The sequence below is a fragment of the Evansella tamaricis genome (assembly GCF_019042215.1).
Classification (GTDB): domain Bacteria; phylum Bacillota; class Bacilli; order Bacillales; family Salisediminibacteriaceae; genus Evansella; species Evansella tamaricis.
In genome coordinates, this window is record NZ_JAHQCS010000169.1 from 1 (window position 1) to 57,671 (window position 57,671).

Sequence of the window (57,671 nt, forward strand, 5' to 3'; positions counted from 1 at the left end):
CAGTCCCTAAGCAATGAGCGTAGCCGTCGCAATCTTTAAAAAGCTTGATAGGAGTGGTTTTCTCCTATCAGGCGAGCGACGAGCGCAGCCATTGCCATACAAATAAAAGGAACTGAAAAAGTGGTTTAAAACTTTTTCAGTTTCTTCATATTCACTACGGGGCACTTCGGAAATGACAACCGAAGTCAAAGATCGGACTTCTGTTGTCATTCCTCCACTGCCCTACGCTCGTGACCAAGGCGCTTGCGCTTTTCTTATAAGATGTCAATATTTTATAAAAAATAGTGTTTTTTTTAAAAGACATAAAAGCGCTTACATTCTATGATGAATATAGATTTAAAAATTAACAAAAATTTAAGGGGGATAAAAAAATGTTTAAAAAAGGTTTATTAGTATTACTAGCTTTAGCATTAGCGTTTGCTCTCACAGCTTGTGGCGGTGACGATTCTGCATCAGGTTCTGGTGAAGGTACAATCGGTATTTCCATGCCAACCCAATCGTCTGAAAGATGGATAGCAGATGGAGACAATATGGTTGAACAATTTGAAGAATTAGGATATGAGACTAACTTACAATATGCTGAAGATGTCATTGAGAACCAAATAGATCAGATTGAAAACATGATTACAAGAGGTGTTGATGCACTTGTTATCGCTTCCATTGACGGAGAAGCTTTAACAGAAGTACTTGATCTGGCAGCATCTATGGATATTCCAGTTATTGCATATGACCGATTAATCCGTGGTTCTGAGCATGTTAGTTACTATGCTACATTTGATAATTTCCAAGTTGGGGTACTAAAAGGGAAGTACATTGAAGAATATTTAGGGCTAGAAGATGGTGAAGGTCCATTTAACATTGAATTATTTGCAGGATCTCCAGATGACAACAATGCATACTTCTTCTTTGATGGTGCAATGTCAGTCCTTCAACAGTACATTGATAGTGGGCAATTAGTAGTTCAAAGTGGTCAAACGGACTTCCAACAAGTAGCTACACTAAGATGGGACGGTTCAGCTGCTCAAGAGAGAATGGATAACCTATTAAGCGGGTTCTACACAGACCAAACTTTAGACGCTGTATTATCCCCATATGATGGTATCAGTATTGGAATCATCTCATCATTAAAAGGGGTAGGATATGGTTCAGATGATCTGCCAATGCCGGTTGTAACGGGTCAAGATGCAGAAAGACCATCTATCGTTTCTATCATTGCAGGTGAACAAACGCAAACAATCTTTAAAGATACAAGGGAATTAGCGTCCAAAGCAGTTCAAATGGTAGACTCCCTCCTAAAAGGGGAAGAAGCGGAAGTAAACGATACGACAACTTATGATAACGGTGTAAAAGTTGTTCCTTCTTACTTACTAGAGCCACATTCCGTAGATATTAACAACTACAAAGAAGTTTTAGTCAATAGTGGATACTATGATGAAAGTGATTTTGAAGAGGAATAACACTAACTAAAGCACGGATGCGATTTAGTGATAGTTTTCAAACTATCACTAAATCGTTATTTCAATATAATAAGTAAAACGTTTGTATTGGAACTAAATGGGTAAACCATATAAGTTAACATCCTAGGAAGTGGGTGATCGAATGTCTGACATAATTCTAGAAATGCGAAATATAACTAAAACTTTCCCTGGTGTGAAAGCCTTAGATAACGTAAATTTTCAAGTGGAACAGGGAGAAATCCATGCCCTTGTGGGTGAAAATGGTGCGGGGAAATCCACCTTAATGAAAGTGTTAAGTGGTGTTTACCCCTTTGGAACCTATGAAGGGGATATCTTGTTTGAAGGGGACGTTTGTCATTTTAAAGATATCAATGAAAGTGAAGAAAAAGGAATTGTTATTATTCACCAGGAGTTAGCATTAATTCCTGAGTTATCCATTGCTGAAAATATTTTTTTAGGTAATGAACAATCGCAAAAAGGAATTATAAACTGGAATTCTACCATTATAGAGGCTACAAAACTTCTAAAAAAAGTTGGATTAGCAGATTCTCCCCGTACATTAGCAATGGACATTGGAGTGGGGAAACAACAATTAGTAGAAATTGCAAAGGCTCTGTCTAAGAAAGTGAAATTATTAATACTTGACGAACCTACTGCCGCACTAAATGAAGAAGATAGCCAGAACTTATTAAATTTATTACTGGAATTTAAAAAACAAGGAATGACATCTATTATTATTTCACATAAACTCAATGAGGTTTCTTATGTGGCTGATAATTTAACGATACTAAGGGATGGAAAATCCATCGAAACACTTTCATTAAAGAAAGATAACGTATCAGAGGATCGAATCATTAAAGGAATGGTAGGCCGGGATCTTGAAAACCGTTTTCCACCTAGAGAACCAGATATTGGTGAGGTAGCCTTTGAAATTAAAAATTGGAATGTGGATGATCCCCTTCATGCAGGACGCAAGCTTATATCAAATGTGAATTTTGAACTGAGAAAAGGAGAAATTGTTGGTATTGCCGGGCTTATGGGAGCAGGAAGAACGGAATTGGCAATGAGTATTTTTGGAAAATCCTATGGTAAGAACATTTCGGGACAAATTATCAAAGACGGTAAAGAGATACAGATAAATAATATTAAAGATGCCATTGACAAGGGACTAGCTTATGTAACTGAGGATCGGAAAACATATGGGTTAATACTCATTGATGATATTAAACGAAATATTTCTTTAACCAGTTTAGAAAAAATTTCGAAACGGAGTATTATTGATAAGCACAGAGAAGTGAAGGAAGCAGAAGACTTCCGGAAGAAGATGAATATTCGAACTCCTAGTTTAACTCAAAAAACCGGGAATTTAAGCGGTGGGAATCAGCAAAAAGTAGTATTGAGTAAATGGATGTTATCCGAACCGGATATTTTAATTCTTGATGAACCTACACGTGGTATCGATGTGGGGGCAAAATATGAGATTTATAATGTTATCAATCAAATGGCTGCGGAAGGGAAAGCAGTTCTCGTGATCTCCTCTGAACTACCAGAATTACTTGGACTTTGTGATCGGATCTATGCCCTCAGTGAAGGGCAAATCACTGGAGAGGTAGCAAGGGAAGAGGCGAATCAAGAAACGCTAATGAAGTATATGACGAGAACAGGGGGAAACGGACATGAAACTAGCTGATTTACTTAAAAATAATATGCGACAATATGGAATGATTGTTGCGTTAATGTTCATTGTACTTTTATTCAGTATTTTATCTGATGGAATATTATTAAGACCATTAAATGTTACTAACCTAATTTTACAAAATAGTTACATCCTTGTTTTAGCTATCGGGATGGTCATGGTAATTATCGCTGGACATATTGACTTATCGGTTGGGTCTGTTTGTGCATTTGTAGGAGCAATTGCAGCTATTCTAATGATAGATTTGCAGATTCCTACAGGGGTAGCAATCGTTTTATGTTTAGTTTTAGGAGCTATCATTGGTGCATGGCACGGTTTCTTTATTGCATATATGAAAATGCCATCATTTATCGTAACACTCGCAGGAATGCTTTTATTCAGAGGATTAACAATGGTCGTTTTAGGTGGTCAGTCAAAATCACCATATCCTGATGAATTCCGTTTAATCAGTTCCGGATTCTTGCCAGACATTCCGTTTTTCGGGTTCACATCATATCATGTTTTAACATTACTCGTGGGAGTAATATTATCTCTTTTAGTAATATTTAGTGAACTGAAGAGTCGACGTGCGGAATTAAAGCATGACTTTACCGTTCTACCTAAAGGATACTTTATTGCAAAACTGGTCACGATGGTTGCTGTTATTAATGTGTTTACTTTTGTGTTAGCCTCATACCGCGGTATTCCGAATATTCTTGTCATCCTATTTGTACTTATTGTATTATTCACATTCATCATGAATAAAACTGTAATAGGACGACATATTTACGCAACTGGAGGAAATCAAAAGGCGGCTGAATTATCCGGAGTTAAAACGAAACGCGTAACATTCATGGTATTTGTAAATATGGGTGTTCTCTCTGCATTAGCTGGTTTAATTTATGCAGCACGTCTAAACGCAGCAACACCTCGGGCGGGTACCATGTTTGAATTAGATGCGATCGCAGCTGCTTTCATTGGTGGAGCATCAATGGCCGGTGGTGTTGGTACTATTATTGGAGCTGTAGTCGGTGGACTTGTAATGGGGGTTATGAACAACGGTATGTCCCTCATTGGTGTAACTATTGACTGGCAACAAGCTATTAAAGGTTTAGTGCTACTGGCAGCGGTTGGATTTGATATATACAACCGTAATAAATCTAAATAATTTCTGAAGAACCACCATCCATCTTATTGGGTGGTGGTTTTTAAAAAAGTTAAGAATTTATTAGTTTGTGCACATTCGGGCAAGTTATCTAGCTCCAGCGCCTAGTCGCTGCGGGGGGCTTTTCTTTCAGCAACGGGCATATACTTCGATCCCAAATTCCTTCACATGGATCAGGAAAAAATGATTATCCTATATAAATAGGATACGAATAGCCGGGAATAGGGTGATGTAAATGCCGGAACTGCCAGAAATGGAAAACTACAAAAAATTACTGTCAAATAGAATAGTGGGAAAAACCATTGATTTTGTTGAGGTTACGAGGGAAAAAACAGTTAATTTACCACTGTCTCAATTTACCTCAGAAGTGGTAAATTGCCGAATTGTTGGAATAGAGCGAAGAGCGAAATATCTTATATTTCAGTTGAATTCAGGGAAAAACCTTGTGGTTCACCTTATGTTAGGTGGACTAATCTATCTAGGAACGGATCAAGATGCTCCAGATAGAACAAAACAAGTTACTCTATCCATTGGCTCCATGAAACTCTATTTTATAGGACTACGACTCGGTTTTTTACACCTGCTATCGCGTCAGGAACTGATTAGTCTGGTTCAGGATCTTGGGCCAGAACCTCTTGACGCCTCTTTTACATTGCCTGTTTATCAGGATGTCGTGAAAAAGAAGCGTGGAATATTAAAAACGACATTATTGAATCAGAAGGTATTATCCGGAATTGGAAATTTATATTCCGATGAGATATGTTATCACGCCATGGTATTGCCGGGAAGAAAAATCAGTGATTTAAATGAACAGGAGAAAATCACAGTATATCATAGTATGAAAACAGTTTTACAACGGGGAATCCAACTAGGCGGCTACATGGATACACCTGTGTTTAAGGGGGATACGTTGACTGGGCAGTATAACGATCATTGCTACGTGTATGATCGGGAAGGGGAATCATGTCAACGTTGTCACGGTACTATCGTTAAAGTTGAGATCTCCTCCAGAAAATCCTTTTATTGTCCCCAATGTCAAAAGTGATGATAAATAGTAGTTTTGTCACCTGTTTAAATAATGCAGGTGGCTTTTTTATTGTATGGATTGCAGATAAGATCGTCCAGTACTGTTGGTATATGTAAATTTTTTTTTTAGTCAGATAATTTAATGTATTATTTTTCACAATGTGGAGAATATAAAAATAATTTCAAGGAAGGAGTGATAATTTTGGAAGTAGATATGACTGTAGATGAAGTGTTGGATCAATTGCAACAATTAAAAGAAGAATTGGGGGTGCTAAATAAAAAGAAACTGAAGAAATCCCATCCAAGATTAATGAAGAATGCTCTTTATCATTTTCCTAACTGGCAATCTGCTGTAGATGATATTTCATAAGAAGGAACTTAGGACAACATAGGTCTTTCGTTAGTGGGTACTAAAAAGAGCCATCACGGTTGGAGGCTCTTTTTAGTATGTTCGTATTCCATTAATTAGAATGATTTAATACTTTATCATAATAATTATTATCCAGTATTTGAGAAGAGTAATAGAACTTGCTGTCTACAACAGATGAAATCCAATCCACATAATCATTTTCAATGTCAGTACCTTCTATTGGTATAAATTCTCCTGTCCTTGCATTATACCGTCCATAGTCCGTAATGAAACTTCGATCCTGAAAGATAACAAGTGGATCACTTTCAGAAAAAATATCTGTTCCCATCATTAATCTAGAATCATACTCTAGTCCAAGTAGGTTGGAAAGGGTGGGTAAGATATCTAAACTTGAGCTTGGTTTATCAATCGTCTGAGGTTCCATTCCTTCTGTGTATAGAATAAATGGAGCCTGGTGAAGTTCAAACGTTTCATCTACCGGGTTGCCGGCAAGTTCTTCAATTTCTTCATGTTCGAGACCATAAGGATAGTGATCGGTGCTGAGTGCGATTAGTGTCCGGTCCGCAATCCCTTTCTCATGAAGCTTGCTCAAGAGATATTCTAAAGCACGATCCAACTCAATTTGAGTTGCAATGTATGCTCTGGCTGCTGAAGACAATGGAAGATCATCCACGTAATGACGGTTTTTATGCGCCATATTATTCCCACTGAAATTATACTGTAAATGTCCACTCACAGTCATGTAATAAGCGAGAAAGGGTTCTTCATTTATATATTCAGGGATAGTGATTTCCATCATTTCAAGGTCTGATCTAGGCCACGCCTCTTCCATAATGAGACCGTTTCCAATTCCTTTGTAATCATATCCCATATTTGGGTGGGAGAGATTCCTATGGTAGTAGGAGTAAGAGTGATTGTGATATGCGACAGTTTTATAGTTAAGAGTATTCAATTGGTTCCCCAACACAAAAGGTTGTGCAATTTCCGAAGACTGGTGAAAACTCCATACCCCGCTTTTTGGAATTAACCCTGTCAAAGCCACATATTCCCCATCAGAGGTGCTAACTTCCCATAAGGGGGTATAGAAGTTGGTAAAATGATAGCCTTCATGAACTAATTTAAACAGAGTTGGTGTAAGCTCTTCATGGACCGCATAGGGGGAGAAAGCCTCTGCTGTGAGTAGGACGAGATTATATCCCTCATATTTACCGGTAAAGTCATTTTTTTCTGTCGGTGGAACACTTTGAAAATATTCATGCATCTTTTTGAGAGTATCATTATCTTCTGTGGATATTAGTGAATCAAAATCAATATCTAAAACATTGTATTCCACTTCATCTTCGTATATTTCATCGGAGATTTTCGTGTTTTCAAGACCCTTTTCCTCAGTTGTATAATCATGGTCTGGTTCTGAAATGATTGCGATAGGTTCAATGAATGGTGAAGACACCTCAATGGTAGGTGACCAGCCAGTTAAATGCCTTTGGAAATCAATACGCATAGTCGTTATCAGACCTAATCGTTCCACGGAAAGGAATGAATTATTTGTCTTGAAGTAGAGGTCATGAGCGGAATGTTGTTCTTTTCCCCCGCCAAAAACTGCCGCAACTCCGATAACATGAAATACGATAACCATTAAAATAAAAATGGTTCGGTACTGCCATTTCATGCGTTCAAAGGTAAAGATTTTTTTTCTCAAAATAATCAGCAAAACGGCCGGGAAGAACAGTGTAAGGATCCAAATAGTATTTTCTGAGAGGAGTGCAAGAATATCCCGCCAAAATCCCATGAGTTGTGAGGCATTACTTGCAGAATACATGCTATAGAAGGTGCGAAAAGTGTTGTGATAAAGAAGTTGGGAAGAAAAAATAATTGCTGTGAAGACCAGGAGTGAAGTTGCAATGATATAGTTAGCTGTTTTTTTATAAAATGTCGAAAGTAAGAATAGTATTATCGCAAAAGAAAAAGAAAAAAAGATAGATAGCAGAAACCCAAAGGAAAATAGACGTCCTGTGGTGGCAATCCTTAATAAACTTTCCATATAGAGAATGGATAAAAAGAAGTAAAACAATAAATAGTTTACCTTTACAATATTTAACATATTTAAACCCCTTTACATATTCTAATCTATTTTGACAATATTTTCGATAGAATTATGACCGCTAACATAAAAAAATAGATTAACGATTGATTTATCTCTTAGTCGGTAACGACTTAAAAAAGTTTTCATTAATTGTGAAATTATATTGTTCACGAAATTGTGCGGGACCAGGTCCCGCACAAATGTTGCTAGAAAGAATAAGACGACGGGAATTCGGAAAGGGTGGGTAATAGATTGCTATTAGTAATCATTAACACTAATCCATTGACTTTATAGTAAGCTCACCTTAATATAGTTATACGGGTAGGGGTATACTAAATCTACGTTCATAGTTGAAAAGGAGGATTCTCATTGTTTAAAAAACATATACCGGCAATGGAATGGTTGCCAAACTATAATAAATCAAACTTAAGGGGAGACGTTTCTGCTGGGTTAATTGTAGCTATCATGCTGATCCCACAAGGAATGGCGTATGCCATGTTAGCCGGTATACCGCCGGTGATCGGACTATATGCATCAACAGTTCCCCTGATGATTTATTCACTGTTTGGAACTTCCCGGCAATTAGCGGTAGGACCTGTTGCAATGGTCTCCCTACTCGTTTTGTCAGGGGTATCGGGCCTTGCTGAACCAGGTTCCAGTGAATATTTATCCCTTGTCCTTCTGTTAATGCTTATGGTAGGACTTATCCAACTGCTGATGGGAATCCTTAAGTTGGGGTTTTTAGTGAATTTCCTATCCCATGCGGTGATAAGTGCATTTACTTCCGCAGCAGCAATCATCATCGGTATGAGCCAATTGAAACATTTATTAGGAATAAACTTGACCTCAGGGGAAAACATTTTTTTTATCCTTTCTGAATCCATTAAAAGAATTTCTGATACAAATCTGATTACTTTAAGCTTAGGCGTAACTGGAATTATCCTGTTAGTTCTGATGAAAAGATTAGTTCCGAAAATTCCAGGACCCCTTGTCATTGTCGTAGTTTCCATATTGGTGGTAAGTTCGTTTCAACTGGATCATCAAGGAGTGAAAATAGTAGGGAATGTGCCACAAGGGTTCCCGTCACTCTCATTTCCTTCTATTACTTTTGGAAGTGTAGTATCATTACTTCCCATTGCATTAACCATCTCTTTTATCGGATTCATGGAATCCATCGCCATGGGAAAAGCGATAGCAGCAAAAGAAAAATATAAAGTGATACCAAATAAAGAATTAATAGGACTTGGGTTGGCCAATATAGGGGGCTCCTTTTTTTCAGGTTATCCTGTCACTGGTGGCTTCTCCAGGTCAGCCGTCAACTATCAGGCAGGAGCAAAAACACCATTAGCCACAATGATTACTGCATTAATTATCAGTTTGACACTGCTGTTTTTTACTGGCGTTTTTTACTTTCTTCCAAATGCCATTTTAGCAGCAATTATCATGGTCGCAGTTTATAGTTTAATTGATTTAAAAGAAGCCAGATACTTGTTTCAAATACGTGCTTTGGATGGATGGACATGGGTGATAACCTTTCTTTCCACCATAACGTTAGGGATTGAGCAAGGTATCTTTATTGGTGTCTTATTTTCTCTCCTTATCTATGTTTACAAAAGCGCTTATCCCCATATGGCAGAATTGGGATATTTGCCTGAAGAAAAAGTATATCGAAATATTAAACGATATCCCGAGGCGAAAGTGGATCGAGAAGTGATGATTTTTCGAATAGACTCCGCACTGTTTTTTGCAAACATGACATTTATGGAAGAAAAACTATGTGAACGCATTTTGGAGAGACCGGAAACTAATTGGATAATATTAGACTTTTCAGGTGTTAATTCCATCGATGCAGTGGCTATTCATTCACTGGAGGAAATGATGGAGACGTGCGGAAGAGGAGAAATAGACTTTCATTTTTCAGGTATAAAAGGACCTGTAAGAGATTTACTCCGAAAAGCGAAGTGGGAAGAAAAATACGGTGACCGTATGAGCCATTTATCTATAGATCATGCATTAAGGTATATAAAGGGGGACAAGGGAAGTGGAAGATCTGCTAAATAAAAATAATGTGGAGTTTTACAATCAAATAAAAGGAGAGAATCCGTCTTTTTTTACAGATTTAAGTAAAGGTCAAGATCCAGATTATTTTATCCTTTCTTGCAGTTACACTAGAATCGAGGTTTGATAGTTGCATTCATACCTCTAGGGGTAATATAATGAATGTTGAAACTTTGGGGGGAATATGGATGAAAAAGATGATGATATATACGGCACTTTTACTATTCTTTATAAGTGTTATGGGTTGTGAAATGTCATCCGAAAGTGAAATCCAAGAAATTAGTACGTCAGAATTAGCCCAGTTATTGAAAGGTGACAATCAGGACTACTACTTTGTGGATGTCCGGGAAGAAGATGAATATAATGAAACTCATATAAAGGAAATGGTCAATGTCCCATTAAGTACATTAGATACGGAGTATTCTAAGATTCCGGAGGACAAGACAGTGGTTATTATCTGCCGCAGTGGTAACAGGAGTCTTCAGGCGGCCAATCTTTTAAAAGAGAACGGGTATAAAGATCTCATTAATGTAAAAGGCGGGATGCTGAAATGGGATGGAGAAGTAACCGGATAACGATAAAGAAGGGTGTTGTATGAATACATTGATGATATTTACTTTAACTATAATGACAGCACTCAGCATTGTAGTTTTTCAAAGATACTTTCCGGTGCGGGGAGTAAAAATGGTGAATCCCCAAACTATTAACAATGACGTGACCGTCTTAGATATTCGTGATTACAACGAAGCCTATAAAAATGAAAATAAAGGGATTGTAAATATCCCGTTACCGTATTTAAATCGATTTTACAGTGAAATTAACGGAGAGAAAATTTTGGTTTTGTCTTCTGACAGTGTGGGGAAAAACCTAAGTGTCCGGTTTTTAAGAAAAAAGGGGTTCAAAATAGAAGGATATTATATAATGCACGATAAAAAGTGTGACACATTATTCTGTACGATAAACCGAAGGAGAGAATGTCGTGAATTATAATGATCAAATGAAAAATAGAATGAAACGAATTGAAGGACAAGTTAAAGGGATTTTAAGGATGATGGAAGAAGGAAAAGACTGTAAAGAAATTGTTGTACAAATGTCTGCTGCAAGAAATGCGTTAGATCGCACTCTCGGATTAGTGGTAAGTACAAACCTGGAACATTGTGTTCGGGAGCAAATGGAAAAGGGAGAAGAAACAGATACTCTTATTCAAGAAGCGGTTAACCTATTAGTAAAAAGCAGGTAAAACACTAGTGGGAAAGGGTTTAACATTCGTGAACGAAGACCATTGTCGGAGATGAGGGCATTGCTGTCTTTTTTAAAAAAAGGCCTTCTGGAATTTTATAGCTCCACCGATATGGTTACTGTAAAACTAGAGTAAAGATGTTGACATCTATTTTTAAACCATTTATTATACCTGTAGGGGTATATGGAAGGAGGATGCCAATATTTTTTTAGTTTTGTATATACCTATACGGGTATATGTAATTGGAGGGAGTAAAATAAAAAAGAAGGTGAGTGAAAGACATGGCAGATCCAAAAAAGACAACGATCGTATTATTCAGTGGAGACTATGATAAAGCAATGGCAGCTTACATCATTGCTAATGGAGCCGCGGCTTATGATCACGACGTAACTATTTTTCATACGTTTTGGGGATTAAACGCTTTACGCCTTGATAGTCCTATTTCCGCTCAAAAAGGATTTCTTGAAAAAATGTTTGGGAGAATGATGCCCCGTGGAGCAGATAAAATGGGGTTATCAAAGATGAACTTTGCAGGGATGGGGCCAAAAATGATTAAGCATGTCATTAAAAAACATAATGCAATGACATTGCCCCAACTAATTGAAATGGCCAACGAACAAAATATTAAACTTGTTGCATGTACGATGACAATGGATCTTCTTGGCCTTCAAGAGAAGGAGCTAATGGATGGAATTGACTATGCGGGAGTTGCTGCCTATCTAGGAGATGCGTCAGAAGGAAATGTGAACTTATTTATTTAAAGTACAATAAATAGACAAGGAGATTAATCATGGAAACAGTAGTATTATTAATTTTGATTTCAATTATTGGCGTCTTTCTTTTTCAAAAAATCTTACCTGCAAAAGGGATTACACATATGACAACCTCAGATTTAAAAAAACTGAAAGACAAAGGGAAATACGAATTTGTGGATGTTCGTACTCCTTCAGAATATAAAGGGAATCACATTAATGGATTTAAAAACATTCCCGTACATGAATTAAAGCAGCGGGTACATGAATTAAACAAAGAGAAAGAAGTGATAGTCATCTGTCAAAGTGGAATAAGGAGTAACACAGCAGCAAAAATATTAAAAAAAATGGGTTTTCCTAAAGTAACCAACGTAAAGGGAGGCATGTCTTCTTGGATGTGACAGATGTAATTAAAAGGAGGGGAATAAGGAAGGGGAGAGATGACACCTTCAGAATAACTTGAATTACTTCGTTTCGATGTAGTTAAAATGTCAGGCGGAATTATCCAGTGGGATGAGAAAGTATTAATACTTTAGGAGGGTATGTATGATTAATACAGATAAAATTCTGGACGCAAAAGGACTGGCATGTCCCATGCCTATTGTAAAGACGAAACAAATAATGAATGAGCTTTTACCAGGGGAAGTATTAGAAGTTCAGGCAACAGATAAAGGGTCAACTGCTGATTTAAAAGCTTGGACAGAGCGAGTTGGTCATCAGTATATTGGAACAATAGATGAGGGAAATAGTCTAAAGCATTATGTGCGGAAGGCTAGTAAATCGGAAGAAAAAAAAGAAACAACTTATAAGGATATTGTATCAAATGATGAATTACTTGAGCAGATTCAATTAAACAACAAGTTAGTAATAGTGGATGTTCGTGAAGAAGCGGAATATACTTTCAATCATATCCCAGGAACATTATCCATTCCCATAGGAGAGTTAACGAATCGACTTCATGAATTAAACGGGGAAGACAATATCTTTCTAGTTTGTAGAACGGGTAATCGAAGTGATTTAGCAGCGCAACTATTAGTGGAAAACGGCTTCAAAAAAGTAAAGAACGTAGTACCGGGAATGAGTGCATGGAATGGTCCAATGGAGAGTGGTGTTTAAAAGAAAATGTTAAATCTCGGTGGACATTAAAATAATGGTATGAGGGATTACTATTTTTTTGATTAACTAAATACTATGGGGGGTATTATGGTGTCGGTAAAAGAAATTAGTGCGAAGGATATTGCAAAAAAAGTAATTGAAAAGGACCCGCTTTTTATACTAGATGTTCGGAATGAAAGTGACTTTCAGGACTGGAAAATAGAAGGAGAAAGTATTACCCACCTCAATGTTCCATACTTTGATCTATTGGACGGAGTGGACGGGATACTTGATAAAATTCCTATCGATAAAGAAGTCCTTGTAGTCTGTGCTAAAGAAGGTTCATCTCTTATGGTGGCGGAAATGTTATCGTCAGAAGGAATAGATACAGCATACCTTAAAGGGGGTATGAAGACATGGAGTGAACATTTGGAACCGGTGAAAATAGGGGATTTATCTGATGGCGGGGAATTGTACCAATTTGTTCGGCTTGGGAAGGGTTGCTTATCGTATATGGCAGTGTCCAACAGGGAGGCAGCAGTCATTGATTCCATTAGGACGGTAGAGGTCTACTTGGATTTTGCCGAAAAAAAGGGAGTAAAGATAACCCAAGTTATGGATACTCATCTGCATGCTGATCACATTTCCGGAGGTAGAAGGATAGCGGAAAAGACAGGGGCTACTTATTGGCTCCCGCCAAAGGATGCAGAAGAAGTACAGTTTTCCTACGAGCCATTAAAGGATGGAACTAGTATTAACATTGGAAATACGACCTTGGCTATTCAATCTTTGTATACTCCAGGTCATACAATCGGTTCCACATCATTTGTGGTCGATGATCGGTTTTTATTAACTGGTGATATTCTTTTTGTGGATTCGATAGGTCGTCCTGACCTAGCTGGATTAGCTCAGGATTGGGTCGGAGATTTAAGGGAAACACTTTACCGTCGATATAAAGAACTTTCTGGAGAGTTACTTGTTCTTCCCGCCCATTTTATGATCATGGAAGAATTAAATGGAGATGGAAGTGTATCAGCCAAGCTAGAAGAATTATTTGCAACAAATCACGGATTAAATATGGAAAAGGAAGAGGAATTTCGCAATTTAGTAACTGAAAATCTGCCACCGCAGCCAAACTCCTATCAAGAAATCCGGAAAACAAATATGGGTAAAGTGAGCCCGGACGAAGAAGAACAACGGGAAATGGAGATTGGTCCTAACCGGTGTGCCGTCCGTTAACAAATAGACAAGAATTAGACAAGGACCTGGTCCCGCACAAATTTATGACAATTTAGAAATCTGTCACTATATTGTGCGGGACCAGGTCCGTGAATTCCAAGTGATTCTATTCTACGTGTACGAATTTAATTCACTAATAAGCAGTTCAAACTGATTCGGATCTTCAAATCGATTAGGGTTCCAATTTGCCTGAATCCAATCTCGGAGTTCTGTTGGTGTTTCAAAAAATTCTCCGGTCGTGTCGGCATTCCTCAACATGTATCTTCCGTTATCTTCATCGATAGTAACTTCACATGGTAGTGCCCCATCCTTCGCCTTAATTTCAAACTCCATCCTTTTACCATCTCCTTGTGTCTTGTGTCTTGGCTTTGGCTTCTTTACTTAAAATAGTTTGCAAATATTCACCACAAAATACACCTCTTTATTCAAAAATTTACAAACTGATAGAATCTACGATAATTATTTTTTCAAAAATAAAAAAAAGGTGTAACATTATTTAGGTGCAGACGTTTAAATTAGGAAGGGAGGGGCGGAATGAAGAAGGACACAAAGCAGGATGAGTTGGAACAAATCTATTTAATATTCGCCAAACCCCTTTATTTTTACCTTCTAAAACTGACGGGATCCCATCATACAGCGGAAGAATTGGTCCAGGAAACTTTTTATCGTGCCACATTGTCCCTTGATTTGTTTCATGAGCAGGAAGTGAAAAGCTGGCTATTTAAGGTAGCCCGAAATGCTTATATGGATGAATGGAGGAAGCGGAAGCGGTGGAAATGGGTTTCCTTTTTCGAACAGGTGATTGATTCAAAGGAATTTCTTAGTCCTTATGGAATACCTGAGGAGGATTTAGCAGAAAAAGAAAAATTAGGGGAGGTTAATGATGTCTTGGAACTTCTCCCTGAACAATACCGATCTATTCTGTACTTGCGGGAGCATGAGGAATTTTCCTACGAACAGATTGGAGAAACATTAGAGCTGTCGGGAGATCAGGTGAAAATAACTCTCTACCGGGCAAGGCAAAAATTTAAGACACTTTCACAGCGGATGGGCAAAACCTTTTAAAGATACAGTGATACATTAATATGACATTACAGTAGGGGTGGAGTGATACTAGTGGAATGGAATGAAGAAAAGGCACAACAAATACTAAAAAAGCATAAAAACCGTTTTTCATTGAGGCTTTCGTTTAAAATAATTCGCGTAGGCGTATCGATCCTGTTTCTTCTTTGGATTTATCTATTAATTTTATCAATCGTTTATCACACTAGTACGGTTAGTGAACGGAATATATTTATACAGAAACTGGCTATCGACTGGACAGATGCGGAATATACAACGGATATTGGGCTTTGGGATGGAGACGCAGATATTTCTCCGTTTTTTACACAGCGAATTGAAATCCCTATTGAGCGGCGAATTGGAAAAACAAATTATGTAGTTTCTAATGCCACATTAACGAAACCTGTCATATCAGCTTTTTCCCATTTTGAAATCCAAAGACCATATCCATATGAATCCAATGTTGAAAGGTTTCGATTTTTTCTGCCATATCATCCGGAAACAGGAAAGAATTTGGGAGGGAACCAACCTCATGGTGTTTGGGAGACATTGGAGATGATTCATGAAGGGTACGTGGGAGATTTTGCCTTCTCCACCGATGACTATCATTCACCTGAAGAATTAATAAATTTGCTGGAAGACTATGATCTGGATATCCTTTGGATGCCTTTGTATATGGGAGAATACGATTCTTTCAGTGAGCATGGATATAGTGGAGGAGGTAATTCCATGTCCTTACATCAACAGTGGGGATTATCTGGGGCGAGGGAAGTATCCGAAGATTACATGGGTGGCAGTTTAATAAGAGTTTTGGATGGAGGTTCAGTTGAAGAAAGTAAAGAAGCAATGCTTCAGAATATGGATTTCTTGCTGAAAAACCATAAGAAGAATGCGGAGCAATTACTTGGAACGCAATATCTCCAAGAGCGATATGATTACTTGCATAGTAATGGGTTTCAAGTTTACGGGGCTGTAGTAACGGGACCTGTTAAGGAGTTGTTAAAACTCCGTGAGCAGGAGGGAATTCACAGTTTTTATCTTGGTGAGTTTAAACCATGGAATTGGAGTCAGTAAAATGTATGTGCTATCCCATCTTAGGTAGAGAAAAATAAGTGTATGCATTCACTAATTTTAAATCACAAAATATAAAAAATGAGGCTGGGACATAACTAAAGTGTTTAATTGAAAATCCGAACAATTTTCCGTAGCTAATGATTGCATCGAATATCAGCCCAATCGGATTTTTCATTGATTAAAACACTGTCCCAGCTTCTCAATTTTAGTGATTTAGGACAAATCTTAAATGGATACTATTAACTAAATTGAGCAAATGCGACTAAAGAACCTTTATCGCAGGAAACAAAATTATTTTTTTCATAAAAGTGTCTCACATCAGGAGCTTCTTCGGTCAATAGAACTTTTTGACGGACATTTTTATACTTTTCCAGGATTTGTTGAATTAGTTGAGTTGCGATACCTTGATTTTGATACTCATTTAATACAAGTATATCTTGTATATATATTATTGTTAGTCCATCTCCAACAACACGAATTAATCCCACTAATTCTTTTCCGTTCCAAGCAGATATTACTTCTAAAGACCGTGAAATTGATTGATGTAAAACTTCTAAATCCTGTGTATATGCATACCACTTTACATCATTATATAATCTTTCTAATTGTTCTCTACTAATATCATTATTGTTATTAAACGTTATCGACATTTATAACCCTCCTCAAATTTTTATTTTGTTGAGGATTTTCGTAATCTTTCCACTGTCTTATACCTCCTTTCAATTAGTTCTCTAGTTGTATACTATTTCCAATCACCTTCACCATAGTCCCGTTTTAATGGTTGACAATTGAGTATCCAAAAAACTCCCCTTCAACTAGTCGCCCGGTTTGCTTATCAGAAGCAACTTCTTGTGCTATCACTCTCCGCTAGTGAATGAACTTCCTTTGTGTCTTTGCTTAAAACCCCTTATTAAAAGGACAAAGGAGATAATAAGTAAGAGTATACTAAATATAAAAAATCCAATAGCATATGTAGTGATATTTTCTTCGGGTACATTGTCATTTATTTCGAAGGTTAAAAAGTAAACTCCTATACCATCTCCATCAACATCAGTCCCTAGTGACCATAATTCTAATCCTTTGTTAAACGATAAAACGCCAATTAAAATCAGAACACCTACCAATAACCAACGACTTATAGTATTCATTGTGTCACCCTCATCCCTTACTCCTATTTTTTTGAAAAATTCAGTGCCTGAAATTCGAATCAAGTTACATATTAGCTCTTTAATTCAATAAAAAGGAGCATAATTCCTTCTTACACAGGCGAATAGGGACACAAGTGATGTAATCATTGTTCAAATAAAGCAGGTTCTTTAAGTACATAGTTCACAAAATCACATTAATACTGCTATTTATAAAACAAAAAGGCTCTAAGGTAAGAGCCTTTTGAATAGTTTATCTTTTAAATCCACCTTCTGAATGAATAATCTGACCTGTAATCCAATCTGCTTCATCACTCACTAGAAATTTAATTGTTTTTGCAACATCTTTCGGTTCCCCTATTCTACCAAAAGGAAACATCGGTTTTAATTGAGTTTTTATTTCCTCTGTCATCCAGCCCGTATCAGTTGGACCTGGGTTTATTGCATTGACTGTTATACCTAACGGGGCTAATTCAGCAGACAATGTAATGGTTAGAGCATCTACAGCTCCCTTTGTTGTTGCATATGCTAATTCACCAGGCATTGGTCCTTGAAACTGACCCGAAGTAATATTGACTATTCTTCCACCTGATTTCTTATCAAATCTTTGAGCAAATAAACTACTTAGTAGTGTCGTAGCTCGCACATTTACCATGTAATGTTTATCTAAAACTTCGGCAGTTATATTAGAAAAATCGTTGTTAGTTGAGTATGCTGCGTTATTAATCAAAATATCAGGATAACCAAGTTGTTCACATACTGTATCTAAAAGTTTTGCAGGTGCATCATATTGAGTTAAATCCAATTCCATACATGATACTTTCACACCTTTTGTCAATAATTCCTCTTTAAGTTTCAATGGCTCGTTTAAATTAATACTCCATGGCATTTTTTTATCATATTCCGTCCAATAAGTAAAAAAGATATGATATCCCGATTCAGCTAACTCCTTACAAATCGCTGCTCCAATCCCCTTTAGACGGCTTACACCTGTAACTATTACAATTTTATCTTTTAATTCGTTCATAAATATTCCTCCTCTAAATGAGGACGCATTAATAAGAACAACAGGAGATATAATTTTTCCAACTAAAAAAGACAGACACATAGGTCATCCATCCTCAAAAAAATGGGATTTTGAAGTCAAATAATGCAGTCCTTGAATAATTATAGACAGGTAAATAACCCTCATTACTGAGAGTGAATTTAATCCATCCAACACCTAATCATTACAAGTTCGTCCACATTAGAATCTTATCCCCTTTCAATATCTCCATTATCTATATCTTAACAATAAAGGATAAATAATACAAAATTAAATTTAACCCCATGTTAATTCAGTAAAACTTTCCCTAATTATTAGTCGTCTCATTAAAAGCAGGAGTTTCGGAGTAGGAAGAAAAGTCTATCAAATATACATTCTTATTCTTTGAAAAATATTCCCACTGAAAATCCAAGAAAAAGATACGTCTCAAGTCTTAGAAGAAATACTTCTGCGGGCAAATGTTTCCATTTGTTTCCTCCGTTACACTTGATAATGGAAATGAAAGTTAATATTATTCGCTGGAGAATAGAAAGAAGGAGAAAATATGAACTTATTAAAATTTATTGTAAAAAGAAAAGTATTGGTTGGTTTAGTAGCCGTCTTCGTGCTAATTGCAGGCAGTTATGCAATGATGAAACTAGATAAGGAGCTCTTCCCATCCTTGGATTTTGATGGGGCGTATGTGGAAGTAATTGCCGGGGATATGCCTGCCATTGAAGTGGAGCGTAATATTACCGACGTCATTGAAAGTAAACTTCAAGGGGTAGATGGGATTGATCAAATTCAATCATCCTCTTCCATAGGAAGAAGTTCGATTCAAATCATGATGGAGCGTGGTCGTGGAGAAGAACTGATAAAAGAAGTAGAAACGATTGTAAATTCAGAAACAGCCTCCATGAGTGGAATACAGTATGCGGAAACGGGACAGTATGGAACAAATCAGAGTTATGAATTTTTCATGGACCTCTCCGATGGGGATATGAAAGAGATGACGGAGTTTGCAAAGAATGTGCTTGAACCTCGACTAGAAGCTTTGCGGGAAGTGAGGGATGTTTCCCTCCTGGGCACAGAAGAACAAGAAGTAGTAATTGCATTTGATCGGGAAGAAGTTACTAAAAAAGGTTTAGATATCTCACAAGTAGTAGGTATGATCCAACAGGCTAACCAGGAAGTTACAGTAGGAGAATTGAGTGGTGAACAGAATTCCCCTTCCCTTAGATGGAATACAAATTTTGAAACAGTAGAATCTGTTGAGACCATGAAAATCCCAACAGAAGAAGGATTTATCGAACTACAGGATATTGCGTCCGTAAAAGTGGAACCGGTGTCGGGAGGAGTTAACGTCTGGAAGAATGGAACACAAGACTTTATCTTTGTCCAAATTGGTCGAGTGTCTGATGTGACTCAAATTGATATGGCAGAGGCAATCCGTGCTGAAGTGCAGGAGATTGAAAGCGAAGGCCTCGTAAGTGGTTTTAAGATGAACGAGATGGTTGCTCAAGCGGATTATGTTCAAGAATCAATAGAAGGTGTTAGTTCTAACATTCTCATTGGAGCTATTATTGCTGTTGTCATCTTACTCTTGTTCCTAAGAAATATTAGAGCAACGCTCATTGTTGGGTTAGCTATTCCCACTTCCATCTTGCTAACTTTCTTGAGTATGTGGATCTTTGATTACAGCTTTAACATTATTACATTAATAGCCTTAGGACTTGGAATTGGGATGATGGTGGATTCGTCGATTGTAATCCTTGAATCCATTTATCGGAAAAAAGAGGAAGGTCTTGAAAACTTTGAGGCAGTTATTCAAGGGACAAAGGAAGTGGCAACAGCCGTTATCGCCTCCATGTTAACAACGATAGTAGTGTTTGTACCAGTTGGGTTAGTTGGGGGAGAAATGGGCCAATTTATTATCATCCTTTCAGCGGTAGTGGCAATCACACTCATTAGCTCAGTTGTTATTTCCTTCACCTTGATTCCAACATTATCAGAAAAGTTTTTGAGAATAAAGGGAAAAGGGCAGCGGAAAGAGAGCCGATTGATTCGCACCTATAGTACACTCGTCTCCTGGATTGTCCGGAAAAAACGATACAGTTTCGCTGTTATAGCCATTTTCTTTCTCATGTTTGGAAGTTCTCTGTTCCTGGTGAATAAGATTCCAATGGCAATTTTGCCGGATATGTTAAATAGGTATGCGGAAATAGGAGTCAATGTGGACGCGGGGATGTCTGTGGAAGAAAAGGATGCCTTTGTAACGGACATTCACGAATCCCTTTCAGGAATTCAAGATGTGGAAAGTAACTTTATCATGGATAACGGAAATCTCTTCTATGTCATTGTAAACATGACGAAAGAAGATGCCATTACTAGGGATCAAAAAGAGGTTAACGAAGAAATGTTCAGTGCGTTAAGGGCATTAGATGAAAAGTACCCTGTTAATGGAGTGTTCAGTGCCATGGAAGGGGGAGGAGGATACCCTGTCCAAGTAAACATTAAAGGGGAGAACTTTGAGCAACTTCAGACGATTGCAGCAGATTTTATAGAAGAATTGAACAGTATTGAAGGAATAGTAGGGACAAATAACTCTATTGAACGTACGTCTACAGAAGAAATGATCGTTTTCAAAGAGGATGAGATAGAAGACGCCGGTTTATCTGTCATGCAAGTCAAACAAGTGTTAGAGCAAGCCTTTATGGATATGCCTGTTGGTGAAATGAAGTTGGAAGATGAGACAGTACCCATGTTAGTCAAGTGGGATAGTTCCATTGAAAGAAAAGGGGATTTACTGGACTTATCGATTCCCACATTCACCGGAGAAAAAGAATTGACCGACTTTATTGAATTAAGAAGTGTTTCCACACCAAATGAAATAAGACATGTTGACGGCGAACGCTACGTCACTATCTCCGCAGATATTGAAGGAAGAGATCTTGGCGCCATTAATCGAGATGTTCAAAGTGTCATAGATGACTTTGAGGCACCGGTTAATTACAGTGTTGCAGTGGCAGGGGATTTAGAGCAACAGCAGGAAATGATGATGGAAATGGTACTCGTTCTTGCGATTGCAATCTTCCTGGTGTACTTTGTCATGGCCGTTCAATTTAACCATTTGATTCACCCGATTATCGTTATGTCGGTTATACCAATGACCATCGTTGGGGTTATCGCCGGTTTATTTATTACACAGCGTGAACTTAGTTTGTTATCTGCGATGGGTGTCATTATGTTAATCGGTATCGTCCTAAACAATGCCATCTTATTAATCGACCGTACGAATAAACTGCGCCTGGAAGGGTATGACGTGAAAGACGCATTGATTGAAGCTGGGAAAAATCGAATACGGCCTATTTTCATGACGACGTTAACAACTGCAGGGGGAATGCTTCCATTAGCATTGGCGACAGGGACTTCTGGAAATTATCAAGGACCGATGGCAACAGTCATCATCTCAGGATTATTATTTGCCACCTTGATTACATTGGTGCTTATTCCAGCCGTTTACCGTTTATTTACTGCAACAGGAACTGGAATGACGAAATTATTCACCAAAAAAGGTGATAAAAAAAATGTCCAGAAAAAGGATGAAGAAAAACAGTCCATTGCCGCAAGTTAATTGTTCATGTCATTTAATCTTAACGTAATAAAAATTAGAATTAATCCACCCGGACGTACTTTCGGGTGGATTTTTTAATATGAAAGAAAGAGTAAGTTTTTTTAAACTCAGTCTAGGCTACTCAATTGTTCAGAAACGGTTCAAAGTGGACAATAGGAGCAGTAAATCAGTTTCATTTGTCCCAAAAACACCACAATGTGGACGGATAATATGTCCTGCGAATCAGTTACAATTGTCCCCAACCAACACTAAAGGTGGAAAGCAGGGCAGAACAGATGATATTCTTTTAGAAGATCTTTTCGCAAACTTTGTTGTTTTAAGAAAAGCTAGGAGAAGTAAAAGGCGGCGACACCAGCGACGAGCATATCCCCATGAATCAGCAACGAGTTGTCTCGACGGACAAGACGTCCTATATCGGGCATGTCACAGGACGTGACGTCTTGCCCGATGGACGGATAAGCTACAGAGCAACGTTTTTAGAGGAAGAGACAGGAAAGCGAGGTGAAGCCCCCGCAGACACGGTTTTCGTCGAGAGAGGCTGAGAAGGATTTCGGTCAGAAGCTGGAGCAACTTGTTCCCGAACGAGAAGATCGAGAAGGGTTTCGGTCAGAAGCTGTCTCAAGTTGTTCCCGAACGAGAAGGTCGAGAAGGATTTCGGTCAGAAGTTGGAGCAACTTGTGCCCGAACGAGAAGGTCGAGAAGGATTTCGGTCAGAAGTTGGAGCAACTTGTTCCCGAACGTGGAGGCCGAGAAGTGTTTCGGTCAGAAGCTGGAGCAACTTGTTCCCGAACGTGGAGGCCGAGAAGTGTTTCGGTCAGAAGCTGGAGCAACTTGTTCCCGAACGAGAAGGTCGAGAAGGATTTCGGTCAGAAGATGACAGCAACTTGTTCCCGAACGAGAAGGTCGAGAAGTGTTTCGGTCAGAAGCTGTCTCAAGTTGTTCCCGAATGAGGAGAACGAGAAGTGTTTCGGTCAGAAGATGACAGCAACTTGTTCCCGAACGGGGAGGCCGAGAAGTGTTTCGGTCAGAAGATGACAGCAACTTGTTCCCGAACGAGGCTGTTTCTTCCTCTACTAGTAAAGCTTTGTAGTGTATTCGTCGAAACAAATCCCAGTGGATTCGACGAAGCAACCCTCTTTGAGGCCGTGCCCGCCGGCAAAGAAGACACTGCAAAGAATGAGCAGATGTCGCACTTGTGCCAGTGGTGAAAGGGAGTGAATTTCGCAAAAATCAACATTGAACGATAACAGAGCATAGAAAATATAACTTTGGCAGCAACTTTCTCGGAAAAGTACTAAATTGTTAACAAATTATGGTTTTTTGAAACCTATAATCCTCCCAATCCGTCTATACTAGATATAAGTTAAAGAAATAAGGACGGTTACACGAAACTTTTCATATGAGGATGATAGAAAATGGATCAAAGAATACTCGATATCCTTGAGCAATTAACACTTGAAGAAAAAGCTGGACTTTGTTCCGGGGCAGATATGTGGAACACTAAATCTGTTGAACGGCTTGGAATTCCTTCCATTATGGTTTCGGATGGGCCACATGGTCTTCGAAAACAACCGGATGGAATGGACAATTTCGGACTTCACCACAGTTTACCTGCAACTTGTTTTCCAACAGCCAGTGCATTGGGGTCAAGTTGGAATCCTTCCCTCATTCGGGAAGTGGGAGAGGCTATTGCACAAGAATGTCTGACACAAGGAGTTTCAGTTCTATTAGGTCCTGGTATTAATATTAAGCGTAATCCCCTTTGCGGGAGGAACTTTGAATACTATTCAGAAGACCCGTATCTTACTGGAGAAATGGCAACTGCATTTATTAAAGGTGTCCAATCAAAAGGAATCGGTACATCCATCAAACATTTTGCGGTTAACAACCAGGAGAACTACCGTATGACAATCGATGCAGTCGTTGATGAGAGGGCCTTACGGGAGATATATTTATTAGGTTTTGAGATGGCAATAAAAGAAGCGGAACCCTGGACAGTCATGTGTGCTTATAACAAAGTCAACGGCACTTACGCCAGTGAAAATAAAAAACTTTTAACAGATATACTGGAAACAGAATGGAACTATGATGGTATGGTGATGTCTGATTGGGGTGCAGTGAATGATAGAGTGGAAGGAGTACAATCTGGTCTTCATTTGGAAATGCCAGGTGGGGGATTAGACAATGATAAAAAAATTGTTGAGGCTGTCAAGAATGGCACCATGTCTATGGAAGTACTAGATAAAGCGGTAGCAAAGTTGCTCCAACTCATTCTTAATGGGGAATCAAATAAAGATACGAAGGCGTCATTTGATCAAGAGTCTCACCATCAATTAGCTATAAAAGCAGCAAAGGACTCTGCGGTCTTATTAAAAAATGAAAATGGCATCCTTCCGTTAACGAAAGATAAAAAGAAGTACGCCTTAATAGGTGATCTTGCCGTTCACTCTCGATACCAGGGAAGTGGAAGTTCCCTCATTAACCCAACGATGATAGATAGTGTATATGATGCTTTCACTGAAAAGGGAATTGACTTTCAATATGCTAAGGGATACGACAGGATAGATGGAAAAACAGATTTGGATCTCGTTTACGAAGCAGTGGAGCAAGCAAAGGATTCAGATGTTGCTATTATTGTAGCTGGATTACCGGCACTTGCAGAATCGGAAGGCTTTGATCGAGATCATATGAAGTTACCCCTTAACCAAACGGAATTAATTAAAGAAATTTCAGCCGTTCATGACAATGTTGTCATCGTACTCGTTGGTGGGGCACCGGTAGAAATGCCTTGGATTAGTGAAGTGAGAGGTTTGTTAAATTTATATCTCGCAGGACAAGGAATTGGAAGTGCAGCCGTTGATTTATTATTTGGGATCCATAATCCTAGCGGAAAACTGGCAGAAACTTTCGGGAAGACGTATGAAGATTATCCATCTGCATCTTATTTTCCAGAAGGGCCAGCTACAGTGGAGTATCGGGAAAGTATTTATGTGGGATATCGCTATTTTGATACGGCGAAAGTAGAACCGCTATTTCCATTTGGGTATGGATTATCGTACACCACTTTCCGTTTCTCAAATCTTGTTTTATCCGAAAGAGAAATAGATGAAAATGGTACACTTGAAGTGAGCGTTAATGTAACCAATAGTGGGGACCGTCCTGGTGCGGAAGTGGTCCAATTATATGTAAAAGATACTACATCCCACGTCTTTAAAGCAGAGAAGGAATTGAAAAGGTTTCAAAAAGTATTTTTACAACCTGGTGAAACCGTTACGTGTCAATTTGAATTGGACAGAAGAGCGTTCTCCTTTTATAACGTGGATATGGAAGATTGGTGTGTTATAAGTGGAGAGTACGAGATACTGATTGGCTCGTCCAGCAGAGATATCTTTGAACAGTCAATCGTTAAAGTATTGGGCAAGGAGTTTCAAATGCCATATGAGGGAAAGAATATCCCTTCTTTCTTAACACCTCCGTACCCTTTTAAAGCTCAAGACAGGGAGTTTGCCATTGTCTACGGGAAGTCCTTACCTAGTAAGGCAACCTTTCCAGGAGAGGAATTTTCATATGATTCAACTTTAAAGGAAATCTCCAGTACATTTGTTGGAAAAAAAGTTCATGATGCAATTATTAAACAAATAACTCGGCCTTATCGTGAAATGGAAGATGAAAATGCAGTGGTTTCAAAGAATATGATGAAGAAAATGATTCCAAATCATCCGTTGAGAAGTCTAGCCATATCCAGTAATGGTGCTCTAACCTTTGGAATGTTGGATGGGTTACTTCTAATTTTAAATCGAAAACGAATTAAGGGAACAGGGAAACTTATCAAAGAAACAATTAGAAATAAGGTTCAGTAACTTGTGTTCAAGTAGTATTTGTTGCAGAACATTAAAAATAGTAATCCTAAAGTATGAATTTCTATAAAAATCTTTGTTTTTCATCATTTTTAACAAGGAAAAACGTAGTGGGAATCGTATTAGTATAATACCGAATCTCACTGCGTTTCTTTGTATCTTCGCAAATAGGAGGAAAAATAATGAAAAATCCATCCATTGACTATGAACCGATATTTAAATATGCGTTTGATAATGCAGCTATTGGTATGGCAATTGCAAGTTTGGACGGGAGAGCTATTAAAGTAAATGCGAAGATCAGTGAAATTTTAGGATATTCGGAAGAAGAACTAAAGGAAATGACTTTTGAAAAATATACACACCAAGATGATTTAGAAAGAAACGTACAGCTTATTCAAGAAGTGTTAACGGGAATAAGGGATTCCTATGAGATGGAAAAACGAATTCGTCAGAAAAATGGTAAATATAAATGGATATCTGTTCGAGTTTCTTTAGTAACCGACGAATCGGGACAACCTAAATTTTTTATTTCTCAAACGAAAGATATTACAGACGAAAAAAGGATAGAGTTAAAGCTACATGAAATTGATCGGCAAAACCAAATGATAGCGGATCACTCCCTCGATATCATTGCAATACATAACCGGGATGGACGATGTCAGTTTATCTCTTCTGCTTGTAAAACTTTATTGGGGTATGAACCAGAAGAACTTATAGGGAAATCATGTTTTGCTTTTTGCCATCCGGAAGACCAAAAATACATTCAAAGACATATTAGGGAGATATCAAAAGGTAAAAATATATCCCCTTTACTTTATCGTGTGAGAAGAAAAGACGGGGAGTACCGATGGTTGGAAACAACTGCCAAAGGAATCGTTAATGACACTGGAAAAATGATAGAGATCCTCTCTTTTACAAGAGATATTACAAGGAGGAAGCAATCAGAATTACTACTTAAGGAGAGTGAAATTCGTTATAAGTCACTTTTTGACTATCATCCTGATATGATTTTTTCAATGGATCTAATGGGGTATTATACATCCATAAACCATGCTTTTCAAAAGGTATTGGGTTATAAGGAACAGGAGATATTACATGGGAAATTCAGTTTTTTAGATCTGTTTTCTGAAGATTTTGTTGAACAAGCGAGGTTCCATTTTAATTTGGCCGCAAGCGGTATTGTCCAACGATTTGAAGCGACTGCTCTTAATAAAAATAAAAAACCGATTGTGTTTGATGTTACTAATATTCCTATTATCGTAGATGGAAAAGTGGTAGGGGTCTATGGAATTGCCAGGAATATAAGTTACCGGAAACAAGCGGAAAAGAATTTAAAGGAGACAAAAAAACAACTGGAATCTTTCATAGATCATAATATAGATCCCATATTGATTTTTAACAAAGATGGATTTCTGGTGAAGGTGAACGAAGCTTTTGAAACCACTTACGGATGGAAAGGTTATGAACTATTAGGCCAAACTTATTTTTCATTGCCGTTTATTCCATTGGAAGAATTGGATGGTGTGGAAAACTATATTCAGAGAATCAAACAAGGTTCTAAAATTAAAAAAATGGAAACAAAACGTCTGAAAAAAGATGGAACCCTCATCAGTGTGGATGCGTCGGGATTTCCGATTCGGGATGAAGAAGGAGGACTCATCGCCTGGGCAATTATTTTAAGGGATATATCTGATGCAAAGTTAGCGGAAGAGATGATGATTAATTCGGAGAAACTGTCCATTGCTGGCCAATTAGCAGCTGGCATTGCACATGAAATTCGCAATCCAATGACTGCTATCAAAGGGTTTATTCAATTGATGAGACCGGAATACACCACGAAGAAACAGTACTTTGATATTATTACAGCTGAAATCGAGCGGATTGAAACGATCGTTAGTGAGCTGCTCATATTATCAAAGCCTCAAGAGCTTAACTACACAAAGACTGACATTCTCCTGTTACTATCTGAGATTACTACTCTCCTAAAAACACAAGCTATATTAAAAAACGTAGAAATTATTGGAGAATATACTTCAACCCCAATCTATATTTACTGTGAAAAAAATCAGATTAAACAAGTTTGTATTAATATTATAAAAAACGGAATTGAAGCTATGCCTGATGGCGGGGAAATTCGAATACAGGTTAAAAAAGAGAAAGATGGGGTTATTCTATCATTTTTAGATGAAGGTGTAGGTATCTCAAAGGAATTGTTGGAGAAACTTGGAGAACCATTCTACACTACGAAGGAAAAGGGTACAGGACTAGGGTTTATGGTCAGTAAAAAAATTATAGAAAATCATGGTGGCAACATAAAAGTGTCAAGTGAACTTGGAAAAGGTACAACAATAGAAGTGTACTTGCCAAGTCACAGAAAAAAATAACGCTATGATGTTAAGAAAGGGAGATGACGTTGAAAATAAAGGATCGGTTACATATTCTTCAGGACATTTTTTCATCTCCATTTCAAAGGGAGAGATACCTTCGACTTATTCAGCAGTATTTCCGTGACATTAAAATTAGTCACCGAACAAAAGATCTGTTTTTGCATGAAAAGTTTAATAAATTAATTTCAGACTGTGAGGTTTTAGGGAAGTGTGAAGATAGAACGGGGTTAAAGATGGCTTTCCTTTCTATAAAACTTGCACAGGGAGCAGAATTAAACAGTCTTGCTCAATCTATCCTACGAAAATTTATCGCTATCATTGTAAGGGAGGAATCCTGCAATGTTGCAATCATTGCCATTCACTCAGAAGAGGAGCAAACGTGGGAGTTTTCTTTCGCGAAACAACAATCCGCGGGAAGGGGCTTGCAGTCTATTAAACTAGTTTCTTTTTCAGTAGGCAAAAATGTTCCTTCCTACACTTTCCATCATCTTCGTGAAGCATTTTTGTCCAGTGACGTATCTGTTTTGGAACTGGAAAACCTTTTTTCGGTGGAACAGTTGGAGAAGGATTTTTTGGAACTCTACATAGAGAAGGTTAGTCAACTCACCGAGTACATAGACAGAAGAACGTGTAGTGAGGGGAACAGGAGCACTCCCATAAAGATGCAAAACTCTGCACACATTGCACAAGCAATAAGTAGAACCGTTCTTTTCCATTACTTTGATCCGCAAGAAAGAATTACCCTTAAGCAACGGATTCAACAATGCTTAGAAACCCAAGAATCGAACTTTTTCAATGATGTTTTTCTTCCTTGCTATATGGATTGCCAGTATAAGAATAAAGAAGGGATCCCTTCTTTATTGGTGCCGAATGAATGGTTTTCAACTAGTGGAAAGAAAGACAATGATCTCGGTAATAATGGAGAAGGACTAGTGGATTTATTTAATAAATTTAAATTTACGATGAGGGAAGGGGAGCCGTTAGACCATGAGGTTGCAGTTCATCCCGGACTATTGGGGAAGGTTTTTGAAATGTCCCTTGATACGAGTGACCGAATAAATAAAGGTGTTTACTATACCCCGAAGGAAATGGTCCATTATATGTGCAAAGAGAGTCTAATTGTTTATTTATCTACACGGGTAGCTCTTTCGCGAAATGTTCTGGAATACTTAATTTATGACGGAGACCATTTACGATTGGAATACTATCATCAACACAAATACGATGATCTTATTTTAAATTATGCCAAGGAAATAGATAATGCCCTTAAAGAAGTGAAGGTGGCAGATCCAGCGGTTGGTTCAGGAGCATTTCCCATCGGCATGATCAGTGAGATTACTAAAGCAAGAATGATAGTAACAGAGTATATTGTCGAATCAGAAAAAATGAAGGGAACGACGTTGGATACATTTCAAAAAGGCAGGTCACCTTATAACCTCAAAATGGAGGTTATAACTAATGGGATTTATGGGATAGATATTGATAGAAACGCCATTACTATCGCTAAAAGAAGAGTGGAATTTTCCTTGTTAATGGAGAAAAATATGAGGCATGTGGATAATCAAAAATGGTCACTCTCCAGTACAAAAATACATATGGAAGTGGGAGACAGTCTTGTTGAAGGGATATCTTGCAATCGATCAAAGAACCTATTACTGGAAACCGGTGAATTTGATATCGTTATTGGCAATCCCCCATATATTGACTCCGAAACAATGGTGCTACAAGGGTTAAAGGGGTATCGTGAAAGCATCTCACGCAAATATAAAATGACGAAAGGAAATTGGGATATTTACATCCCTTTTTTTGAAATGGGTTATAAGTTGTTGGCAAAGGGTGGGTCCTTACTTTATATTACTCCCGATAAGTGGATATCAAAATCATTTGGCAAGGAACTGAGAACTCAATTGACTGCATATTTTTATAGTTTGTTAACGGTTGGAAGGGAGGTATTCCCAACTGCAAAAGTGGATTCTGTTGTCACTCACATTACGAAAAATCCAGTGGATGAAATTCGAATCTATGAACTCCGAAACGGAAACATTGAATTCAAAAATACGGTTAATAAACAAATACTATCAGAACCATATTCATTAGATGTGATATTCTCTGATTCCATTGATTTATTAATGAAGTTGGAAAAGGGCTCCATGCTGGTCGGAGAAATTTATACATGTGAAAATGCCTGTGCTACAGCGGATGCATACAAACTGAAGGAAATCATAAAAGACCTTTCAGATGAAACGGAATTTCATAAAGACACCCATATGAAAATAGTTAACACGGGAACAATAGGTAAATATGTTTCTAAATGGGGATTACAGCCAATGACGTATTTAAAAGGGAAATATTCCTTTCCTGTGGTGGAAAAAGTTCAATTTTTAGAATGGTTCCCGAATTCTTACTCGAAGAAATCTATGGGACCAAAAATACTTATCAAAGGGTTATCTTTACTTGATGCATGCTTCGATGAAGATGGTTCGGTAATCCCGGGTAAATCCACTATGATGATTACTGGAGAAAATCTGGATAAGCTAAAGTTTCTTCTCGGATTTATTAACTGTTCCATTGCAATTTTTTATATAAAACAAAAGTATGCATCATCCAGTTATAATGGTGGAATAAACTTCACAAAGGAAATGATTAACAGGCTTCCTATGAGGGAAATATCACCACAAGAAGAAAAAGCCGTTATATCACTAGTTGATCAAATTATAAAAGAGAAACGGAACAATCATATGGCTGAAATTACCCATTATCAAGAGGCAATTAATAAACTGTTTTATAAAAACTTTCAATTAACAAATGAGGAAATAAATCAAATGGAGGGGGAATAAACGATGGCAGAAATTAAATATGAAATTAAGCAAAACCTTGGAATTGTATCAGAAGGGGCTAAAGGCTGGACGAAAGAATTAAATCTTATAAGTTGGAATGGCAGGGAAGCGAAATATGATTTACGAGATTGGGCAGCAGATCATCAAAAGATGGGGAAAGGGGTTACCTTATCCACAGAGGAATTAAGAACATTAAAAGAAATTTTAAATGGGATGGATGAGTTACAGTAGAGCACGAAACGTTGGAGAACATCAAGGATAGGACGCTTACTGCAAAACTTTATTACAGTATCGTGTAAAAATATTTTGTGAAATGGTTGACAGTTGGTGAAATGACGTGTAAATTATGTATTAACCATTAATTCAAATAAAATAACATGTTTTCTTATCAAGAGAGGTGGAGGGACTGGCCCTGCGAAACCTCGGCAGCAGACGGAAATGAGGTACTGTGCCAACTCCAGCAAGCAGAATGCTTGAAAGATAAGAAGAGAGTAAAGCTGTCTACTAACCCTCTTCTTATCATTAAGAAGTGGGTTTTTATATGTATCAAAAGAAAAATTTCATATTTGCACCTAGATTTCTTATCGAGAGAGGTGGAGGGACTGGCCCTACGAAACCTCGGCAGCAGACTGAAACGAGTACTGTGCCAACTCCAGCAAGCGGAATTTGCTTGAAAGATAAGAAGAGCTTTGAGATGAAACACATCCAACCTCTTCTTATGCACAAGAAGAGGTTTTTCTCATTGTTCAACTATAAATCATAGTAAAAAGATGTATTTTATCAGATTTAAGAGGAATCGAAAACGATAACAGAGTCAAACATTGGAGATAATCTATTTATGAAAGGGAAGTAAAAATATAGGAAAAACCTATGCAAAACAAATATAAAACCACATATATTAAGATCAACAAAACATATAACGGAAATAAAACCAAAATAAACATGTAAGAATCCAAAAAAATCATTGAGAAACATAGAATGACGTGATACTATTTAGCTAAGTCCATGAAAACGTTTTACACCCTGCAGTTACTGGGTTTTGATGTGTTTGATTCTAGTGATCTGACCTAGTAATCTCAGGTAATAATAAATTTACGAAACTATGAAAAAGGGGAGAAGGAAAATGAAAGGTATTTTAAAATTAACAACCGTTTTAGCGCTTGTTTTAACACTTCTGTTAACAGCGTGCTCTTCTGGAGACGAAGATACAGCACAAGGTGGAAATAGTGATGTCTCATTAGATGGTGTTCCTGAAGTATTCACTGATGGTGAAACTCGTATCAAAGTGATTCGTAAAATTGGCGGTGACGATCATACAGCTCAATTTTTAGCAGGGGCAAAAGAAGAAGGGGAAGCATTGGGCTTTACAGTCGATGTATTTACTGCAAATGGAGATACTGCAGCTTTCCATGATGCCATTGCTCAGGCGATCCAAGAAGAGTATGACGGATTAATAATCTCACATGGTGATGACGATGCAACCGTGGAAGCTGTACAGGAAGCGGTTGATAAAGGGATTAAAGTAGTTACATTTGACTCTGTTGACGGGTTAGCAGATATCGACGGTGTTACATTAACTTCTCAAGATGACGCAGCATTAGCTACATTAGCATTAGATCAATTGGTGGAAGACTTTAATGGAGAAGCCAACATTGCCTACCTTTGGGTAGATGGATTCCCACCTATGGTTCGAAGAAATAATGTGTATGTCCAAGTGTTAGAAGATAATCCTGGAATTCAAGAGTTAGAAAGATTTGGTGTGGCAGCAGCAGATACATCAGTTCAAACACAAAACGCTGTTGCAGCAATGTTAAATAAGCACCCTGAAGGAACATTAGATGCCATTTTCGCAACTTGGGACGCATTCGCAATTGGTGCAGCAAGAGCCATCGAAGAAGCGGGCCGTGATGAAATTACGATTTACGGGATAGATGTTTCTAATGCAGACTTGGAGATTATTCAAAGGGAAGGAAGTTCATGGAAATATACTGCTGCCGTGGATCCGAAACTAATTGGTTCAGTTAATTTGCGTATATTGGCGAAGAAGTTAGCTGGAGAAGAAACACCTCAATTCTATGATTTAGAAGCAACACTTATCTCACAAGAACAATTACAAGAATCAGATAGTGCAGTAAATATGGTTAACTTGGCAGACATTATTCCAGGTTGGGGGCAAACAGATGCCTTTGAAGAAGACTGGATGACTACGCTGAAAGAATATCATCAATAAATCGAAAAGACATGGAAAGCAGCACTCCTTAGTTTGGAGTGTTTGCTTTCATTCCTTCATTATACTTAGCTTGTGGAAGAAAGGCGGAGAGCTGGATGGTTAAATCTAGATTGGAAATGAAAAATATAAGTATTGAATTTCCAGGTGTAAAGGCTCTTGATGATGTGAATTTTTCTACTACTACGGAATCTGTCCATGCATTAATTGGTGCGAATGGAGCAGGGAAATCCACTTTGATGAAAGTTCTTTCCGGTGCATATGACCACTATACTGGAGATATTTTTATAGACGGAGCAAAAGTACATATTCGTTCCCCGAAAGAAGCCCAAAACTATGGAATTCAGATTGTTTATCAGGAAGTGGATACGGCCCTTGTTCCTTATTTAACGGTAGGGGAAAACATTATGTTGATTGACACTGTCAGTAATATGGGGAAAAAACAGTTTATGAATTGGAACAGGATTCATAAGAGGGCACAGGAAATATTAGAGAGTATGAACATTCATGTCCCTTCGAAAAAACTAGTAAGTGAGTTAACCTTGGCGGAAAAACAGATGGTCCTTATTGCCAGATCCGTTTCTCAAAAATGTAGATTCCTTATTTTAGATGAACCAACAGCACCACTTAGTTTTTCAGAAACGGAAGAATTGTTCCGTATTGTAAGAGATTTAAAACAAAATAATGTGGGAGTCATTTTCATTTCCCATCGTCTTCCGGAACTCTTTGAAATCTGTGATGAGATTACGGTCATGAGGAATGGGAAATTCATTAGTAAAGAACAGATTAAAGAGACAAGTATTAATACTGTCGTGGAATACATGTTAGGTGAAAAATTAGAAGAGCAGTTTCCGAAGTATCACATTAATATTGGAAATACAGTCCTGGAAGTGAAGGGACTTAACGATAAAGAAAAAATTAAGGATATAAATCTCCATGTGAAGGCAGGGGAAATCGTTGGACTAGCCGGATTAGTGGGGGCAGGAAAAACTGAATTTTGTAAAGCGCTGTTTGGGGCGTCGAAAAAGGTTTCAGGCGAAGTGTTGATCAACGGAAACACTTTAAAAATCAACTCTCCATATGACGCGGTTTTAAATGGTTTGGCACTAGTTCCTGAAGAAAGGAGAAAAGAAGGAATCCTAGTTCAGGAAACAGTAGCTACGAATCTATCCGCAGCAAACATTAATAAATTCACAAAGATATTCAGTTTCTTAGATTTTAAAAAGGAAAAGACATCAGCACAAGAATTGATTAAGAGTCTCGGAATTAAAACCCCTGCAGAAACAACAAGAGTTCAAAATTTATCAGGTGGAAATCAGCAAAAGGTTGCCATTGGGAAATGGCTCATTTCAGATGCAGAGGTTTATGTTTTTGACGAACCCACAAAAGGTGTTGATGTAGGTGCTAAAAAAGACATTTTTGAACTCATTGCAGAATTGGCAAAGAGAGGAAAAGCCGTCATTTATGCCTCTTGTGAATTAGCCGAGATTATAGGAATTACAGACCGAATTTATGTTGTCTATGACGGGGAAGTGGCTAAGGAAGTGGAAACGAAAGACACGACAGAAGAAGAACTTTTATTTTATTCCACGGGGGGCAAGTAGAATGAGTGTATCAAAAGTCGAAAAAAACACATCTGCAAAACATTCCAAACGTCAATTTGATTTATTTGATTTTCTCTATAAATACGGAACGATTCTCACGATCCTTGTACTAATTATCATCTTCGCATCGGCTAACCCGGCTTTTTTGCAGTCAAATAACATCATTAATATTTTGAGGTCCATATCCATTGTGACCATCATTGCCATTGGGATAACGATTTCCCTCTCCGTAAATGGGTTTGATTTGTCCGTTGGATCAACCGCGTCCCTGGCAAATGCCGTTGTTATATCCATGTTTGTTTGGTATTCCCAACCGACCGTTCTTGCAATTGGTGTGGCATTATTTGCGGCCCTTCTTGTGGGTGCATTGAATTCGTTTCTAATTGTTAAAATCAGGATTCCGGACATGCTGATTACCTTGGCGATGATGTTTATTATTCAAGGGGTTGCCCTGACATATACAAGGGGAGCAACGATTTCACAAAACATGGTGATGCCCGATGGGAGCTTTGCCACTGGTTTAATCAGTCCATTCTTTTCTCAGATCGGCCGAGTTCCATGGATCATTATTATCATGCTTTTTGTTGTATTCTCCGTCCATATTTTTCTCACGTATACGAAGCATGGAAGGTACATGTATGTCATAGGGGGAAATGCAGAGGCGGCCAGATTATCAGGCATTCCCGTCAATCGATATAAAATCTTAGCGTACTTGTTGTCTGCCACTTTCGCAGCTATCGGTGGGATTGTCCTCGCCTCTCGGGTGATGACAGCGGAGATAAACGCTGGTGGTGGCTATCTCATGGATTCTGTTGCAGCGGCTTTTATCGGTTTTTCCGTACTTGGTGCAGGGAAGCCAAATGCCTTTGGAACTTTTGTTGGGGCAGTTCTTATTGGGATTCTCGCAAACGGTCTTGTGATGATGTCTGTTCCTTACTATGCCATGGATATTGTAAAAGGGACGGTGTTAGCACTGGCATTAGCACTGACTTATTATAAATTGAAATAATGGGAGGGTTACAAATGCTAGATTTCACAAAGGAATATTTCAAGATGGTGGAAAAAGATGTGATTGTTTATGCGAAAACGAGGTTGGATTTTTTTGATGAAGATGTGGAGCTTTCCTGCGAGGAAATAGGCGATGGGAATTTGAACTATGTCTTTCGTTTAGTAGATTCCAAGAGTGGGAAGTCATTAATCGTGAAGCAAGCGGGCCCTGTTGCAAGAATATCTGATGAATTTAAGGTATCCCCCGATCGGAACCGAATCGAAAGTGAAATACTGAGCCTGCAACATAAGCTTGCCCCAGGGTTTGTTCCAAAGATGTATCATTATGATCCGATCATGAACTGTTGTGCTATGGAAGATCTTTCTGATCATGAGATCATGAGAACGGCTCTTATTAAACATAAAACATTTCCTTTATTTGCAGATCACATAACGACTTTTATGGTAAATACTCTGCTTCACACATCCGATGTGGTTACAGAACATAAAGAAAAGAAAGAACTGGTTAAATCATTTACAAACCCGGAACTTTGTGAAATCACCGAAGACCTTGTGTATACCGAGCCGTTTTTTGATTGTGAGCGAAATGATATCTTTGAAGGCTCACGGGAATTTATTAAAGAGCATATTTGGAATGATGAGAAGCTTGCTTTAGAAACGGCCAAGCTGAAGTTTGAGTTCATGACACATTCCCAATCTTTGCTGCATGGAGATTTGCATACGGGGTCAATTTTTATTAAAGAAGATTCCACGAAAGTAATTGATCCGGAATTCGCTTTTTATGGGCCTGCTGGTTATGATGTGGGAAATGTTGTGGCAAATCTTATTTTTGCTTATGTGAATGGGAAGTTCACCATCGAGGATGACGGGGAACGGGACAAATTTTTACAGTACATGGAAAAGACGATCCGTGAAGTCATTGATTTATTTACAGAAAAATTCCTCTATGGATGGGATGAGCATGCAACGGAGCGTGTCGCCACTTACCCTGGTTTTAAAGAATATTATTTAGATGGTTTACTGCGGGACACTGTGGCAGTTACCGGCCTGGAACTCTGCCGCAGAACCATTGGAATTGCCGGAGTGAAGGATATTCAAGTTATTAAAAATGAGAAGGACCGGGTTGCGGCGGAAAAAATCGTTTTATCTGCCGGGAAAACCTTTATCCTTGAACGTGACACGATTCGAACCGGAGATGATTTCGTGAAAGTGGTTTTAAATTATGCATCTAAAGTGCTAAAGGAGGCATAAATCGATGGATACCCCTGTTGAGGTAATACAATCGGTAAAGCTTGATGATGAAAATAGTGCACTTATTTTATTGGATCAGACGCTCCTTCCGAATAAGAAAGTCTTTCTAAAGTTAATAGAAATGAAGGATATTTGGGATGCCATCTATCAGCTGAAAGTTCGTGGAGCCCCTGCCATCGGGATTGCAGCTGCATACGGGGTTTATCTCGGGACGAAGCAATCATCTGCAGACTCCTATGATGAACTGTATCACGACTTCCTGAAAGTAAAAGAATATTTAGCTTCTTCCCGGCCGACGGCAGTGAATTTATTCTGGGCGTTAGACCGTATGGACAGCCGCTTTCAAAAGGAACAGGGGAAATCAGTGCAGGAAGTGAAGCTAGCACTTAAGAATGAGTCTGAACTAATTCGAACCGAAGATGAGTGGGTGTGTGAAGCAATCGGGGAATATGCCTTAGCTTTGTTGGAACCAGGTTGGGGTATTTTAACCCACTGTAACGCTGGGACAATTGCAACGGCAAAATATGGAACCGCGTTAGCACCGTTATATTTAGGGCAGGCACGTGGTTATGATTTTAAAGTGTTTGCAGATGAAACGAGACCACTGCTCCAAGGGGCGAGATTGACCGCCTGGGAACTGAAGGAGGCGGGAATTGATGTCACGTTAATCTGTGATAACATGGCTTCCATTGTGATGAAGGAAGGGAAGGTACAGGCTGTCCTTGTGGGGTGTGACCGTGTGGCGGCAAATGGGGATACGGCAAATAAAATCGGTACATCTGGTGTCGCCATTCTGGCAAAGCATTATAAAGTCCCATTCTATGTATGTGCTCCGCTGTCTACAGTGGATTTAGAGTGTCAAACAGGTGACGATATTCATATTGAACTTCGCCCGGATGAGGAGATTACCACAAAGTGGTACAGTGAACCGATGGCACCAGTTGGGGTTGGAACATATAATCCCGCCTTCGATGTAACAGATCATGATTTAATAACAGGAATTATTACAGAGAGTGGTATTGCCTACGCTCCTTTTACAGAAAGCCTTCCGGAGATGTTTCAAAAGAAAAGGTTCTCTTAAATTAACAAACCTCCAGTTCTTCGCTGTGAGCAAAGCACTTGGAGGTTTTCCGATTATTCACATTCAATCAAGGCAACTTCTTGTGAATCGAGGAATTCATGCCATTCTTGAGACAGTTCTTTGTCTACGATCACATGGTCAATGGCATCAAAGCCGCAAATACTGGCAAAGGATGTTTTATCAAACTTCGTATAATCGGCAACTAAATAAACATGATTGGCATGTTCTGCTGCTAACTTCCGGATCCCTGCCTGCTGCTCATTAGAATCCGTTATTCCATGTTGCATACTGATGGAACGGCAAGAGATAAAGGCAGTGTCAAAAAAGTAGTTTGTCATATTGTACTCTGCATTTCTTCCTAAGTTCGAGAGGGATGATTTAGAGAGAGTTCCACCAATGACAACTAGATTAATGTCTGGGTAATCTGTTAATGTATTAACTACTTTAATGGAATTGGTCACAACGGTCAGTTTTCGTTCCTTAAGCATACTGGCAATGACGAGGGATGTGGTGGAAGCGTCCAAGAAAATGGAGTCGCCATTTTTGATAAAAGCAAGACATTTGGAAGCTATTTTGTTTTTTCCTTCCACATGTATGTATTCGCGGAGGTTTACGTCCACATCGTTTTGGACTCCTTCGGAAATATAAGCACCACCATAGGTGCGGTGAAGAAACCCTTCATCTTCTAATTGCTTTAAATCCCGGCGTATCGTTTCCTCTGTTACTTGAAATAGTTTGGTCATTTCGGAAACGGTGACACTCTTTTTTTCAACAATTAGTTCTTTGATCTTGTTTTTTCTGGCAATTGGCAGCATCACTTTTGCTCCTTAACTAAATTGGTAGTTTATAACATTATACCATATTCTTTTGGATGGGATAGGGTAATAAAGAAGAAAATTTAATGATAAACCCAAATAAAAAGAAAAAAACAAACGATTATTTGTAGTTTGGTATTGTTTTATTAGTGTTTTGTGTTGAATTCACTAGTTAAAACCCACAAAATAAAGGCAAAAAACCAAATTTTTGATTGACAAACAGTTATAATAGGAAGAAAATAATAACAAGAGATTCAATTGTAGGAATGTATTTGAAGGAGGTGCACCTGTGCTTGATAAGAAGAAATATTACTCCGATTTTGAAGCGAAAAAGCTTATATGTGAAATAGGGAAACGAGTTTATAATAAAAATTTTGTTGCAGCAAACGACGGAAATATTTCCGTGAAAGTGGGACCTAATACGATCTGGACGACGCCCACTGGTGTAAGCAAAGGATTTATGACACCAGATATGATGGTGAAAATGGACCTGTCCGGAAAAATACTAAGCGGAAATAGGAAACCATCATCGGAAGTAAAAATGCATCTGCGAGTTTATCATGAAAATCAGGAAGTGAATGCTGTTGTTCATGCCCATCCTCCTGTGGCCACATCCTTTGCGATTGCAGGAATTAGTTTAGATAAACCAGTTTCTCCGGAAGCAGTTGTTCTGTTAGGGACAGTCCCAGTGGCGCCGTATGCAACACCAGGTACGGAAGAGGTTCCTGAATCTATTGCGCCTTATTGTAAAGACCATAATGCCGTTTTACTTGCCAATCATGGGGCGTTAACGTGGGGCAGAGACTTAATTGAAGCATATTACCGGATGGAATCTCTCGAACACTACGCTCTCATGCTGATGTATACGACCAATATTATGAACAAGGCAAATGAACTAGATTGTTCCCAGGTTAAAGATTTAATTGATATTCGTGGCAAACTTGGTATTACATCAGGTGGTGTTCCTCCCTGTAACCTTCCATCAAAGGGGATGGAAACTAGTGTGAAGGCAGGAGATTCTTCCATAAGAGATACAAGGAAAGACGAAGTGATCGCATCGATTGTTCAAACAGTAACGGATAGTGTCTTAAGGAAATATAACGCTTGAAAGGGGGAGAACCTTTGAGTATTAACCTCACAGAAAAAGATATACAGACGATTATTGAATCGGTTATGAAAAATGTGGAATCCGCTATTGGACCTGCTCCTCCTGGCCATTCAGAAGGAAACACGAATTCAGTCATTCCCATAAAGCTAAAGGAAATAACCGAAAAGGATTCCGTTAGTACAGCATGCTCCACAAGCAAGCAGCAGAACAGGACGCCTTCACCGAAAGTAAATGCTTCTACCAATTCTAATCCGGTATTTAACACTGGGATGGAAACGTTTGGTGTTTTTGAAAAAATCGAATTGGCAATTGAAGCAGGCTATATGGCACAACTGGATTATGTTAAACGATTTGAACTAAAGGATCGGGAACGGATTATCCAAGCGATCCGTGAAGGGGTTATGACAGAAGCAAAGGAACTGGCCAGATTGGTTTATGAAGAAACGGGGATCGGAAGTTATCAAGATAAGATAGCTAAACACGAATTGGCAGCCTTAAAAACTCCAGGAACAGAAGATTTGAGTACTGCAGCTTTTTCTGGAGATAACGGATTAACGATTGTGGAACAGGCTCCATTTGGTTTAATTGGTGCCGTCACACCAGTTACGAATCCTACGGAAACGATTGTAAATAACGTCATCTCTATGCTTGCTGCCGGTAACTCAGTGGTGTTTAATGTCCATCCATCTTCTAAGCAATCATGCGCCAGGGTTATTACCATCATCAACAAAGCGATTCAAGGTGCAGGTGGTCCTGCTAATCTAGTAACGATGGTGAAGAACCCAACCCTTGAAACGATGCAGAAATTGATTGACAGTTCTATGGTGAAGCTCCTTGTGGGAACTGGAGGGCCTGGACTTGTAAAAACATTGTTAAAATCAGGGAAAAAGGCAATCGGTGCCGGAGCAGGTAACCCCCCTGTCATCGTAGATGATACGGCAGACATAGAGCATGCAGCAAAGTCGATTATAGAAGGGGCGTCATTCGATAACAACCTCCTATGTATTGCAGAGAAGGAAGTATTTGTCCTTGATTCCGCAGCAGATGACTTGATTTTTCACTTGTTAAACAATGGAGCTTACATGTTGGACCGCCATCAGTTAAACGAAGTAATGAATTTCGCACTCGTGGAAAATAAGGAACAAGTAGCGGCTGGATGTTCCGATGATCCGAAGCGGAAATATCATATTTCAAAAAAATGGATTGGTAAAGACGCCACTCAATTTTTGACAGAACTAAAGGCAAAGCCGAAAGGGAATGTGAAACTCTTAATCTGTGAAGTGGATGCAGATCATCCTTTCGTTCAACTGGAGCAAATGATGCCAATCCTGCCCATCGTTAGAGTAAGGGATTTAGATGAAGCGATTCAACAAGCAGTTCGTGCGGAGCATGGGAATAAGCATACGGCGATGATGCACTCCAAAAATATAGATCATTTAACGAAGTTTGCCAGGGCGATAGAGACGACGATTTTCGTGAAAAATGCTTCTTCGTTAGCCGGCGTTGGTTTCGGTGGAGAAGGTCACACTACGATGACGATTGCCGGTCCAACAGGTGAAGGTATTACATCGGCCAAAACGTTCACGAGACAACGGCGCTGTGTCCTTGCAGACGGCGGATTTCGAATCATAGGATAGGTGAATGACATGACCAAAGCAATCGGTTTTTTAGAAGTGCAAGGCTACAGTGTTGCCTTGGCAGCCATGGATCAAGCATGTAAAGCAGCTGATATTACAATCGAAGGAATGGATTGTAATAACCCAGCACAAGGGGACCATGCTCCGATACCGGTCGTTGTGCAGGTCAAATTCACTGGATCTGTTTCCGATGTGAAAGTGGCACTTGAAGTGGCAAAAGGGGAAGCAAAAAAGCATATTCCCGAAGAGGACATTTTAACTCACCTTATTCCTTCCGCGTTAAAGGGTTTAGAAAAACTACTTCCACTAGGAAAAGTAAAGATTCGTTAGTAGTTTACTAGGGTCATAAGGGAGGGGGGAGTGGAGATGGAACGTCCATTAGGAATAATAGAAGTGATTGGAATGGTGTCTGCCATTGCATGTGTAGATGCCATGGTAAAAACAGCGTTTGTGGATGTATACAATATTGAACGTACAGGGTCTGGTATGATCACTATTATGATTGAAGGGGATTTGGCCTCCGTTCAGGCGGCACTGGAAGTTGGTGCCGATGTGGCGCAAAGTAAAGGTGAGTTAGTTGCAGTCCGTGCTATAGCAAGGCCATACGATGGGCTGGAGAAACTCATTCCCCGCGAGAACAAAGGTGGTGACACATGAAACGCTACGAGGCGATAGGGGTATTGGAAACACAGTATTTTACGTTTGCACTAGAGTTAGTAGATAAAGTATGTAAAGCCTCGAATGTGGATTTTTTAACTAGTGAAAACTACCTTGGAGGAAGACTTGTAACGATCATTGTGGGGGGAAGTATATCTGATGTTAATGAGGCTGTGGAAACGGCCAGACAAATTTGTGAAAAGAAAGAATCAACCCCTTTGAAAAAAGCACTGACAATCACGAACCCACATGAGGAAATACTAAAGTTTATATTGCCTTCTTCTTCTCCTTCTTCTGGTGGTACTGATAGTGCCCTGGAGGAAACGGGGATAAAGAAGGAATGGAAAGTGGAAGTGTCCCAAAAAGTGGAACCAAAACGCACAAGAAAAAGAAAACCAAAATCTGAGGAGGAATAATCATGAGTGAATCATTAGGAATTATTGAAACAAAAGGACTTACAGCAGCAATTGAGGCGGCAGACGCTATGTTAAAGGCAGCGAACGTGGAAATAGTTGGGAGCGAAAAAATCGGATCTGGACTTGTTTCTGTCATTGTAAAAGGTGATGTTGGTGCTGTGAAAGCAGCAACGGAAGTTGGAGCAGAGGCTGCACAACGTGTCGGTGAATTAGTGGCAGTTCACGTAATTCCAAGACCACACGGAGATGTGGAAAAACTATTACCAAGTTTGAAGTAAGCTAGATTGGTGTGAGACTGGGACATAACTAAAGTGTTCAATTGAAAATCTGAACAATACACAACCATAGCAGTATATTCAACTATCATTTCGTTCCGATTTTGCAATGATTAAAACATTTTTGTCCCAGCCTCATCCGTGCCCGGCGGCAAAGAAGACACTGCGATGAATGAGCAGATGTCGCACTTGTACCTTGTGTGAAAGCGTCTGCCTGTAGTGTATCCAAGCAAAAATTTAGCTTAAAAATAACTATCTATGCGGAAAGAGCCAATAATAATTTATTTTTATAGGGGGAAATACAATGTCCAGTTCATTAGGAGTTATTGAAACAAGAGGGTTAACAGCAGCCATTGAGGCAGCTGATGCCATGTTAAAAGCAGCGAATGTGGAAATCGTAGGCAGTGAAAAGATCGGTTCAGGTCTCGTATCTGTTATTGTACAAGGGGAAGTGGGAGCAGTAAAGGCTGCCACAGAGGTGGGAGCTGAAGCGGCACAACGTATCGGGGAATTAGTAGCCGTACATGTTATTCCAAGACCACATGGAGACGTAACAAAACTATTACCTAATCTAAAGTAAAAGCGGTGAGGTAACGTGGATAATAGGAATGAATTGCTGGAGGAAATCACGAGATCCGTGGTGGAGGAGTTGCAGAAACAACATCTCCTAATTCAAGACAGCCCACTCAAAAGAGACGTCCCAGTAAGTGTATCTGGCAGGCACATCCACCTTCAAAAAGAGCACGTTCAAGCCCTTTTTGGATATGGATATAAGCTGACTAAATTGAAAGAAATATCACAGCCGGGACAGTTTGCCTGTAATGAAAAAGTCACGATCCAAGGACCGGAGGGGACGATTGAAAATGTCCGTGTTCTCGGGCCGGAGCGGACACGTACGCAAGTGGAGATATCAAGGAGTGATGGGAGAAGAATTGGTATTTCTCCCCCAGTCCGAAATTCAGGAAACATCCTTGGATCATCACCTGTCACGATCATTGGTCCAAAAGGGACCATTAGATTACAAGAAGGATGTATCATAGCCGATCGTCATATCCATATGACACCACAGGATGCACTTGATTTTGGTGTTATGGATAAACAGAAGGTTTCGGTCCTTGTGGATGGGGAAAAAGGTGGTGTGATGGGTCAAGTGACGATACGTGTCAAGGAAAACTATGCCCTTGATATGCACATCGACACCGATGATGCCAACGCATTTGGGATTAGGGAAAATCAACAGCTAAAATTACTTATAGAATGATGGAGGTCAATGAAAATGATAATAGGCAAGGTGGTTAGTAGAGTTATTTCCACGAGAAAATATCAGGAACTCCAGGGATATAAATTTCTTGTTATTAAACCTTGCTATGGTGAAGGGGATTACATTGTAGCAGCAGATGACATTGGAGCAGGGGAAGGGGAATTAGTCCTCGTTTCAAAGGGAAGCGCCGTTCAGCATGCATTATCTAAGAACGCCCCAATTGACGCAATCGTAGTTGGAATTGTGGATCAAGCACCTACAATGGAGAAGTAACTGGATTTACGTTTTTGGATAAAATGTAATTGGGGATGCTTTAGAAGATGGAGACAATCTTATACGTCAAAATAAGTAGGTGATAAAGGATGAAGCTTTTAGTAATCGGAGGAATTGCAGCAGGAATGTCGGCAGCCTCGAAGCTGAAACGAATGGACAAGGACGCCCAAGTGACAGTCTATGAAAAAGGAGGGTTTCTTTCCTATGGAGCTTGTGGGCTCCCATATTACGTATCTGGTGAGAATGATGATTATACAAAAATGATTGCCAGAACAAAAGATCATTTTGACAGTATGGGTATTGACATTCTTCTAAAGCATGAGGTCTTGAAAGTCGTTCCTGCAAAAAAACAGATCATGGTGAAGAATTTAGAGACGAATGATATTTTTCTAGACAGTTATGACAAACTAATGATTTCCACAGGGACAGTTCCGGTCATTCCTCCCTTCCCAGGAGTGGACTTGGAGAATGTCCATGTTCTGAAGACGATGGAAGATGGGATTAAGTTAAAGGAACTAGTAAATCGCCCAGAAATACAGAACGTTGTGATCGTAGGCGGCGGTTATATTGGGATTGAAGTGGCGGAAGCTATGGGGACATTAGGAAAGAATGTCCGTGTAGTGGAATTAGCGGAACGAATTTTAACAACCTTTGATAAGGAAATCACTGAAATGGTGGAGCAAGAATTAAATAAACAAGGAGTTCAGCTCCATCTGGGAGAAAAAGTTGTAGGTTTTGATGGGAATAGTAAAGTCCAGTCAGTTAAGACAGATAAAGGAACATACGAAGCAGATCTCGTTCTCTTAGCGATCGGAGTTAAACCGGCAACGAAATTCCTTGAAGGAACAGATATTCGACTATCAGATAATGGTGCCATTGAGATTGACCGGGAAATGAGAACCAATGTGGAAAATATTTACGCTGCGGGAGATTGTGCCTTAGTATATCATAAAGTGATGGAAGAAAATGCTTATATTCCATTAGGGACAAATGCGAATAAATGTGGTCGCCTTGCAGGGGCAAATATTGCGGGAGAAAGACAGAAATATGTTGGTACGCTTGGTAGCGCCGCCATAAAAGTGTTTGATTTGGAATTGGGAAGAACTGGGTTGTCGGAGAGTGATGCGAAAAAAATGGCCATTGATTATACAACCGTTTTTGTCAAAAGCGCTGATCACCCTGGTTATTATCCAAACCAAACTCCCCTTTGGATTAAGCTTATTTGTGAAAAACGTTCGCGGAGGATTTTAGGTGCCCAAGCTATTGGAAGAAAAGGAGCCGTACTCCGAATTGATGTGTTTGCAGTTGCGATTCATAATGGGATGACTGCTGATGAATTGGGAATGACGGATCTTTGTTACGCCCCTCCATTTGCAGGGGTTTGGGATGCGATTCATATTGCCTCAAATGCTGTCAAATAAGTTCAGTTCCCACTTGAATCGACTGCGTGTAAAAAACGATTGAGGTACGAGAATCTATTTTTTTCAGAGCGATGGAATAGTCTAGTCAACCAAAACAGAGGTAGTTGGTGATGGAAATGAAGAAAACATTAAATTTAAAAGAGGCCGCCTCATTAGTGGAAAACGGAGACATTCTGGCAATTGGAGGGAATGTCTTACATAGGACGCCAATGGCATTTGTGAGGGAACTTACGAGGCAAAACAAGAACAACTTAAAGCTAGTAAAAACAGCAGGTGCCCATGATATCGATCTCCTTTGTGCAATGGATTCTGTTTCCACCGTTGATGCAGGCTTTGTCAGCTATGAAACAAAATTCGGCTTGGCTTCTCACTATCGAAATGCCGTTCAGAAGGGACATATAAAAACAAATGAACATGCCTGCTATACTGTCATCGGGGCATTGAGAGCCGCCAAGATGAATGTCCCTTTTATGCCCATTAAAGGATTAAATGTAGGGGATCTCCTTTTAAAGAATGATTACTTTAAAGTCGTGGAGGATCCATTTGGAGGAGAACCTATCACATTAGTCAAGGCGATTGTCCCGGATATTGCTGTCATTCATGTACAGGAATGCGATCAGAACGGAAATGCTATTATTCACGGACCAAAGTTCGAGGATGTACTAATGTCCCGTGCAGCAACAAAAGTCATTTTGACGACGGAAAAAATAGTACCGGATGCGATTATGAAACGCAATAATGAGAGAATTGATATTCCGGGATTCCTCGTCCACGCCATTGTCCATTCACCAAAAGGGGCCTCCCCCACTTCTGTAAATAAGTACTATGATATCGATGAGAAATCACTCACTTCCTTTTTGACGAAGAAAACAAAACGGGAAGTGGAAGAGTATATCCAAAGTTATGAGAAAAAGGATTACGGAGGGAGGATGGTTTGATGAATAAGAGTTACCGTACAAGTGATTTAATGACCTGTGCCATCGCGAACCTCCTTTATGACGGGGAAACCGTATTTCACGGTGTGTCCTCTCATCTCCCGATGGTAGCGATGCATTTGGCAAAACAGCTCCATGCTCCAAACTTAGTTCATTTAAATATCCCAGGGGGGGTTAATCCCTCTTCCGTCATGAGTGCATCCTATTCGTCTGCAGGTGCTGATCTAGTGGACTCGTCAGAAGCCTATTATCCCTTGGAAGAAGTATTTGATTTATCCATGCGTGGTAAATTAGACGTGGCCTTCTTAGGGGGAATTCAGTTTGATATCAATGGAAATATCAACGCCTCGGTCATTGGTGATTATCATAAACCGAAAGTCCGTTTGCCAGGTGGGGCAGGGAGTGCAGTGCTTATCCCAACGGCTAAAAAAGCAATTATATGGAGAACGAAGCATGACAGGCGGACGTTTGTGGAGAAAGTGGACTTCATTACGACTAGGGGGAACCTCTGGAAAATTGTGACACCCCTTTGTATCTTTGAATATCGTTATGGGAAACTGCATTTAGATAGCATCCATCCAACCTCTTCCTTAGAAGAAGTAAAGGAAAATACGGCTTTCGAACTACTTTATGACGAAGTGAAATACACTCTTCCACCAACTGAAAAACAGCTGCAGGTGTTGAAAAAAATTGATCCTGATGATTTAAGATCGTTGGAATTTTAATGTCTTCCTATAGAAATATATTGTGAATCCCCTTCAAACGATTAGGGGATTTTTTTAAAAGGTAAGAAAGTATAAGTTTTTGCACCTTCGGGCAAGTTGTCCAGCTCCAGCGCCTACTCGCATGGGAACTGAAAAAGTGGTGCTTTTCCACTTTTACAGTCCCTAAGCCACTTCGGAAGTGACAACCGAAGTCAAAGAGCGAACTTCTAGTTGTCATTCCTCCACTGCCCTACGCTCGTGTTCATAGGCGCTTGCGCTTTTCTTATAGTTGGTTAAAAATGTGATGGCACATATGAGATTTATAGTTTATATTTCTCTTATGTAATCAAATAATTGTTAGCAGTGGAAGGGAAGGGTTCCGTTGTCAAAGAAAGATGTGGTTTTATACAGTCTCGTTGTCGTTGTTCTTCTTATAGCAAGTATGTCGTATTCCAAAATCAGTGCGGTGGAACAAAGACTTTATGAATTAGATAATATCCGTCATAATGTCCAAGATATTAATCATTCTATGTCTTCCATTTCCTCTCAAGTTTACGAACAAGTAAACGAAATGGTACAGGATCAAATATGGGTCCAATCCAAAGGGTATGAGATTAAAGAAGTGAATATTGATGAAAAATTAATTGACGTTATTCTAGAATGGCGCCTTAGGGACCTTCAGGAAAACGAAGAGGTCTCTTTTTTATACAGAGAAGAAGGGGACAGTAATTGGAAGGAATTAAATGTAGTACAAAGAAATGGACTAAACTTTTCCGTGGAACACTCCTTTCTAGTAAACGGAAATTATGAAACACAAATCATCGCATCCTCAGATACTGGTAAACGGAGTGAGGAGTTTCTTGCCCTTAATTATGGGGATCAGCTTGAATCGAGAATGAATATTCATGCAGAAGTCTATCAATTGAATTCCGGCCATTTGGATTTCACAATTGATATTTATAACTACTTAGATCATGAATTTACCATCTCCAAAAATCGGGAAGACTTCAAGATAAAAAAAGCGATGGCTTACTTGTATATCGATGGGGTTTTAACAGAAGAAATAGATATTCTTAGTGAAAATCCCCATTTTCGTAATGAGTATTATGAAGAAACAATTTTTTACAGCGAAACATACAGAGTAGAAGGAAGAGAAGAAGAGCAGTTTCGTAATGTGGAACTAAAAGTGGTGGTGGAAGATGGCATAGGCTATACTTATGAAATGAACGCTATAGAGTTTTAATACTACTGGGGAATGTGGTTATTACGACATTCCCCTTTCCATTTCAGGAATCGGGCTCACGATTGGAGCTTAATTTAGACACGTCTGTCCTGGTCTGGAGCCTATGTTTATTTCTATACTCGAAATAAAAGGTTTGCCTATCAGGGAGAACCCATCTATAATTCTAGTATTATAATATTTTTGAAGAAGGTGAAGTAGGTTGATACGTCGTTTTTTATCTTATTATATCCCTCACAAGAAACTGTTTGCTGCTGACTTCAGCAGTGCAGTGGTTGTGGCCATCTTAGAGTTGGCATTCCCACTTGCAGTACAGTGGTTTGTGGACTCCCTCCTTCCAACGGGAAATTGGTCTACTATTGCCTGGGTTGGGGTAGCCCTTTTTCTGATTTATGGGTTAAGCACGTTTCTTCAATATGTTGTTCATTATTGGGGACATAAACTAGGAATCAATATCGAGACAGATATGCGGGAACAACTTTTCGAACATGTACAAAAGCAATCATTTCGCTATTTTGATAATACAAAAACAGGTCATATTATGAGCCGGTTTACAAATGATTTGTTTGATATTGGAGAGCTGGCACATCATGGGCCAGAAGATATGTTCATTGCCGTCATGACCTTTATTGGTGCGTTTTGGATTATGTTCACAATTAATGTAAAACTAGCCCTTGTTATTCTCTGTATTGTACCACTCCTCATCGGGCTTATCATTTTCTGTAATCTCCAGATGAACAAAGCATGGAAGCAGATGTTCCGCGATATTGCCGATGTGAACGCAAGAGTGGAAGACAGTGTCTCTGGGGTACGGGTCGTCCAGTCGTTTACTAATGAGAGATTTGAAATTTCTAGATTCAATAAGGAAAATAAAAAGTTCCGAAAAGCCAAAATCCTTTCCTATAAAGTCATGGCCTTTAGCCTCTCCGGCATTTATATGATGACAAGGTTTATTATCTTAATTGTACTTGTTTTTGGAGCGTGGTTAAGCTTTACTGGCCAACTATCTTATGGGGAACTGGTTGCATTTATCCTCTACGTGAATGTGTTATTTAAGCCAATTGATAAAATCAGTGCGCTCATGGAACTTTATCCGAAGGGGATGGCAGGATTTAAACGGTTAACGGAAATGCTTGATACAGAACCTGAGGTAAAAAATTCGGAGGATGCCGTTGCAGTAAAGACTCTCCGTGGGGATATCCAGTTTCGAAATGTAAGCTTTCAATATGAGAACAATAAACCTGTATTAGACGGAATCGACCTTAATCTGTATGCCGGAGAAACAGTAGCTTTCGTTGGACCTTCCGGTGCAGGAAAAACGACGATCTGTTCTTTAATTCCAAGGTTTTATGATGTTAATAAAGGGGCGATCTCCATTGATGGAATGGATATCCGAGAGATGACGAAGGAGTCGCTCCGTTCTCAGATTGGAATCGTTCAGCAAGATGTCTTCCTTTTCACTGGAACTCTCAAGGAAAACATTGCCTACGGAATGCTGGATGCATCCGATGAAGAAATTGCGGACGCGGCACGTCGTGCTCATTTAGAATCCTTTATTCATTCCCTTCCAGATGGATATGAAACGCAAATTGGGGAGCGGGGATTAAAGCTCTCTGGAGGTCAAAAACAACGAATTGCGATAGCAAGAATGTTCCTTAAAAATCCTCCAATTCTTATTTTGGACGAAGCCACTTCAGCCCTCGATACGGAAACGGAAATGATCATCCATGAGGCATTGACAGAGCTTTCGAAGGACAGAACAACACTTGTCATTGCGCACCGATTAGCTACTATAAGAAATGCGGACCGGGTGGTTGTAGTAACTGAGGATGGTATTGCTGAAGAAGGCAGTCATGATGAATTATTAAACCAAAATGGCATTTTTGCAAATCTGCATCGAGTACAGTTTGGAAGATAAGACAATTGCTTTGCTTCTAAATGATGCATAGTTTGAAAAAGAGGATTGGACAAAAGTGTTCTTCAATTTGACCAATCCTCCATCTTTTTCAATAATACATTTTATCTCGAATATTTGTCATATTGATAATGGTTAGCAAGAAAATCATCAATTGCTTTTCGATGGCTTTTTACGAGATTTTCCGGTAATTCATCAGGATAAAGAAATTCACATCTTACGGACTCAGACAAGTCAACGACCATTTCTCCACTGAAACTGTCTGCAAAATAGGCAATAACAACGACATAGAATTCATCCCCATTTTCAGCAACGACAAAGTTTTCCTCGCCGGAATAAACGTTGATTAAGCTTAATTCATTCACCGTTAGTCCGGTCTCCTCAAATAATTCTCTTCTGGCAGCTTCTTCCGTTGTCTCTCCCAGTTCCATTAATCCCCCAGGCAAACCCCATTTGCCCTTAGGATAGTTCCGTTCCTGTATTAATAGTCTTCCGAATTCATCAACAAGAATTGTTACAGCTCCAACAAATAATAACGGACGCTGACCAACTAGTTCTCTCAAATCTTCTACATATCCCATTTGTATCTCCTTTGGTTTAACAGTCATGACAAGCGATTTAATGTGTTTTCATAGTCGTATTTTAACATACTGAAAAAAGATTATTGAAATACCCTGGAAATATGCAATTCTCCGCTCACTCGCCGGCCCGTCCACTTTCTTTCTTAAAATGGTTCAAAACACGAGAAAATGTGATAAAACATGTTATATGAGCTAGTTTCCTTCGTGTGAATGGTAAAATAGAAAGTATAATAGAGATACCTTATGACTTTTTCAATACGTGTGAGCTTAATCTGGGATTGTAAAAAATACTATATCGAGGAGCTGATATCTGTGTATGAATTAAAGACGAAAGAAACTGACAACAGTGTTATTGAATTTATTGAATCGGTAGATAGTCCTAAAAAACGAGAAGATGCCTACAGACTTTTGGACATTTTCACAGAGACCTCGGGGTATGAGGCTAAAATGTGGGGACCAAGTATCATAGGCTTTGGGTCCTATCACTATAAATACGCCTCTGGTCATGAAGGGAATGCTCCACTCGTAGGGTTCTCCCCAAGGAAAGCAAAAATCAGTCTATATTTTGCCACCGGAGATACAAAAAGGGAAGAATTATTAAAGAACTTCGGGAAACATACCTCTGGAAAAGCTTGTGTGTACATTAATAAATTGGCGGATATTGATGTGGATGTTTTAAAGAATTTGATAAGCCAGTCCATAAGCTTTTTACAAGAAATGTATCCAGATCAATAAGAGAGGGAACATAACATGAAGTATTCGAAAGATGGTGTTCCTGCTTTTATTATCAGCTCCTTTTGAGTACAATTATAGTGTGTTAATCATTACACACATCACTTACATTACATTGGAGGAGTTTTAATGAAGTATAGACGATTAGGCAATACTGGATTAAAAGTAAGTGAAATTAGTTTAGGTAGTTGGTTAACCTACGGAAAATCTGTGGAAGATAACCTTGCTGCGAAGACCATACATAAAGCGTATGAACTTGGTATTAATTTCTTCGACTCTGCAAATGTTTACGAACGGGGAGAAGGGGAGCGTGTCATGGGGCAAACATTAAAGGAGTATCCCCGTGAATCTTATGTGATTACAACAAAAGCATTTTGGCCCATGGGAGATGGACCCAATGACCGGGGACTTTCCAGAAAGCATGTGATGGAGCAAGTGAACAACAGTTTAAAACGGATGAACTTAGATTATGTGGATATTTTCTATTGCCATCGATATGATCCGGAAACTCCTGTGGAGGAAACGTTACGTGCGATAGATGATTTAGTCAGTCAGGGAAAAATTTTGTATGCCGGTGTTAGTGAATGGAGTGCAGCACAAATAGAAGAGGCTGTCGGTATTGCTGATAAATATTTACTGGATCGGATTGTGGTGAATCAGCCAATATATAATATGTTCAACCGGTATATTGAACCTGAAATTATTCCTGTGAGTGAAAAATATGGAATCGGTCAAGTGGTATTTTCCCCATTGGCACAAGGGGTATTGACCGGAAAGTATAAAGGGGGACAAGTTCCTTCTAACAGCCGTGCAGCAAATGAATCCATCAATCAGTTTATTACGGGGATGCTGAATGAAGATGTTTTTAAGAAAGTGGGAGAATTGGAAGAAGTGGCAAAGGGTATTGATGTAACTCTTCCTGAACTTGCTTTGGCGTGGATTTTAAGACAGCCGAATGTTGCCAGTGCGTTAATTGGTGCAAGTAAGCCGGAACAAGTGGAACAAAATGTGAAGGCGATCGACGTTACCCTTTCGGAAGATACGTTATCCCGAATCGAAACAATTCTTGCGTAGATAACTAATGTTTGACGAGGAAGGCAGCTGAATCGATTGCGATTCAGCTGTTTCGTTTGTCTTTTCCTCTGAAATATACCGGTTCAGAATATCCAAACGTATATATTATAGTTGCTTTAATGCAGTGGCAATGGGTGTTTCTCCAGTTACTAGGTCGAAGGAATGTCTGAATTTGTTTTTTTCATCCTGTGCCCTGTAGATAACTTTTGCCACATCCTCCCGTGGAATAAATGCACGATTCAACTTTCCTGCAACAGTCACATGAGATTTCAGCAGAAATCTCATGTGTTTTTGCTTGTGGATAGTTTGTTTGCGGCTTTGAAATGAACTCGTTAGTTAAAAATCGTCAGAGGTATTTTTATAAATTCTAGGATATAAATACAACTATAGGTTCATGCATGTAAGCGATCGTCCTTGTTCTTGATTATATTTTTGGACGGTACTTTACTTAATTACCAAATAGAGCAAGCAAATACCTATCCTTTGAAGCATCTAGTACCCTTTATTATAATCCACTAGATTCACTGAAGGTGTCTCTCCTTTAACATACGCCTTTAAATTTGGGATAAAAATATCTTCTATAACCCGTTTGTCATAGTGTTCGGTAGACCCGGCGGTGTGTGGAGTAATAATGACATTATCCATTTCCCAGAGGGGACTTTCTTCTGATAAGGGTTCGGTCTCAAATACATCCAGTCCAGCTCCTGCAAGTTGTCCTTGTTCCAGTGCGTAAATTAATTCATCCTCCACGATAATATCACCCCTGCCAATGTTTATTAAAAAAGCTGTCTTCTTCATTTGCAGAAGTTGTTCTGCTCCAAATAGTTGGTAGGTTTCTTTTGTTAGTGGTAAGGTGATAACGACATAATCACAACGTGGCAGGATTTCACTTAACTGAGCGGTTGTATACATTTCATCCACATATTCCATTTCCTTAGGAGAATGGCGAACTCCAATGACATGCATTCCGAATGCTTTGGCTATTTTTGCCGTTTCTTTTCCAATCGCTCCCACACCAAGAATACCAATTGTTTTTTCATGTATCTCTAATTTCATGTTCGCATGATGCCATTTTTTGTTTTGTTGATTTTGGACATAAGTATGTATTTTTCTCGTTAAACCGAGCATTAACGCGAAGATGGTCTCTGAAATCGGGAAAGAATGAACGCCATTCGCACTCGTTGTGTAGATGTTCTTCAAAGCAAGTTGTTCAAGGGGCAGACTGTTCACCCCGGCACTCCATGCCTGGATCCATTGAAGTTTCGTTTCATCCTTTAAGCAGAAACGGTCGATCCCGTCTTTCCAGCCAGCAATGATTTCTGCATCCGATGAATGTTCTTCCCAGATGGTTCGATCCTTTCCAACAACAATTTCCCAATCGGGAATGACATTTTTAATTTTTTCAGTTAACTGATCACTTAAGTTATGAGTTATAACAAGCTTTCGTTTTTCCATCCTGTTCATCCCCTCTATAAAGATGTCATTATTATAATATAAAACAATACGTAGTGTAACTTTATACAACCTCACAGTGAAAGTGACGATGGGTTATATGTTTAAAAGCTTATTGGAATGGCCTATTTAGCCGGGGGAATAATTCATTAAGAACGTTTAAATTATAAATTAATTAAAGGAGATTTAATGATTATGATTGGTAAACCAGTTTCATTATCATTTTTTCAGCAATCGACTTTAGATCTTGCGCAAGCTCTCATTGGGAAACTGCTCGTTAAAGAAACGGAACAGGGAGTTTCATCTGGTTGGATTGTGGAAACAGAAGCCTATATTGGTCCGGGAGATCGGGCAGCACATAGTTATGGGAATCGCCGTACAAAACGAACGGAAGTAATGTTTGGACCCCCAGGGTATGTTTATACATATGTTATGCACACCCATTGTCTCGTTAATGTAGTAAGTGGAGAAGTGGGTCATCCTGAAGCTGTCTTGATCCGTGCCGTTGAACCTTTTGAAGGGGTCGACCTCATGTATGAGCGACGAGGGAAGGGAAAACGGATAACGGAGTTAACAAGTGGTCCCGGGAAACTGACGAAGGCTTTAGGAATCGTCAAAGGGGACTATGGCAGGACTTTCATGGAACCACCATTATATATTGCAGAGGGAAGAGTCTGCGATGAACTTGTCTCTGGCCCACGAATCGGAATTGAGAACAGTGGGGAAGCAAGGGATTACCCTTGGCGCTTTTGGGAAAAAGGGAGTCCGTTTGTTTCAAAATAAATTATTCTTTCTGCAATGTATTTAGGCAAATGTTGAATGCCACCATACTATTTTTAGAGAAACCTTCCTTTTCGTTCCTCTATGTAAAGCGCTCATTGGACTAGTAAACATGATTCGGTTACATATTTTTGTGAATATACGAGCAAAATAATCTCAAGGAGGCGATAAACAATGGCAAAAACGATTACAGCTGTAAGAAAAAATAATGAAGGTGACATCGTGGAGTTACAATTATCGTCAGGAGAAGTGGTAGACTACAAGCAAGCACAGCAAATGGCTAAAACCGGGGACATTGAGCATGTAAATGTCTTCACGGGGAGAGATGGAGAAGAACACTTAAGAAGTGACGCCGATGGCATCAAAGAAAATAACCTAGACAACTTACCAACATTCTAGTGTAATCGGGAGGTGACAGGCACCTCCCGGTTTTTGTCGAATAACCTATTTGAAGAGTTTATTCCATATCTTCTTCTTGATGTTGTTTTTTCTTCACAAAATAAGTAAAAGAAAATACGGATAGAAAACAGATGAAAACGACAGCTCCTATTATCATGGAATCCCGCAAAGGATAGTCGGGAGTTATCAGCAAAATGAAGGAGGCTATTACTAGACTAATCACTACGCACATGGCAACGATTTTAGGGTATGAATGCAGAAAGGAGTTTTCATTCTTTGGTTTGTTTTCATTTTCCACAGAAACCCTCATATTAAGCAAAAGGGAAAAAACGGAAGTTAATAGAAGGATGATGGTTATTGGAGTACCTGATACTCCTTTTCCTTGAATGCCTGCATCATAAATCCACAACCCAAAAAGTAATATAGTTTGAAAGATAAATATGATACGGGTATTTTTTAAGTTTTCCAGTTTTAGTCTCTCATCTTCAATTTTTTTAAACAATTAGTCATCCTCCTTTTCCACCCAAAACAAATCATTCAGTGTTCTGTTAACGGCATAACAAATATCCAAACAGAGTTTTAAGGTGGGATTATATTTTCCCTTTTCGATTAAACTGATGGTTTGGCGGGTTACTCCAATCTTATCAGCAAGTTGATGCTGGGTTAGATTGGCCTGAACTCTAGCGATTTTGACTGAATTTTTCAGAAGACATCAGTCCTTCCTCCAAAAGGTATAAAAGCTCCTTATCCATATTGTAATATATATTGTACAAAATGCAATATATATATTGCATGAAGGGTTCGAGAATGTAGCTTAAAGCACCTCTTTGAGGTATTTCACGTACCGTACTACTAATAAATATTGAATGAAAACCCAGTGAATGCGACAAAAATAAGGCAACAGTCGTTACCAAAAACGTAACGTGATTCTACGTGTATTTTGAAACGATGACCATCGATAGAAAAACAGTACATGTGGTTAATGTCCATAAAATGCTGATTAATTGTATTGCAGAAATAGTAATGAAGTTAAAATTAAGCAGAAGAATAAATATTGCCTGATAAATGAAGATGGCACCAATGGAAAAAACCATCCCTTTTTGCCGGATGTATCTACTCCGCTCATCATTCTGGCGAAATTGGGGAGATAAGTAACCCAGAGATATCCCCATTACCCCCATGCTTAGGATAGGTAAAACCAGGATAGTGGGATTACTGTTTACCATCAAGCCAACTACAGCGTAAAATCCCCCAAAAAGGAAAAAGAATCCCCCGATGAAATAATATATTTTCCTTTCCATATTTTTCTCCTCTCGTTTTATTAATGAACTTTACTGACTATGACAAAAGATGAAAATACAGTACAAACCATTAAGGTGACATACATATTCAATACTTCCCTAGCAGACAAGTCAACGATCCCCCTACTCAGAAGGTAGGAGAATAAAAAATAATAAATGACGAAAATAAAGTAAGAATAAAACGTTCCTTTTTGGCGAATCATTTTGCTCCGCTCGTCCTTTTGACTGAATTGTGGTTGAAGGTAACCTGTGCTTAAACAAACTACTGCCAGAGCAAAGATGATATATGACTCCGGCACTGGTCTTGCCTCGGCCATAAAAGCAACAAATTGAAAAAAAGCGCC

58 protein-coding genes and 2 riboswitches (1 of these 60 running past the window's edge) are annotated in these 57,671 nt (G+C 39.0%); of the genes, 45 read left to right on the forward strand and 13 right to left on the reverse strand.

Annotated features, from left to right (window positions below; genetic code table 11):
- The first annotated feature begins 371 nt into the window (after positions 1-371).
- The 5 genes from chvE to KS419_RS20840 all read left to right on the forward strand — a co-directional run bounded on the left by chvE (position 372) and on the right by KS419_RS20840 (position 5,693).
- Positions 372-1,457, forward strand: coding sequence for a multiple monosaccharide ABC transporter substrate-binding protein (chvE, locus tag KS419_RS20820; RefSeq protein WP_217068540.1), 1,086 nt, complete (start codon positions 372-374; stop codon positions 1,455-1,457).
- A 142-nt stretch (positions 1,458-1,599) separates the two neighbouring features.
- A complete protein-coding gene (mmsA, locus tag KS419_RS20825) occupies positions 1,600-3,147 on the forward strand; it encodes a multiple monosaccharide ABC transporter ATP-binding protein (protein ID WP_217068542.1) in 1,548 nt (515 codons plus the stop codon).
- Positions 3,134-4,300: a multiple monosaccharide ABC transporter permease gene (mmsB, locus tag KS419_RS20830; RefSeq protein WP_217068544.1), complete on the forward strand. Its 1,167-nt coding sequence runs from the start codon at positions 3,134-3,136 to the stop codon at positions 4,298-4,300. The genes mmsA and mmsB overlap by 14 nt, the downstream gene beginning before the upstream one ends.
- 232 nt (positions 4,301-4,532) lie before the next feature.
- Positions 4,533-5,342: an Fpg/Nei family DNA glycosylase gene (locus KS419_RS20835; RefSeq protein ID WP_217068546.1), complete on the forward strand. Its 810-nt coding sequence runs from the start codon at positions 4,533-4,535 to the stop codon at positions 5,340-5,342.
- A 183-nt stretch (positions 5,343-5,525) separates the two neighbouring features.
- Positions 5,526-5,693 carry a hypothetical protein gene (locus KS419_RS20840; RefSeq protein WP_217068548.1) on the forward strand — a complete coding sequence of 56 codons (168 nt, stop codon included), beginning with the start codon at positions 5,526-5,528 and terminating at the stop codon, positions 5,691-5,693.
- A gap of 91 nt (positions 5,694-5,784) precedes the next feature.
- Here the strand turns inward: KS419_RS20840 and KS419_RS20845 are convergent, their stop codons facing one another.
- A complete protein-coding gene (locus KS419_RS20845) occupies positions 5,785-7,794 on the reverse strand; it encodes an LTA synthase family protein (RefSeq protein ID WP_217068550.1) in 2,010 nt (669 codons plus the stop codon).
- Between the two features lie 351 nt (positions 7,795-8,145).
- Here KS419_RS20845 and KS419_RS20850 point away from each other — a divergent pair, with 351 nt between their 5' ends.
- From KS419_RS20850 to KS419_RS20890, 9 genes are all read left to right on the forward strand, one after another.
- Positions 8,146-9,837: a SulP family inorganic anion transporter gene (locus KS419_RS20850; RefSeq protein ID WP_217068553.1), complete on the forward strand. Its 1,692-nt coding sequence runs from the start codon at positions 8,146-8,148 to the stop codon at positions 9,835-9,837.
- Positions 9,818-9,961: a hypothetical protein gene (locus KS419_RS20855; protein WP_217068555.1), complete on the forward strand. Its 144-nt coding sequence runs from the start codon at positions 9,818-9,820 to the stop codon at positions 9,959-9,961. The genes KS419_RS20850 and KS419_RS20855 overlap by 20 nt, the downstream gene beginning before the upstream one ends.
- 61 nt (positions 9,962-10,022) lie before the next feature.
- On the forward strand, positions 10,023-10,409 hold the full coding sequence (locus KS419_RS20860) for a rhodanese-like domain-containing protein (protein WP_217068557.1): 387 nt from the start codon (positions 10,023-10,025) through the stop codon (positions 10,407-10,409).
- A 19-nt stretch (positions 10,410-10,428) separates the two neighbouring features.
- The gene (locus KS419_RS20865) at positions 10,429-10,824 is read left to right on the forward strand and encodes a rhodanese-like domain-containing protein (protein WP_217068559.1); all 396 of its coding nucleotides are present in this window, start codon (positions 10,429-10,431) and stop codon (positions 10,822-10,824) included.
- Positions 10,814-11,074 carry a metal-sensitive transcriptional regulator gene (locus KS419_RS20870; protein WP_217068560.1) on the forward strand — a complete coding sequence of 87 codons (261 nt, stop codon included), beginning with the start codon at positions 10,814-10,816 and terminating at the stop codon, positions 11,072-11,074. Before KS419_RS20865 ends, KS419_RS20870 begins: the two co-directional genes overlap by 11 nt.
- Positions 11,075-11,355: 281 nt before the next feature.
- On the forward strand, positions 11,356-11,835 hold the full coding sequence (locus KS419_RS20875) for a DsrE/DsrF/DrsH-like family protein (RefSeq protein ID WP_217068562.1): 480 nt from the start codon (positions 11,356-11,358) through the stop codon (positions 11,833-11,835).
- Between the two features lie 29 nt (positions 11,836-11,864).
- On the forward strand, positions 11,865-12,227 hold the full coding sequence (locus tag KS419_RS20880; RefSeq protein WP_217068564.1) for a rhodanese-like domain-containing protein: 363 nt from the start codon (positions 11,865-11,867) through the stop codon (positions 12,225-12,227).
- Positions 12,228-12,372: 145 nt separating this feature from the next.
- Positions 12,373-12,942 carry a sulfurtransferase TusA family protein gene (locus KS419_RS20885; RefSeq protein WP_217068566.1) on the forward strand — a complete coding sequence of 190 codons (570 nt, stop codon included), beginning with the start codon at positions 12,373-12,375 and terminating at the stop codon, positions 12,940-12,942.
- Between the two features lie 87 nt (positions 12,943-13,029).
- Positions 13,030-14,160 (forward strand): MBL fold metallo-hydrolase, encoded by a 1,131-nt coding sequence (locus tag KS419_RS20890; protein ID WP_246594315.1) that lies wholly within the window; start codon positions 13,030-13,032, stop codon positions 14,158-14,160.
- A gap of 111 nt (positions 14,161-14,271) precedes the next feature.
- On the opposite strand, the gene KS419_RS20895 is transcribed toward KS419_RS20890, so the two are convergent.
- Positions 14,272-14,493: a hypothetical protein gene (locus KS419_RS20895; protein WP_217068570.1), complete on the reverse strand. Its 222-nt coding sequence runs from the start codon at positions 14,491-14,493 to the stop codon at positions 14,272-14,274.
- A gap of 201 nt (positions 14,494-14,694) precedes the next feature.
- Between KS419_RS20895 and KS419_RS20900 the strand changes: the two genes are divergently transcribed.
- Together KS419_RS20900 and KS419_RS25575 are read left to right on the forward strand one after the other, a co-directional pair.
- Entirely contained in the window at positions 14,695-15,225 is a 531-nt protein-coding gene (locus tag KS419_RS20900) for a sigma-70 family RNA polymerase sigma factor (RefSeq protein WP_217068572.1), read from the forward strand.
- A gap of 51 nt (positions 15,226-15,276) precedes the next feature.
- On the forward strand, positions 15,277-16,296 hold the full coding sequence (locus KS419_RS25575; protein WP_217068574.1) for an anti sigma factor C-terminal domain-containing protein: 1,020 nt from the start codon (positions 15,277-15,279) through the stop codon (positions 16,294-16,296).
- Positions 16,297-16,535: 239 nt separating this feature from the next.
- On the opposite strand, the gene KS419_RS20910 is transcribed toward KS419_RS25575, so the two are convergent.
- The 3 genes from KS419_RS20910 to KS419_RS20920 all read right to left on the reverse strand — a co-directional run bounded on the left by KS419_RS20910 (position 16,536) and on the right by KS419_RS20920 (position 18,468).
- Entirely contained in the window at positions 16,536-16,946 is a 411-nt protein-coding gene (locus tag KS419_RS20910) for a GNAT family N-acetyltransferase (protein ID WP_217068575.1), read from the reverse strand.
- Between the two features lie 207 nt (positions 16,947-17,153).
- Entirely contained in the window at positions 17,154-17,444 is a 291-nt protein-coding gene (locus tag KS419_RS20915) for a hypothetical protein (RefSeq protein ID WP_217068577.1), read from the reverse strand.
- A gap of 250 nt (positions 17,445-17,694) precedes the next feature.
- The gene (locus KS419_RS20920) at positions 17,695-18,468 is read right to left on the reverse strand and encodes an SDR family oxidoreductase (protein ID WP_217068578.1); all 774 of its coding nucleotides are present in this window, start codon (positions 18,466-18,468) and stop codon (positions 17,695-17,697) included.
- 562 nt (positions 18,469-19,030) lie between these two features.
- On the opposite strand from KS419_RS20920, the gene KS419_RS20925 reads away from it, so the two are divergent.
- The 11 genes from KS419_RS20925 (at position 19,031) to mtnA (ending at position 38,351) form a co-directional block, all read left to right on the forward strand.
- Entirely contained in the window at positions 19,031-22,099 is a 3,069-nt protein-coding gene (locus KS419_RS20925) for an efflux RND transporter permease subunit (protein ID WP_217068579.1), read from the forward strand.
- 79 nt (positions 22,100-22,178) lie between these two features.
- Positions 22,179-22,535 carry a hypothetical protein gene (locus tag KS419_RS20930; protein WP_217068580.1) on the forward strand — a complete coding sequence of 119 codons (357 nt, stop codon included), beginning with the start codon at positions 22,179-22,181 and terminating at the stop codon, positions 22,533-22,535.
- Between the two features lie 979 nt (positions 22,536-23,514).
- On the forward strand, positions 23,515-25,959 hold the full coding sequence (locus tag KS419_RS20935) for a glycoside hydrolase family 3 C-terminal domain-containing protein (RefSeq protein WP_217068582.1): 2,445 nt from the start codon (positions 23,515-23,517) through the stop codon (positions 25,957-25,959).
- A gap of 179 nt (positions 25,960-26,138) precedes the next feature.
- On the forward strand, positions 26,139-28,340 hold the full coding sequence (locus KS419_RS20940; protein ID WP_217068583.1) for a PAS domain-containing sensor histidine kinase: 2,202 nt from the start codon (positions 26,139-26,141) through the stop codon (positions 28,338-28,340).
- 29 nt (positions 28,341-28,369) lie between these two features.
- Positions 28,370-31,180, forward strand: a complete 2,811-nt coding sequence (locus KS419_RS20945; protein WP_217068585.1) for an Eco57I restriction-modification methylase domain-containing protein — start codon at positions 28,370-28,372, stop codon at positions 31,178-31,180.
- A gap of 3 nt (positions 31,181-31,183) precedes the next feature.
- Positions 31,184-31,411: a YdbC family protein gene (locus KS419_RS20950; RefSeq protein ID WP_217068587.1), complete on the forward strand. Its 228-nt coding sequence runs from the start codon at positions 31,184-31,186 to the stop codon at positions 31,409-31,411.
- Positions 31,412-31,562: 151 nt separating this feature from the next.
- A riboswitch (SAM riboswitch) is annotated at positions 31,563-31,667 on the forward strand.
- A 91-nt stretch (positions 31,668-31,758) separates the two neighbouring features.
- Positions 31,759-31,864: riboswitch (SAM riboswitch) on the forward strand.
- Between the two features lie 439 nt (positions 31,865-32,303).
- The gene (locus tag KS419_RS20955) at positions 32,304-33,410 is read left to right on the forward strand and encodes a sugar ABC transporter substrate-binding protein (protein ID WP_246594317.1); all 1,107 of its coding nucleotides are present in this window, start codon (positions 32,304-32,306) and stop codon (positions 33,408-33,410) included.
- Between the two features lie 95 nt (positions 33,411-33,505).
- A complete protein-coding gene (locus KS419_RS20960; protein ID WP_217068591.1) occupies positions 33,506-35,011 on the forward strand; it encodes a sugar ABC transporter ATP-binding protein in 1,506 nt (501 codons plus the stop codon).
- Position 35,012: 1 nt separating this feature from the next.
- The gene (locus KS419_RS20965) at positions 35,013-36,020 is read left to right on the forward strand and encodes an ABC transporter permease (RefSeq protein WP_217068593.1); all 1,008 of its coding nucleotides are present in this window, start codon (positions 35,013-35,015) and stop codon (positions 36,018-36,020) included.
- Positions 36,021-36,034: 14 nt separating this feature from the next.
- Entirely contained in the window at positions 36,035-37,270 is a 1,236-nt protein-coding gene (gene mtnK / locus KS419_RS20970) for an S-methyl-5-thioribose kinase (RefSeq protein ID WP_217068595.1), read from the forward strand.
- 4 nt (positions 37,271-37,274) lie between these two features.
- The gene (gene mtnA / locus KS419_RS20975; protein ID WP_217068597.1) at positions 37,275-38,351 is read left to right on the forward strand and encodes an S-methyl-5-thioribose-1-phosphate isomerase; all 1,077 of its coding nucleotides are present in this window, start codon (positions 37,275-37,277) and stop codon (positions 38,349-38,351) included.
- A gap of 53 nt (positions 38,352-38,404) precedes the next feature.
- On the opposite strand, the gene KS419_RS20980 is transcribed toward mtnA, so the two are convergent.
- Complete coding sequence (locus tag KS419_RS20980) at positions 38,405-39,166, reverse strand: DeoR/GlpR family DNA-binding transcription regulator (RefSeq protein ID WP_217068599.1); 762 nt, start codon at positions 39,164-39,166, stop codon at positions 38,405-38,407.
- A gap of 289 nt (positions 39,167-39,455) precedes the next feature.
- Here KS419_RS20980 and KS419_RS20985 point away from each other — a divergent pair, with 289 nt between their 5' ends.
- The 14 genes from KS419_RS20985 to KS419_RS21050 all read left to right on the forward strand — a co-directional run bounded on the left by KS419_RS20985 (position 39,456) and on the right by KS419_RS21050 (position 51,011).
- Complete coding sequence (locus KS419_RS20985; RefSeq protein ID WP_217068601.1) at positions 39,456-40,274, forward strand: class II aldolase/adducin family protein; 819 nt, start codon at positions 39,456-39,458, stop codon at positions 40,272-40,274.
- 14 nt (positions 40,275-40,288) lie between these two features.
- Positions 40,289-41,911 carry an aldehyde dehydrogenase family protein gene (locus KS419_RS20990; protein ID WP_246594340.1) on the forward strand — a complete coding sequence of 541 codons (1,623 nt, stop codon included), beginning with the start codon at positions 40,289-40,291 and terminating at the stop codon, positions 41,909-41,911.
- Positions 41,912-41,920: 9 nt separating this feature from the next.
- Positions 41,921-42,241, forward strand: a complete 321-nt coding sequence (locus KS419_RS20995) for a BMC domain-containing protein (RefSeq protein WP_217068603.1) — start codon at positions 41,921-41,923, stop codon at positions 42,239-42,241.
- Positions 42,242-42,277: 36 nt separating this feature from the next.
- A complete protein-coding gene (locus KS419_RS21000) occupies positions 42,278-42,568 on the forward strand; it encodes a BMC domain-containing protein (protein ID WP_217068605.1) in 291 nt (96 codons plus the stop codon).
- The gene (locus KS419_RS21005) at positions 42,565-42,984 is read left to right on the forward strand and encodes a BMC domain-containing protein (protein WP_217068607.1); all 420 of its coding nucleotides are present in this window, start codon (positions 42,565-42,567) and stop codon (positions 42,982-42,984) included. The genes KS419_RS21000 and KS419_RS21005 overlap by 4 nt, the downstream gene beginning before the upstream one ends.
- Positions 42,984-43,262: a BMC domain-containing protein gene (locus tag KS419_RS21010; protein ID WP_343215106.1), complete on the forward strand. Its 279-nt coding sequence runs from the start codon at positions 42,984-42,986 to the stop codon at positions 43,260-43,262. The genes KS419_RS21005 and KS419_RS21010 overlap by 1 nt, the downstream gene beginning before the upstream one ends.
- Before the next feature lie 301 nt (positions 43,263-43,563).
- Complete coding sequence (locus tag KS419_RS21015) at positions 43,564-43,839, forward strand: BMC domain-containing protein (RefSeq protein ID WP_217068610.1); 276 nt, start codon at positions 43,564-43,566, stop codon at positions 43,837-43,839.
- Positions 43,840-43,908: 69 nt separating this feature from the next.
- Positions 43,909-44,520, forward strand: a complete 612-nt coding sequence (gene pduL / locus KS419_RS21020) for a phosphate propanoyltransferase (RefSeq protein ID WP_246594349.1) — start codon at positions 43,909-43,911, stop codon at positions 44,518-44,520.
- Positions 44,521-44,535: 15 nt separating this feature from the next.
- On the forward strand, positions 44,536-44,793 hold the full coding sequence (locus KS419_RS21025) for a EutN/CcmL family microcompartment protein (RefSeq protein WP_217068612.1): 258 nt from the start codon (positions 44,536-44,538) through the stop codon (positions 44,791-44,793).
- An 89-nt stretch (positions 44,794-44,882) separates the two neighbouring features.
- Positions 44,883-46,214, forward strand: a complete 1,332-nt coding sequence (locus KS419_RS21030) for a CoA-disulfide reductase (RefSeq protein WP_217068614.1) — start codon at positions 44,883-44,885, stop codon at positions 46,212-46,214.
- Positions 46,215-46,330: 116 nt separating this feature from the next.
- The gene (locus KS419_RS21035; protein WP_217068616.1) at positions 46,331-47,152 is read left to right on the forward strand and encodes a CoA transferase subunit A; all 822 of its coding nucleotides are present in this window, start codon (positions 46,331-46,333) and stop codon (positions 47,150-47,152) included.
- Positions 47,152-47,874 carry a CoA-transferase subunit beta gene (locus KS419_RS21040; protein ID WP_217068618.1) on the forward strand — a complete coding sequence of 241 codons (723 nt, stop codon included), beginning with the start codon at positions 47,152-47,154 and terminating at the stop codon, positions 47,872-47,874. The genes KS419_RS21035 and KS419_RS21040 overlap by 1 nt, the downstream gene beginning before the upstream one ends.
- A 361-nt stretch (positions 47,875-48,235) precedes the next feature.
- Entirely contained in the window at positions 48,236-49,096 is an 861-nt protein-coding gene (locus KS419_RS21045) for a hypothetical protein (RefSeq protein WP_217068620.1), read from the forward strand.
- 199 nt (positions 49,097-49,295) lie between these two features.
- Entirely contained in the window at positions 49,296-51,011 is a 1,716-nt protein-coding gene (locus KS419_RS21050; protein ID WP_217068621.1) for an ABC transporter ATP-binding protein, read from the forward strand.
- Positions 51,012-51,112: 101 nt separating this feature from the next.
- Here KS419_RS21050 and KS419_RS21055 read toward each other — a convergent pair whose 3' ends face one another.
- Complete coding sequence (locus KS419_RS21055) at positions 51,113-51,589, reverse strand: NUDIX hydrolase (protein WP_217068623.1); 477 nt, start codon at positions 51,587-51,589, stop codon at positions 51,113-51,115.
- Between the two features lie 312 nt (positions 51,590-51,901).
- Here KS419_RS21055 and KS419_RS21060 point away from each other — a divergent pair, with 312 nt between their 5' ends.
- Complete coding sequence (locus tag KS419_RS21060; protein WP_217068625.1) at positions 51,902-52,324, forward strand: DUF1801 domain-containing protein; 423 nt, start codon at positions 51,902-51,904, stop codon at positions 52,322-52,324.
- A 126-nt stretch (positions 52,325-52,450) separates the two neighbouring features.
- Entirely contained in the window at positions 52,451-53,395 is a 945-nt protein-coding gene (locus KS419_RS21065; RefSeq protein WP_217068627.1) for an aldo/keto reductase family protein, read from the forward strand.
- A 105-nt stretch (positions 53,396-53,500) separates the two neighbouring features.
- On the opposite strand, the gene KS419_RS21070 is transcribed toward KS419_RS21065, so the two are convergent.
- Positions 53,501-53,680: a hypothetical protein gene (locus tag KS419_RS21070; RefSeq protein WP_217068629.1), complete on the reverse strand. Its 180-nt coding sequence runs from the start codon at positions 53,678-53,680 to the stop codon at positions 53,501-53,503.
- Positions 53,681-53,887: 207 nt separating this feature from the next.
- Complete coding sequence (locus KS419_RS21075) at positions 53,888-54,850, reverse strand: D-2-hydroxyacid dehydrogenase (protein WP_217068631.1); 963 nt, start codon at positions 54,848-54,850, stop codon at positions 53,888-53,890.
- 192 nt (positions 54,851-55,042) lie between these two features.
- On the opposite strand from KS419_RS21075, the gene KS419_RS21080 reads away from it, so the two are divergent.
- Positions 55,043-55,630: a DNA-3-methyladenine glycosylase gene (locus KS419_RS21080; RefSeq protein WP_246594342.1), complete on the forward strand. Its 588-nt coding sequence runs from the start codon at positions 55,043-55,045 to the stop codon at positions 55,628-55,630.
- A 171-nt stretch (positions 55,631-55,801) separates the two neighbouring features.
- Entirely contained in the window at positions 55,802-56,026 is a 225-nt protein-coding gene (locus tag KS419_RS21085; protein WP_217068634.1) for a DUF3892 domain-containing protein, read from the forward strand.
- 58 nt (positions 56,027-56,084) lie between these two features.
- Here KS419_RS21085 and KS419_RS21090 read toward each other — a convergent pair whose 3' ends face one another.
- From KS419_RS21090 to KS419_RS21105, 4 genes are all read right to left on the reverse strand, one after another.
- Entirely contained in the window at positions 56,085-56,528 is a 444-nt protein-coding gene (locus KS419_RS21090; protein ID WP_217068635.1) for a hypothetical protein, read from the reverse strand.
- Positions 56,529-56,732 carry a helix-turn-helix transcriptional regulator gene (locus KS419_RS21095; RefSeq protein WP_217068649.1) on the reverse strand — a complete coding sequence of 68 codons (204 nt, stop codon included), beginning with the start codon at positions 56,730-56,732 and terminating at the stop codon, positions 56,529-56,531.
- Between the two features lie 223 nt (positions 56,733-56,955).
- Positions 56,956-57,327 carry a permease gene (locus tag KS419_RS21100; protein ID WP_217068636.1) on the reverse strand — a complete coding sequence of 124 codons (372 nt, stop codon included), beginning with the start codon at positions 57,325-57,327 and terminating at the stop codon, positions 56,956-56,958.
- 20 nt (positions 57,328-57,347) lie between these two features.
- On the reverse strand, positions 57,348-57,671 hold the 3' portion of the coding sequence (locus tag KS419_RS21105) for a permease (protein ID WP_217068637.1). It continues 48 nt past the right edge of the window; 324 of the gene's 372 nt are visible here — the last part of the coding sequence; its start codon lies beyond the right edge, outside the window; its stop codon occupies positions 57,348-57,350.

Bases quoted from the DNA above. Each gene is read 5' to 3' on its own strand.
- chvE (WP_217068540.1), top strand. From the start codon at position 372: ATGTTTAAAAAAGGTTTATTAGTATTACTAGCTTTAGCATTAGCGTTT.
- mmsA (WP_217068542.1), top strand. From the start codon at position 1,600: ATGTCTGACATAATTCTAGAAATGCGAAATATAACTAAAACTTTCCCT.
- mmsB (WP_217068544.1), top strand. From the start codon at position 3,134: ATGAAACTAGCTGATTTACTTAAAAATAATATGCGACAATATGGAATG.
- KS419_RS20835 (WP_217068546.1), top strand. From the start codon at position 4,533: ATGCCGGAACTGCCAGAAATGGAAAACTACAAAAAATTACTGTCAAAT.
- KS419_RS20845 (WP_217068550.1), bottom strand. From the start codon at position 7,794: ATGTTAAATATTGTAAAGGTAAACTATTTATTGTTTTACTTCTTTTTA.
- KS419_RS20860 (WP_217068557.1), top strand. From the start codon at position 10,023: ATGAAAAAGATGATGATATATACGGCACTTTTACTATTCTTTATAAGT.
- KS419_RS20865 (WP_217068559.1), top strand. From the start codon at position 10,429: ATGAATACATTGATGATATTTACTTTAACTATAATGACAGCACTCAGC.
- KS419_RS20875 (WP_217068562.1), top strand. From the start codon at position 11,356: ATGGCAGATCCAAAAAAGACAACGATCGTATTATTCAGTGGAGACTAT.
- KS419_RS20880 (WP_217068564.1), top strand. From the start codon at position 11,865: ATGGAAACAGTAGTATTATTAATTTTGATTTCAATTATTGGCGTCTTT.
- KS419_RS20885 (WP_217068566.1), top strand. From the start codon at position 12,373: ATGATTAATACAGATAAAATTCTGGACGCAAAAGGACTGGCATGTCCC.
- KS419_RS20890 (WP_246594315.1), top strand. From the start codon at position 13,030: ATGGTGTCGGTAAAAGAAATTAGTGCGAAGGATATTGCAAAAAAAGTA.
- KS419_RS20895 (WP_217068570.1), bottom strand. From the start codon at position 14,493: ATGGAGTTTGAAATTAAGGCGAAGGATGGGGCACTACCATGTGAAGTT.
- KS419_RS20900 (WP_217068572.1), top strand. From the start codon at position 14,695: ATGAAGAAGGACACAAAGCAGGATGAGTTGGAACAAATCTATTTAATA.
- KS419_RS20910 (WP_217068575.1), bottom strand. From the start codon at position 16,946: ATGTCGATAACGTTTAATAACAATAATGATATTAGTAGAGAACAATTA.
- KS419_RS20915 (WP_217068577.1), bottom strand. From the start codon at position 17,444: ATGAATACTATAAGTCGTTGGTTATTGGTAGGTGTTCTGATTTTAATT.
- KS419_RS20920 (WP_217068578.1), bottom strand. From the start codon at position 18,468: ATGAACGAATTAAAAGATAAAATTGTAATAGTTACAGGTGTAAGCCGT.
- KS419_RS20925 (WP_217068579.1), top strand. From the start codon at position 19,031: ATGAACTTATTAAAATTTATTGTAAAAAGAAAAGTATTGGTTGGTTTA.
- KS419_RS20930 (WP_217068580.1), top strand. From the start codon at position 22,179: ATGAAAGAAAGAGTAAGTTTTTTTAAACTCAGTCTAGGCTACTCAATT.
- KS419_RS20935 (WP_217068582.1), top strand. From the start codon at position 23,515: ATGGATCAAAGAATACTCGATATCCTTGAGCAATTAACACTTGAAGAA.
- KS419_RS20940 (WP_217068583.1), top strand. From the start codon at position 26,139: ATGAAAAATCCATCCATTGACTATGAACCGATATTTAAATATGCGTTT.
- KS419_RS20950 (WP_217068587.1), top strand. From the start codon at position 31,184: ATGGCAGAAATTAAATATGAAATTAAGCAAAACCTTGGAATTGTATCA.
- KS419_RS20955 (WP_246594317.1), top strand. From the start codon at position 32,304: ATGAAAGGTATTTTAAAATTAACAACCGTTTTAGCGCTTGTTTTAACA.
- KS419_RS20960 (WP_217068591.1), top strand. From the start codon at position 33,506: ATGGTTAAATCTAGATTGGAAATGAAAAATATAAGTATTGAATTTCCA.
- KS419_RS20965 (WP_217068593.1), top strand. From the start codon at position 35,013: ATGAGTGTATCAAAAGTCGAAAAAAACACATCTGCAAAACATTCCAAA.
- mtnK (WP_217068595.1), top strand. From the start codon at position 36,035: ATGCTAGATTTCACAAAGGAATATTTCAAGATGGTGGAAAAAGATGTG.
- mtnA (WP_217068597.1), top strand. From the start codon at position 37,275: ATGGATACCCCTGTTGAGGTAATACAATCGGTAAAGCTTGATGATGAA.
- KS419_RS20980 (WP_217068599.1), bottom strand. From the start codon at position 39,166: ATGCTGCCAATTGCCAGAAAAAACAAGATCAAAGAACTAATTGTTGAA.
- KS419_RS20995 (WP_217068603.1), top strand. From the start codon at position 41,921: ATGACCAAAGCAATCGGTTTTTTAGAAGTGCAAGGCTACAGTGTTGCC.
- KS419_RS21000 (WP_217068605.1), top strand. From the start codon at position 42,278: ATGGAACGTCCATTAGGAATAATAGAAGTGATTGGAATGGTGTCTGCC.
- KS419_RS21005 (WP_217068607.1), top strand. From the start codon at position 42,565: ATGAAACGCTACGAGGCGATAGGGGTATTGGAAACACAGTATTTTACG.
- KS419_RS21015 (WP_217068610.1), top strand. From the start codon at position 43,564: ATGTCCAGTTCATTAGGAGTTATTGAAACAAGAGGGTTAACAGCAGCC.
- KS419_RS21025 (WP_217068612.1), top strand. From the start codon at position 44,536: ATGATAATAGGCAAGGTGGTTAGTAGAGTTATTTCCACGAGAAAATAT.
- KS419_RS21030 (WP_217068614.1), top strand. From the start codon at position 44,883: ATGAAGCTTTTAGTAATCGGAGGAATTGCAGCAGGAATGTCGGCAGCC.
- KS419_RS21035 (WP_217068616.1), top strand. From the start codon at position 46,331: ATGAAGAAAACATTAAATTTAAAAGAGGCCGCCTCATTAGTGGAAAAC.
- KS419_RS21040 (WP_217068618.1), top strand. From the start codon at position 47,152: ATGAATAAGAGTTACCGTACAAGTGATTTAATGACCTGTGCCATCGCG.
- KS419_RS21055 (WP_217068623.1), bottom strand. From the start codon at position 51,589: ATGGGATATGTAGAAGATTTGAGAGAACTAGTTGGTCAGCGTCCGTTA.
- KS419_RS21065 (WP_217068627.1), top strand. From the start codon at position 52,451: ATGAAGTATAGACGATTAGGCAATACTGGATTAAAAGTAAGTGAAATT.
- KS419_RS21070 (WP_217068629.1), bottom strand. From the start codon at position 53,680: ATGAGATTTCTGCTGAAATCTCATGTGACTGTTGCAGGAAAGTTGAAT.
- KS419_RS21075 (WP_217068631.1), bottom strand. From the start codon at position 54,850: ATGGAAAAACGAAAGCTTGTTATAACTCATAACTTAAGTGATCAGTTA.
- KS419_RS21080 (WP_246594342.1), top strand. From the start codon at position 55,043: ATGATTGGTAAACCAGTTTCATTATCATTTTTTCAGCAATCGACTTTA.
- KS419_RS21085 (WP_217068634.1), top strand. From the start codon at position 55,802: ATGGCAAAAACGATTACAGCTGTAAGAAAAAATAATGAAGGTGACATC.
- KS419_RS21100 (WP_217068636.1), bottom strand. From the start codon at position 57,327: ATGGAAAGGAAAATATATTATTTCATCGGGGGATTCTTTTTCCTTTTT.